48 protein-coding genes and 6 pseudogenes (1 of these 54 running past the window's edge) are annotated in these 57133 nt (G+C 70.4%); 31 read left to right on the top strand and 23 right to left on the bottom strand.

The genetic code is table 11. The features are described from left to right. The 8 genes in view from ACZ63F_RS06485 to ACZ63F_RS06450 are tightly spaced (at most 39 nt apart) and all read left to right on the top strand, a layout consistent with a single transcriptional unit that may run on beyond the window. Positions 1–509, top strand: the final stretch of a protein-coding gene (locus ACZ63F_RS06485; RefSeq protein ID WP_469709231.1) for an MSMEG_0569 family flavin-dependent oxidoreductase. It extends 808 nt beyond the left edge of the window; 509 of the gene's 1317 nt are visible here — the last part of the coding sequence; the start codon falls outside the window, past its left edge; it ends in the stop codon at positions 507–509. Between the two features lie 16 nt (positions 510–525). Continuing rightward, entirely contained in the window at positions 526–1341 is an 816-nt protein-coding gene (locus ACZ63F_RS06480; protein ID WP_469709230.1) for an amidohydrolase family protein, read from the top strand. Positions 1342–1380: 39 nt separating this feature from the next. Further along, positions 1381–1911: an MSMEG_0572/Sll0783 family nitrogen starvation response protein gene (locus tag ACZ63F_RS06475; protein WP_059193510.1), complete on the top strand. Its 531-nt coding sequence runs from the start codon at positions 1381–1383 to the stop codon at positions 1909–1911. Positions 1912–1921: 10 nt separating this feature from the next. Next, positions 1922–3013, top strand: a complete 1092-nt coding sequence (locus ACZ63F_RS06470; protein WP_469709227.1) for an MSMEG_0568 family radical SAM protein — start codon at positions 1922–1924, stop codon at positions 3011–3013. Continuing rightward, positions 3010–4449, top strand: a complete 1440-nt coding sequence (locus ACZ63F_RS06465; protein WP_469709225.1) for an MSMEG_0567/sll0787 family protein — start codon at positions 3010–3012, stop codon at positions 4447–4449. Before ACZ63F_RS06470 ends, ACZ63F_RS06465 begins: the two co-directional genes overlap by 4 nt. Next, positions 4446–5297 carry a carbon-nitrogen hydrolase family protein gene (locus ACZ63F_RS06460; RefSeq protein WP_469709223.1) on the top strand — a complete coding sequence of 284 codons (852 nt, stop codon included), beginning with the start codon at positions 4446–4448 and terminating at the stop codon, positions 5295–5297. Before ACZ63F_RS06465 ends, ACZ63F_RS06460 begins: the two co-directional genes overlap by 4 nt. Continuing rightward, the gene (locus ACZ63F_RS06455) at positions 5294–6130 is read left to right on the top strand and encodes a carbon-nitrogen hydrolase family protein (RefSeq protein ID WP_469709221.1); all 837 of its coding nucleotides are present in this window, start codon (positions 5294–5296) and stop codon (positions 6128–6130) included. The genes ACZ63F_RS06460 and ACZ63F_RS06455 overlap by 4 nt, the downstream gene beginning before the upstream one ends. Continuing rightward, positions 6127–7230, top strand: coding sequence for an MSMEG_0565 family glycosyltransferase (locus ACZ63F_RS06450; protein ID WP_469709219.1), 1104 nt, complete (start codon positions 6127–6129; stop codon positions 7228–7230). Before ACZ63F_RS06455 ends, ACZ63F_RS06450 begins: the two co-directional genes overlap by 4 nt. 660 nt (positions 7231–7890) lie before the next feature. Here ACZ63F_RS06450 and ACZ63F_RS06445 read toward each other — a convergent pair. Then, the gene (locus ACZ63F_RS06445) at positions 7891–8829 is read right to left on the bottom strand and encodes an AraC family transcriptional regulator (protein ID WP_469709217.1); all 939 of its coding nucleotides are present in this window, start codon (positions 8827–8829) and stop codon (positions 7891–7893) included. A gap of 111 nt (positions 8830–8940) precedes the next feature. Between ACZ63F_RS06445 and ACZ63F_RS06440 the strand changes: the two genes are divergently transcribed. The 3 genes from ACZ63F_RS06440 (at position 8941) to ACZ63F_RS06430 (ending at position 11647) form a co-directional block, all read left to right on the top strand. After that, the gene (locus tag ACZ63F_RS06440; protein ID WP_469709215.1) at positions 8941–9789 is read left to right on the top strand and encodes an NmrA family NAD(P)-binding protein; all 849 of its coding nucleotides are present in this window, start codon (positions 8941–8943) and stop codon (positions 9787–9789) included. After that, entirely contained in the window at positions 9786–10238 is a 453-nt protein-coding gene (locus ACZ63F_RS06435) for a nuclear transport factor 2 family protein (RefSeq protein WP_469709213.1), read from the top strand. The genes ACZ63F_RS06440 and ACZ63F_RS06435 overlap by 4 nt, the downstream gene beginning before the upstream one ends. Before the next feature lie 296 nt (positions 10239–10534). Beyond that, a complete protein-coding gene (locus tag ACZ63F_RS06430) occupies positions 10535–11647 on the top strand; it encodes a DNA alkylation repair protein (RefSeq protein WP_469709211.1) in 1113 nt (370 codons plus the stop codon). A gap of 119 nt (positions 11648–11766) precedes the next feature. On the opposite strand, the pseudogene ACZ63F_RS06425 reads toward ACZ63F_RS06430, so the two are convergent. Next, positions 11767–12015: pseudogene (locus ACZ63F_RS06425) on the bottom strand (MMPL family transporter); the annotation flags it as partial. Positions 12016–12421: 406 nt separating this feature from the next. Between ACZ63F_RS06425 and ACZ63F_RS06420 the strand changes: the two are divergent. Together ACZ63F_RS06420 and ACZ63F_RS06415 are read left to right on the top strand one after the other, a co-directional pair. Then, a complete protein-coding gene (locus ACZ63F_RS06420) occupies positions 12422–13282 on the top strand; it encodes an aldo/keto reductase (RefSeq protein WP_469709210.1) in 861 nt (286 codons plus the stop codon). A 32-nt stretch (positions 13283–13314) separates the two neighbouring features. Then, entirely contained in the window at positions 13315–14247 is a 933-nt protein-coding gene (locus ACZ63F_RS06415) for an aldo/keto reductase (RefSeq protein ID WP_293994713.1), read from the top strand. Between the two features lie 107 nt (positions 14248–14354). Here ACZ63F_RS06415 and ACZ63F_RS06410 read toward each other — a convergent pair whose 3' ends face one another. Then, positions 14355–18602, bottom strand: coding sequence for a S8 family serine peptidase (locus ACZ63F_RS06410; protein WP_469709208.1), 4248 nt, complete (start codon positions 18600–18602; stop codon positions 14355–14357). A gap of 285 nt (positions 18603–18887) precedes the next feature. Here ACZ63F_RS06410 and ACZ63F_RS06405 point away from each other — a divergent pair, with 285 nt between their 5' ends. Continuing rightward, on the top strand, positions 18888–19865 hold the full coding sequence (locus tag ACZ63F_RS06405; RefSeq protein WP_469709207.1) for a helix-turn-helix domain-containing protein: 978 nt from the start codon (positions 18888–18890) through the stop codon (positions 19863–19865). Positions 19866–19926: 61 nt separating this feature from the next. On the opposite strand, the pseudogene ACZ63F_RS06400 reads toward ACZ63F_RS06405, so the two are convergent. Next, positions 19927–20407 (bottom strand): annotated as a pseudogene (locus tag ACZ63F_RS06400) (transposase family protein); the annotation flags it as partial. Positions 20408–20643: 236 nt separating this feature from the next. Beyond that, positions 20644–21408 carry an SDR family NAD(P)-dependent oxidoreductase gene (locus ACZ63F_RS06395; protein WP_469709205.1) on the bottom strand — a complete coding sequence of 255 codons (765 nt, stop codon included), beginning with the start codon at positions 21406–21408 and terminating at the stop codon, positions 20644–20646. An 879-nt stretch (positions 21409–22287) separates the two neighbouring features. On the opposite strand from ACZ63F_RS06395, the gene ACZ63F_RS06390 reads away from it, so the two are divergent. Further along, on the top strand, positions 22288–23097 hold the full coding sequence (locus ACZ63F_RS06390; protein ID WP_469709203.1) for a universal stress protein: 810 nt from the start codon (positions 22288–22290) through the stop codon (positions 23095–23097). A 105-nt stretch (positions 23098–23202) separates the two neighbouring features. Here ACZ63F_RS06390 and ACZ63F_RS06385 read toward each other — a convergent pair whose 3' ends face one another. Together ACZ63F_RS06385 and ACZ63F_RS06380 are read right to left on the bottom strand one after the other, a co-directional pair. Next, complete coding sequence (locus tag ACZ63F_RS06385; RefSeq protein WP_469709201.1) at positions 23203–23400, bottom strand: beta-propeller fold lactonase family protein; 198 nt, start codon at positions 23398–23400, stop codon at positions 23203–23205. Beyond that, a complete protein-coding gene (locus ACZ63F_RS06380) occupies positions 23379–23618 on the bottom strand; it encodes a hypothetical protein (protein WP_469709200.1) in 240 nt (79 codons plus the stop codon). The genes ACZ63F_RS06385 and ACZ63F_RS06380 overlap by 22 nt, the downstream gene beginning before the upstream one ends. A 369-nt stretch (positions 23619–23987) precedes the next feature. On the opposite strand from ACZ63F_RS06380, the gene ACZ63F_RS06375 reads away from it, so the two are divergent. From ACZ63F_RS06375 to ACZ63F_RS06360, 4 genes are all read left to right on the top strand, one after another. Next, positions 23988–24284, top strand: a complete 297-nt coding sequence (locus ACZ63F_RS06375) for a hypothetical protein (protein ID WP_469709199.1) — start codon at positions 23988–23990, stop codon at positions 24282–24284. Positions 24285–24352: 68 nt separating this feature from the next. Beyond that, positions 24353–26200: a glycoside hydrolase family 15 protein gene (locus ACZ63F_RS06370; RefSeq protein ID WP_469709198.1), complete on the top strand. Its 1848-nt coding sequence runs from the start codon at positions 24353–24355 to the stop codon at positions 26198–26200. Next, positions 26197–27630, top strand: coding sequence for a glucose-6-phosphate dehydrogenase (locus ACZ63F_RS06365; RefSeq protein ID WP_469709197.1), 1434 nt, complete (start codon positions 26197–26199; stop codon positions 27628–27630). Before ACZ63F_RS06370 ends, ACZ63F_RS06365 begins: the two co-directional genes overlap by 4 nt. Continuing rightward, positions 27617–28144, top strand: coding sequence for a gluconokinase (locus ACZ63F_RS06360; protein ID WP_469709195.1), 528 nt, complete (start codon positions 27617–27619; stop codon positions 28142–28144). Before ACZ63F_RS06365 ends, ACZ63F_RS06360 begins: the two co-directional genes overlap by 14 nt. 205 nt (positions 28145–28349) lie before the next feature. Here ACZ63F_RS06360 and ACZ63F_RS06355 read toward each other — a convergent pair whose 3' ends face one another. Beyond that, complete coding sequence (locus ACZ63F_RS06355) at positions 28350–29534, bottom strand: zinc-dependent alcohol dehydrogenase (RefSeq protein WP_469709194.1); 1185 nt, start codon at positions 29532–29534, stop codon at positions 28350–28352. Between the two features lie 678 nt (positions 29535–30212). Here ACZ63F_RS06355 and ACZ63F_RS06350 point away from each other — a divergent pair. Then, the gene (locus tag ACZ63F_RS06350) at positions 30213–30854 is read left to right on the top strand and encodes a carbonic anhydrase (RefSeq protein ID WP_469709192.1); all 642 of its coding nucleotides are present in this window, start codon (positions 30213–30215) and stop codon (positions 30852–30854) included. A 116-nt stretch (positions 30855–30970) separates the two neighbouring features. On the opposite strand, the gene ACZ63F_RS06345 is transcribed toward ACZ63F_RS06350, so the two are convergent. Together ACZ63F_RS06345 and ACZ63F_RS06340 are read right to left on the bottom strand one after the other, a co-directional pair. Continuing rightward, positions 30971–31948, bottom strand: a complete 978-nt coding sequence (locus ACZ63F_RS06345) for an L-threonylcarbamoyladenylate synthase (protein WP_469709190.1) — start codon at positions 31946–31948, stop codon at positions 30971–30973. 118 nt (positions 31949–32066) lie between these two features. Continuing rightward, positions 32067–32193: pseudogene (locus tag ACZ63F_RS06340) on the bottom strand (TetR/AcrR family transcriptional regulator); the annotation flags it as partial. Positions 32194–32299: 106 nt separating this feature from the next. Between ACZ63F_RS06340 and ACZ63F_RS06335 the strand changes: the two are divergent. Next, positions 32300–32691 (top strand): annotated as a pseudogene (locus ACZ63F_RS06335) (transposase); the annotation flags it as partial. An 84-nt stretch (positions 32692–32775) separates the two neighbouring features. Continuing rightward, on the top strand, positions 32776–33228 hold the full coding sequence (locus ACZ63F_RS06330; protein WP_469709188.1) for a DUF5959 family protein: 453 nt from the start codon (positions 32776–32778) through the stop codon (positions 33226–33228). 64 nt (positions 33229–33292) lie between these two features. Here ACZ63F_RS06330 and ACZ63F_RS06325 read toward each other — a convergent pair whose 3' ends face one another. Both ACZ63F_RS06325 and ACZ63F_RS06320 read right to left on the bottom strand, forming a co-directional pair. Beyond that, on the bottom strand, positions 33293–34138 hold the full coding sequence (locus tag ACZ63F_RS06325) for an MBL fold metallo-hydrolase (protein ID WP_469709187.1): 846 nt from the start codon (positions 34136–34138) through the stop codon (positions 33293–33295). Positions 34139–34187: 49 nt separating this feature from the next. After that, positions 34188–34469: an aldo/keto reductase gene (locus tag ACZ63F_RS06320; RefSeq protein WP_469709185.1), complete on the bottom strand. Its 282-nt coding sequence runs from the start codon at positions 34467–34469 to the stop codon at positions 34188–34190. On the opposite strand from ACZ63F_RS06320, the gene ACZ63F_RS06315 reads away from it, so the two are divergent. Then, positions 34462–34713, top strand: coding sequence for an SbtR family transcriptional regulator (locus ACZ63F_RS06315; RefSeq protein ID WP_469709183.1), 252 nt, complete (start codon positions 34462–34464; stop codon positions 34711–34713). The genes ACZ63F_RS06320 and ACZ63F_RS06315 overlap by 8 nt on opposite strands. A gap of 158 nt (positions 34714–34871) precedes the next feature. On the opposite strand, the gene ACZ63F_RS06310 is transcribed toward ACZ63F_RS06315, so the two are convergent. Continuing rightward, a complete protein-coding gene (locus ACZ63F_RS06310) occupies positions 34872–35714 on the bottom strand; it encodes a helix-turn-helix transcriptional regulator (protein ID WP_469709180.1) in 843 nt (280 codons plus the stop codon). 287 nt (positions 35715–36001) lie between these two features. Here ACZ63F_RS06310 and ACZ63F_RS06305 point away from each other — a divergent pair, with 287 nt between their 5' ends. Further along, entirely contained in the window at positions 36002–36385 is a 384-nt protein-coding gene (locus ACZ63F_RS06305) for a transposase (protein WP_469709348.1), read from the top strand. 551 nt (positions 36386–36936) lie between these two features. Here the strand turns inward: ACZ63F_RS06305 and ACZ63F_RS06300 are convergent. Beyond that, positions 36937–37968 (bottom strand): helix-turn-helix transcriptional regulator, encoded by a 1032-nt coding sequence (locus ACZ63F_RS06300; protein WP_469709178.1) that lies wholly within the window; start codon positions 37966–37968, stop codon positions 36937–36939. A 565-nt stretch (positions 37969–38533) separates the two neighbouring features. Here ACZ63F_RS06300 and ACZ63F_RS06295 point away from each other — a divergent pair. Both ACZ63F_RS06295 and ACZ63F_RS06290 read left to right on the top strand, forming a co-directional pair. After that, positions 38534–42631, top strand: a complete 4098-nt coding sequence (locus ACZ63F_RS06295; RefSeq protein WP_469709176.1) for a carboxypeptidase regulatory-like domain-containing protein — start codon at positions 38534–38536, stop codon at positions 42629–42631. 764 nt (positions 42632–43395) lie between these two features. After that, positions 43396–43661, top strand: a pseudogene (locus ACZ63F_RS06290) (transposase); the annotation flags it as partial. Here ACZ63F_RS06290 and ACZ63F_RS06285 read toward each other — a convergent pair. The 4 genes and pseudogenes from ACZ63F_RS06285 to ACZ63F_RS06270 all read right to left on the bottom strand — a co-directional run bounded on the left by ACZ63F_RS06285 (position 43609) and on the right by ACZ63F_RS06270 (position 46463). Further along, positions 43609–43917 (bottom strand): hypothetical protein, encoded by a 309-nt coding sequence (locus ACZ63F_RS06285; RefSeq protein WP_469709174.1) that lies wholly within the window; start codon positions 43915–43917, stop codon positions 43609–43611. The pseudogene ACZ63F_RS06290 and the gene ACZ63F_RS06285 overlap by 53 nt on opposite strands. 198 nt (positions 43918–44115) lie before the next feature. After that, a pseudogene (locus ACZ63F_RS06280) lies at positions 44116–44297 on the bottom strand (IS5/IS1182 family transposase); the annotation flags it as partial. Between the two features lie 124 nt (positions 44298–44421). Next, entirely contained in the window at positions 44422–44781 is a 360-nt protein-coding gene (locus ACZ63F_RS06275; RefSeq protein ID WP_469709172.1) for a hypothetical protein, read from the bottom strand. Positions 44782–44903: 122 nt separating this feature from the next. Further along, on the bottom strand, positions 44904–46463 hold the full coding sequence (locus tag ACZ63F_RS06270; protein ID WP_469709171.1) for a COG1361 family protein: 1560 nt from the start codon (positions 46461–46463) through the stop codon (positions 44904–44906). A gap of 761 nt (positions 46464–47224) precedes the next feature. On the opposite strand from ACZ63F_RS06270, the gene ACZ63F_RS06265 reads away from it, so the two are divergent. Then, complete coding sequence (locus ACZ63F_RS06265) at positions 47225–47932, top strand: polysaccharide deacetylase family protein (RefSeq protein WP_469709169.1); 708 nt, start codon at positions 47225–47227, stop codon at positions 47930–47932. A 91-nt stretch (positions 47933–48023) separates the two neighbouring features. Here the strand turns inward: ACZ63F_RS06265 and ACZ63F_RS06260 are convergent, their stop codons facing one another. Together ACZ63F_RS06260 and ACZ63F_RS06255 are read right to left on the bottom strand one after the other, a co-directional pair. Then, positions 48024–48926, bottom strand: a complete 903-nt coding sequence (locus ACZ63F_RS06260; protein ID WP_469709168.1) for an endo alpha-1,4 polygalactosaminidase — start codon at positions 48924–48926, stop codon at positions 48024–48026. A gap of 558 nt (positions 48927–49484) precedes the next feature. Continuing rightward, entirely contained in the window at positions 49485–50171 is a 687-nt protein-coding gene (locus tag ACZ63F_RS06255) for an LURP-one-related/scramblase family protein (RefSeq protein WP_469709166.1), read from the bottom strand. 338 nt (positions 50172–50509) lie between these two features. Between ACZ63F_RS06255 and ACZ63F_RS06250 the strand changes: the two genes are divergently transcribed. Together ACZ63F_RS06250 and ACZ63F_RS06245 are read left to right on the top strand one after the other, a co-directional pair. Continuing rightward, positions 50510–51400, top strand: coding sequence for an NAD(P)-dependent oxidoreductase (locus ACZ63F_RS06250; RefSeq protein ID WP_469709165.1), 891 nt, complete (start codon positions 50510–50512; stop codon positions 51398–51400). Positions 51401–51534: 134 nt separating this feature from the next. Then, positions 51535–52719, top strand: coding sequence for an acyl-CoA dehydrogenase family protein (locus ACZ63F_RS06245; protein WP_469709162.1), 1185 nt, complete (start codon positions 51535–51537; stop codon positions 52717–52719). 117 nt (positions 52720–52836) lie between these two features. Here the strand turns inward: ACZ63F_RS06245 and ACZ63F_RS06240 are convergent, their stop codons facing one another. The 3 genes from ACZ63F_RS06240 to ACZ63F_RS06230 form a co-directional block, all read right to left on the bottom strand. Beyond that, the gene (locus ACZ63F_RS06240) at positions 52837–53025 is read right to left on the bottom strand and encodes a hypothetical protein (RefSeq protein ID WP_469709160.1); all 189 of its coding nucleotides are present in this window, start codon (positions 53023–53025) and stop codon (positions 52837–52839) included. A gap of 28 nt (positions 53026–53053) precedes the next feature. Beyond that, positions 53054–54172 (bottom strand): hypothetical protein, encoded by a 1119-nt coding sequence (locus ACZ63F_RS06235; RefSeq protein ID WP_469709158.1) that lies wholly within the window; start codon positions 54170–54172, stop codon positions 53054–53056. A 382-nt stretch (positions 54173–54554) separates the two neighbouring features. Next, entirely contained in the window at positions 54555–55166 is a 612-nt protein-coding gene (locus ACZ63F_RS06230; protein WP_469709156.1) for a TetR/AcrR family transcriptional regulator, read from the bottom strand. A gap of 148 nt (positions 55167–55314) precedes the next feature. Here ACZ63F_RS06230 and ACZ63F_RS06225 point away from each other — a divergent pair, with 148 nt between their 5' ends. Next, the gene (locus ACZ63F_RS06225) at positions 55315–56049 is read left to right on the top strand and encodes an SDR family NAD(P)-dependent oxidoreductase (RefSeq protein ID WP_469709155.1); all 735 of its coding nucleotides are present in this window, start codon (positions 55315–55317) and stop codon (positions 56047–56049) included. 33 nt (positions 56050–56082) lie between these two features. After that, positions 56083–56706 (top strand): NADPH-dependent F420 reductase, encoded by a 624-nt coding sequence (locus tag ACZ63F_RS06220; protein WP_469709154.1) that lies wholly within the window; start codon positions 56083–56085, stop codon positions 56704–56706. Positions 56707–57133 lie beyond the last annotated feature (427 nt).

Genomic DNA, 57133 nt, shown 5'->3' with positions numbered 1-57133 from the left:
ACGGCAGGCTCACCGGGATCAGCGGTGCGCGCATGGAGTTCGCCGACGACCTGAAGGTGAACCTCGACCACGCCGACGCGGTCGCCGAGGGCATCAAGGACGCCATCGACGGGCACATCGCCGCGCAGGGCGTCGACGCCCCCACCGAGGCGCGCTACGTGCCGGTGTGGGAACCGTCCGAGCAGCCCCGCGCCCTGGACATGACCGAGGCCGGCATCACCTGCGTCGTCTGGTCGACCGGTTTCACCCGCGACCACCGCTGGATCGAGATCCCTGCCTTCGACGGACGCGGCTACCCCATGCACTGGCGGGGCATCAGCAACGTCCCCGGCCTGTACTTCCTGGGGCTGCCCTGGCAGCACTCCTGGGGTTCGGGACGATTCGAGGCGGTGGGCCGGGACGCCGAGTTCCTCGCCGACCACATCGACGCGGGGCGCCGTACGGGCGACGTGTGCGGAGTCCTCACCGGAGCTCCCGCCGGCGTCGCCCCTGCCCTCCCGATCGGCTGAAGGGCCGTACACATCCATGGTTTTCGACGCACACCGCCACATCGGTGTCCTGCCCGCGTATCCCTTCTACGGCGGTCCGCCCGTCAACCCCGACACCACGGCCCGGGCCACGGTCAAACAGCTGATCGCCGACCTGGACGCGGAGGGCACAGAACGCGCCCTGGTCATCCCCAACTACGGCGTCCCTGACCCGGCGATCGCCTTCTCCTTCAACGAGTTGGCCATCGAGGCCGCGCAGAGCGACGACCGGATCCGCGCCGGTCTGTGGGTCTCGCCACGTCCGGAGGACGCTCAACGCACGGATCAGGCGCTGGCGTTGGCCGGTGAGCCGGGTGTGAAGGCGCTCAAGCTGAGCTTCCTGCTCGGCGGCCGCCCCACGGACCCGGCCTGCCGTCCCCAGCTCGACCGGATCTTCGCCGAGGCCGCCCGGCGCGGCCTTGTCGTCCATGTGCACACCTCTCCCGGCGCCGCCTCCGACATCGACGAGGTCGGACACCTCGTCGACTGGTACGCCGATCAAGTCCCCGTCCATCTCGTGCACTTCGGCGGCGGGATGAGCGGCCACATCAAGCTCGCCGGCTCCCGGTTCTTCGACTGGATCGACGCCGGCAAGCGCGTCTTCACCGATCTCTCCTGGGCCATCGGCTTCACTCCTCGCTGGCTGGCCCAGGAGATCGAGCGCCGCGGCATCGGCCACGACCGGGTGCTCTTCGCCAGCGACCAGCCGTGGGGCGATTTCACGGGCGAGTACGCCCGTCTCGCCGCGGCGACCGGCGGGGGCGCCCTGGGGGACCTGGTCTTCCGGGACACCTTCGCCACGCTCTACGACTGACCGCCCCCACTCCCCTCCCGTACGCACAAGGAGACAGTCATGTCCGAATCCGTCGTCACCGCCGAGCTGTCCGACGTCGAGCAGAAGTCCCTCGACGAGATCCCGCACCCCTCGCTCCCCGAAGGCACGAGCATCTACGGCTCCACCAAGGTCTTCCCCGACTACCAGGCCGAGAACGGCGAGACGTACTTCACCCTCGTCCACGGCATCGCCCACGAGTCGTCCGTGTCCTTCGTCGCCGTCCTGCAGGCCACCCGCGCCCTGCGCAAGGGCTTCGAGACCGCGATCTACTTCTACGGCCCCGGCTCCCTCAACTGCCTCGCCACCCGCGGCTTCCCGACCACCGGCAACTCCGCCTTCCCCGGCGAGCACAACATCAACAACCAGCTCAAGACGTTCATCGCCGAGGGCGGCAAGGTCTACTGCTGCCGCTTCGGCCTCTCCCTGCACGGCGCCCGCGAGGAGGACCTCATCGAGGGCGTCATCCCCACCCACCCCCTGGACGTCCAGGACGCGCTGATCCACTACGCGCGCAAGGGCGCCATCATCAACTCCACCTACCAGCTGTAGGGAGTACGACGTGAGCGTTGGCACCGGTGACAGCGGTACGGCGGTGGACGTGCGGATCATGACCCGCGCCGAACTCGCCCTGCGCGGCGTCGCGTCGGACGCGCCCGTGCGGCGGCCGGACGGCGCGGGGCCCAGCGACGACGGACACGTCCTCGTCGACGGTGCCAACGCCGCGCTCCCCCGCAACCCCCACAGTCCCTACTCCGTGCGGGACGGCAAGGTGTGGCTCGGCGACGAGGACACCGGAATCTCCTTCACAGCCGTCCAGCGACCGAAGTTCTACGATCTGACCACGGCCGACGGTGTCCGCTACGAGCAGATCGCCCGCCTGCACGGCTCCGACGTCCTGGCCACCACCGTCGTGCAGACCTGCATCCGCTACGCCGAGTCCGACCGCTGCCGCTTCTGCACCATCGAGGAGTCCCTGCGCTCGGGCGCCACCGTGGCCGCCAAGACACCGGGGCAGCTCGCCGAGGTCGCCGAGGCCGCCGTACGGCTCGACGGCGTGAGGCAGATGGTGATGACCACCGGCACCACCACCGGACCCGACCGCGGCGCCCGCACCCTCGTACGGTCGGTCCGGGCTGTGCTGGAGGCCGTGCCCGGTCTGCCGGTCCAGGTGCAGTGCGAACCGCCCGGCGACCTGGCCTGGATCCGCGCCCTGCACGACGCCGGGGCCACCGCCATCGGCATCCACGTCGAGTCCCTCGACGACGAGGTGCGCCGACGCTGGATGCCCGGCAAGTCGACGGTCCCGCTGGCCGAATACGAGGCCGCGTGGGACGAGGCGGTGCGCGTGTTCGGACCGAACCGCGTCTCCACCTACCTCCTCGTCGGACTGGGCGAGGACGCCGACGAACTCGTCGCCGGGGCAGGCAGGTTGATCGACCGGGGGGTGTACCCGTTCGTCGTCCCGTTCCGCCCGATGAGCGGCACCCTCGCCGCCCGCGACGGCGTAGGGGCACCCCGCGCGGAACTCCTGACGTACGTCACCGAGCGCGTCGCCGCGAAGCTGCGCGCCGCCGGAATGAGCGGCGCCGACCAGAAGGCCGGCTGCGCGGCGTGCGGCGCCTGCAGTGTGCTCCAGACAGCGGGCGGGTGAGCGCCGTGAACCTCGACGGTTCCGTCACCGTGCCGGCCGTGGACGGCCCGCAGGACATCCTGGCCCTGCTGGGCGACCGCAGCACGCTCGCCCGCCGGCCCGCCTTCCGCATGGAGGAGGCGGACGGCACGGCGGATGTGGCCGCCTATCGGCGGCTGCGCCGTGCCGCCTTCGTCCACGAGCAGGGGCTCTTCGCCCATCACGACCTGGACGACCACGACACCGACCCGCGGACCGTCGTCCTGGTCGCGAAGGACCCGGAGGGCACCGTGGTCGGCGGGGTGCGCCTGTGCCCGGTCGACGACGGCCCCGACCTCGGCTGGTGGCAGGGCGGGCGCCTGGTCGTCGCCCGCCGGGCCCGCGGCCCGCACGGCATCGGCGCGGCGCTCGTCCGGGCCGCCTGTGCCCGCGCCGAGGCGGAGGGCGCGCTGCGGTTCGACGCGACCGTCCAGGCGCGCAACGAGCTGCTGTTCCGGCGGCTCGGCTGGCAGCGGGTCCGGGACACGACGGTCGCGGGCGCGCCGCACGTGCTGATGCGCTGGCCGATCGGCCGCATCGCCGCCCTCGTGGCGGCCACGAAGTCCCCCCTCGGACCGCTCCTCACCGCGCTGGCACCTCCCCGGGGCTTCGTCGGTGACGACGGCGCGCCCGTCCCCGGCACCGACGTGATCGCGGCGTGCGACGCGATCGTGCCGTCCATGGTCGAACGGGACCCCGAGTGGGCGGGCTGGTGCGCGGTCCTCGTGAACGTCAACGACCTCGCGGCGATGGGCGCCGCACCGCTCGGGCTGCTGGACGCGGTGGGCGCTCGCGACGCCGCGCACGCCGCCCAGGTCCTGGCCGGACTGGCCCGGGCAGCCCAGGCGTACGGCATCCCGGTGCTCGGCGGGCACACCCAGCTCGGCGTCCCGGCCGCCCTGTCGGTGACCGCGCTCGGCCGCACGGACCGGCCGGTGCCCGGTGGCGGCGGCCGCGCCGGTCACGCCGTACGGCTCACCGCCGACCTCGGCGGGAGCTGGCGCCCGGGCTACCGGGGCCGCCAGTGGGACTCGACCAGCCACCGCCGTGGCGACGAACTGCGCACCATGACCGGCGCGGTGGCCGCCGCGCGGCCCGCCGCCGCCAAGGACGTGTCGATGGCGGGCATCGCCGGCACCCTCGGCATGCTCGCCGAGGCGAGCGGCTGCCGGGCGGTGCTCGACGTGGCCGCCGTGCCCCGGCCGGGGGGTGCGACCGTGGGTGACTGGTTCACCTGTTTCCCGGGCTTCGCGATGCTCACGGCCGACGAGCCGGGCGCGCCGCCCCTGCCCGCCGGGCCCGCCACGGGTGCGGTGTGCGGGGAACTCACCGAAGGAGAAGGCGTCGGGCTGCGCTGGCCCGACGGAGAGATCACCGAAGCGGTCATGTCCACCGTGACCGGGATGGGGACCGCATGACCACCCTGCGTATGGCCGCCGTGGCCGCCGAGTTCGGCCGCGACCTGGAGGAGGACTTCCAGATCGCCGAACGGCTGATCAAGGAAGCCCGGGACGAGGGCGTACGCCTGCTGGCGCTGCCCGAGGCGTGTCTGGGCGGGTATCTGCTCAGCCTCGACGACCGCGCCGGACTCGACGAGGGCCCGCCCGCGCTCGCCCTCGACGGCCCCGAGATCCGCCGGCTGGCCTCCCTGGCCGGGGAGATGACGGTCGTCGCCGGATACTGCGAAGCGGCCGGGGAAGCCCGCTACAACAGCGTCGTCTGCGTCACCGGTGACGGCGTCCTCGGCAACCACCGCAAGGTCCACCAGCCACTGAGCGAGGACGCCAGCTACTCCTCCGGGGACCGCTTCCACGCCTTCGACACCCCGGTCGGCCGGATCGGCATGATGATCTGCTACGACAAGGCGTTCCCGGAGTCCGCACGCGCACTCGCGCTCGACGGCGCCGCGATCGGGGTCTGTGTCTCCGCGTGGCCGGGATCCCGGACGAACGCGGCCGCCCGCCTCGAAGAGGACCGCTGGAAACGCCGCTTCGACCTGTTCGACCGGGCCCGCGCGCTGGAGAACCAGATCGTGTGGCTGTCGGCCAACCAGGCGGGCACGTTCGGGTCGCTACGCTTCGTCGGCAGCGCCAAGGTCGTCGACCCCGGCGGCGAGATCCTCGCCGACACGGGCGTCGCGGCCGGCGTCGCCGTCGCCGAACTGGACGTCGCACAGGCACTGGAGACCGCCCGGCGGTCGATGGGACACCTGCGCGACCGGCGGCCCGAGACCTACGTCGTACCCACGGGAGCGGTCAGCGCATGAGCACGATCCGGATCGCGGCCGCGGCCGCCCACTTCGGCCGCGACCTGGAGTTCGACCTGGCCCGCATCGCCAAGCTCATCGACGACGCGCGCGCCTTCGGCGCCGGTCTGCTGGTCCTGCCCGACGCCGCGCTCGGCGGCTACCTCGCCGACCTGCGCCACCCCGACCCCGAGGCCCTGCCGCCGGCCCTGAAGCCGGACGACCCGCTGATCCTCCAGGTCGCCCGTCTGGCAGCCGAGATGGTGGTCTGCCTCGGCTACTGCGAGGACGGCGGCGACGAGCGCTACAACGCCGCGGTCTGCGTCAGCGGCGACGGTGTCCTCGGCCGCCACCGCAAGGTCCACCTGCCGGCCGGCGAGGTCGCCGCCTACGCGCCCGGTGACCGCTTCGACGCCTTCGACACCCCCGTCGGCCGCATCGGCATGCTCATCGACTACGACAAGACGTTCCCCGAGTCGGCCCGTTCTCTGGCATTGGACGGCGCCGAGATCCTCGCCTGCCTCTCCGCCTGGCCCACATCCCTCACCAACCGCGCCCCGCGCATGGCCCAGGACCGCCAGGCCAAGCTCTTCGACCTGTACGACCAGGCCCGCGCCGCCGAGAACCAGGTCGTCCTCGCCTCCTCCAACCAGACCGGCGCCATGGGCGGCATGCGCTTCCTCGGCCAGTCCAAGGTGGTCGGCCCGGGCGGTGACATCCTCGCCCGCACCTGGTCCAAGGCCGGCCTGGCGGTCGCCGAGATCGACGTCGCCGAGGAGATCGACCGCGCCCGCCGCATCCTGCGCCACCTCGACGAACGCCGGCCCGGCGCCTACCGGGAGGACCGCACGTGAAGATCGCTCTGCTGAGCTACTCCACCAAGCCGCGCGGCGGCGTCGTCCACACCCTCGCCCTCGCCGAGGCGCTCGCCGCGGCCGGGCAGGACGTCACCGTGTGGACGCTGGGCCGCGGCGGTGACGCGGGCTTCTTCCGGCCGGTCGACCCCGCCGTACGGCTGCGGATCGTGCCGTTCCCGGACGGCCCGCCCGAGGAGTCCGTCGGCGAACGGATCCTGCGCTCCATCGCCGTCCTGGGCAGGGCCTTCGAGCCCTTCGCGGCGGCGTACGACGTCGTCCACGCCCAGGACTGCATCAGCGCCAACGCGGTCGGGGGCCGCTGCGTCCGCACGGTCCACCACATCGACCACTTCACCACCCCCGAACTGGCCGTCTGCCACGAGCGGGCCATCGTCGAGCCGTACGCGCACATCTGCGTGTCGGCGGCCGTCGCCACGGAACTGGCCGACGGCTGGGGCATCGAGGCGGAGGTCATCCCCAACGGAGTGGCCTACGACCGTTTCGCCACCACCGAGCCGGCCGCCCGCGCGAACTGGCGGGCCCGCCTGGGCCGTTACGTCCTCACCGTCGGCGGCATCGAACCCCGCAAGGGCTCGCTGGACCTGCTGGAGGCGTACGCCCTGCTGCGCTCCGCGCACCCGGACGTACGGCTGGTGATCGCGGGCGGCGAAACCCTCTTCGACTACCGCGGCTACCGGGCCCGCTGGGAGGCACGCGCAGCCGAACTCCACGTCCAACCGGTCGTGCTGGGCCAGGTCGCCGAGGACGAACTGCCGCCCCTGGTGGCCGCCGCTTCCGCTTTCGCCTTCCCCTCCGTCAAGGAGGGATTCGGCCTCGCCGCGATGGAGGCACTCGCCGCGGGAGTTCCACTGGTCGTACGCGATCTGCCCGTACTGCGCGAGGTGTTCGACAGCGCCGCCCGTTTCGCGACCACCCACCAGGACCTGGCCGCCGAGCTCGGCGCCGCGCTCACGTACGACACCCCCGCGCGCCGGGCGAGGGGTCGCCGACTCGCCGCCCACCACACCTGGGCCACCGCCGCGGAACGCCACCTGGCGTTCTACGGCTCTCGCCTGAAAGACATCTCACGTGCCTGACTGATCGTTTCAGAACGACGAGCGCGGCAGCCGACACGCGGCAGCGCGGCTGTGCGTCAAGCGCAGTCGCGCACTTGAGCCCAAACATCGCCGCCACAGGCCCACGTCCACAGCCGGTGCCGCAGCGACGGACTCGCGTTCCTGAGGCCGTCGTGTGGTCTTCGCCCCAGCTGGGCTCCCACCCGTGCTCGTCGAAGAGCAGCACCAGGTTGTCCGCTGCGAGCAAGGAGAGTGCCACTCCGTCGTGCAACCACCCGGCACGAGATACAGCCACGAGGAAGGCAGCCCTCGAGGCGATGGCGTTCGTGCACGCGGACCGAGGAATGCCGGTCAGCCAGGTGTCCCGGCGCACGCCGGCCCGTGGTCAGCGAAGCGATCCCTGCATCGGGCCCGAAGCCCCCGCTGCCGACCTCGGTGTAGATCCGCGAAGCAGTTCCGGCAGAGGGCGCCCGATGATCCGCTCCGCGGCATCGTCTTCCTGCCGCGTGATCGGTGCGGACCACGCGGTTCTGCGGCCGAGTCGAGGGGGGACGGCTACTGCCCCCGGCTCGCCGTCGCCGGCGACCGGGTCGTGCCGCGCTCCCGTCGCGGCGAGGCACAGGAGGTACGGAGTCCAGGAGGCGTCCTGACCGGGACGCTGGCACCAGGGCGTGGCACTGCTCACGAGCCGTGGTGCGTGGTGAGCAGTCGCGTCTGCGCGGATGCTCGTTCTCTCTGGCGCCAGGTTCCAGGTGGTTCTCCGTGGTGGCGGCGGAAGGCGGCGGCGAAGGCGAAGGAGGACCCGTAGCCGACGGCGTCGGCGATCTGGGGCAGGGTGAGATCGCCGGCGCGCAGGTGGTCGCGGGCGATGGTCATGCGCCATTCGGTCAGGTACTGCATCGGGGCCTGCCCGAGCGCCTCCCTGAACACCCGCGCGAACGCGGCCCGCGACAGGCCGCTGATGTCGGCGAGTTCGGGGACCGTCCACGGGTGGGCCGCGTTCTCGTGCAGGGCTTGCAGCGCGGCTCCCAGCCGGGGATCCGCTGCCGCCCGGTACCAGCGCGGTGCGGTCGCACTGCGGCGAAAGTCGCTGCGGATGGCCAGGACGAGGAGGAGGTCCAGGAGGCGGTCCAGGACGATCTGCTGGGCGAGTTCGCTGCGGACCAGTTCGCGGGACAGCAAGGCGATCACATCCCGCAGCGGATCGTCGTCGGCGGCCGAGAGGGTCATGACCTGGGGCAGGGCGTCCAGCAGCCCGCTGCCGACATCGCCGGAGAACTGGTAGGCGCCGCAGAGGAACACGGTGGCCCGCGGGTTGTCCCCGGGGGACGTCTGGGCGTGGCGTGCCCGGAATTCCTCCGGTTCCAGGCAGGCGGCGCCCGGTTCATGTCCGATGTAGTGCTCCGGTCCGCCGCGTACCAGGGTGACGCTTCCCGGTATGAGCTCCACGGTGCTGTCGGGGGTGTTCAGCCAGAGGTAGCCGCGGCCGCGGACGACGGTGTGCACCGACAGCTGGATCGAACCGCCCAGCCGAAGTCCCCACGGAGCTTCGGCGACCGTCCGGGCGAACACCGCGCCGGTGGCGCGTGCCCGTACCAGGTGGTCAGTCAGCAGGTCCATGGGATCAGCTTGACCAGCCCGAGCATCCAGGGTCAAGGGGTGAGAGCCTCGCGTAAAAAGTAGAGCGAATGACGCATGGATTCTCTTGTTCCAGGCTTCGAGCATGGAGTCATGAACAACGAAGTGCCCATCGCACTCATCCTCGGCGGCACCGGCCGGTCCGGATCGCTGCTGGCCGACGCGCTCGCCCAGCACGGAGTCATCCCCCGTACCGCAGCGCGCAGCGGAGCGGACGTCCGGTTCGACTGGGACGACCCGGCCACCCACCCGGCCGCCCTGGACGGCGTCGACCGCCTCTATCTGGTGACACCCACCGCGCGTATCACCTACGCCGGCCAGGTCGCAGCCTTCCTGGACCTCGCCGAGGCGGCCGGCGTGCGCCACGTCACCTACCTGAGCGTGTACAACGCCGACCAGGCGCCGACGGAGGTCGACATCGCGGTCGTCGAGGCCGATCTGGCGTCCCGGCAGGGCATCACGCACTCGGTCCTGCGCACGTCGTGGGTGATGCAGAACTTCACCGACGGCCACCTCCCCGTCATCGACGGAGTACTCACGGTCCCGAGCGGCGGCGGTAGGGAGGCCTTCGTCGACGCGGCCGACATCGCGGCGGTCGCGGCCCAGACGCTCCTGGACCCCGAGACCCACGCCGGCGCCGTCTACTCGCTCACCGGCCCGCAGGCCCTCACCTTTCAGGAGGCCGCGGACATCATCGCTTCCGTGAGCGGCCGGTCCGTCGCCCACCACGACATCGACCAGGAGATGTGGATCAACGGGGCGCTCGCCGCGGGCGTCCCCGCCGACTACGCGGTGATGCTGCGCTGGCTCACCGGAAACGTCATCACCGGCAACGGTGCCACGCCCACCGGCGACATCGAGAAGGTCACCGGCCGGCCGGCCACCACCTTCCGCGCGTTCTCCGAGCGCACCGTGCGCGCCTGGACCCCGGAGGCGAAGTGAGCGCGACCGTCGACGACAGCGCTCCCCTGGTCGGGGCGAACAGCCCGTTCTTCCGCATCATCAAGGAAGGGCTGGACGGCCTGGCCGAAGGGGAGGACTACTACGACCTGCTGGCCGAGGATGTGGTCTTCGAGTACCTGATCACCGTGCCGGGCTACCCCCGGCGGGTCGAGGGACGCCAGGGGATCATCGACCTGTACAGCGACTACGGCGACTACGTCACGCTGCGCAGCGCGGACAATCTCCACGTCCACCACGACCCCAAGACCTCGACGGTCGTCCTGGAGTACGAAGTCCACGGCACATCGGCGGTGACAGGGCGGCCCTACGACAACCGCTTCGTCTCCGTCGTGACCATCAAGGACCGCAAGGTGGCACACTGGCGCGACTACCTGGATCCCATCGCTGTATTCGATGCACAGGGATGGCCGCAAGACCGCTCCTCGTAGCAGCCGGCACCCTCTGAGGCGCGGCCTCGTCTCCCAGGCGCCGAGTGCCTGAGGCCCGTCGTGCGCCCGCGTCCGCCGAACGCCGACGCGGGCGCACCGATTGCGCGTGACACCAAGTCACTCGCCGGCGAGGGCACCGTCGCCCGCGCCAACCCGGCACGCGCACCCGTGCCGCCGGCATCACCGGCGAGACGGCGAGCAGGCCCGTGCAGGCCACGATCGGTTGCAGTAGCGTCAGCCTCCAGCTCACCACCGCTGCACCACCTCCTATGACCTCCTATGACGGAAGAGACCGCATGCCATCCGCCGACGAGCTCATCGGCCGCCACGCCGTCGAAAGCCTTCTGGGCGCCGTTGAGATCGCCGCCCCGGACGCCGACCTCGGGTCGCTGCGTGCGGCGCCACTTCGGATCGACCCGCTGTCCCTGCGGGAACGCGCCGACCTGCTACGCGATGCCCTCCTGGCGGATCTGCCCGGCGACTACGCCACGCTGGCGCGGACCGTACGCACCGCCCGGGACAATGCCGCAGACTTCACCGGATGGCTGATCTGGCCGGTCACCAGCGCCATCGCCACCCGCGCGGTCCAGGAAGACACCACCGCAGCCTTCGACGATGCGATGGCGCTGCTCGCCGACCTCACCGGCCGTCTCACCTCGGAGTTCGCCATCAGGACGCTGCTGCGGCACGACCTTGACCGGGCCCTGGACATCATCAGCGACTGGACCGGGTCGGCCGACGCCCACGTGCGCAGGCTCGCCTCCGAGGGGACCCGCCCCTACCTTCCCTGGGCGGTACGGGTGCCCGACATCCAGGCCCGCCCCGGCGCGACCGTACCCATCCTGGACGCCCTCTACCGCGACGAGAGCGACTACGTACGCCGCTCGGTCGCCAACCATCTCAACGACCTCAGCCGGGACCACCCCGACCTCGTCGTCGACACCGCCCGCCGCTGGCTGGACGATTCCGACGCGGCCACCGGACGCCTCGTGCGCCACGGGCTGCGCACCCTCGTCAAACGCGGCCACCCCACAGCCCTCGACCTGCTCGGCTTCGCCGCCGCGAGGGTGGCGGTCGACGGACCTCACCTGGACCACACCACCATCCCGCTCGGCGGCAGCATCCACTTCACCGCCTCGATCCGCAACACCGGTGACACCGAGGCACGGCTGGCCATCGACTACATCGTGCACCACCGCAAGGCCAACGGCGGCCAGACCGGCAAGACCTTCAAACTCACCACCCGCACCCTCGCACCGGGCGAGCAGATCCAGGTGACGCGGGAGCACTCGTTCCGGCCGATCACGACCCGCCGCTACTACCCCGGAACTCACGCGATCTCCCTGCACATCAACGGGATCGAATCGGCCCGTGCGGACTTCGTCCTGGCAGGCACGGGCACACCCTGACTCCAGGAACTCTGGTCTGCCGCGGCGTGACCCGCCGAGCGGACGCCAGTCCGCCAGGCGGCCGCCCCCATGGGACGTCGACTTCGTCCGCGACGGCCTACGCGACTACGTGGAGAAGGTCACCGGCCCCGTGACGGCTGTCCGACTGGGGTGAGGTCCTTGGGTTCCTCGGTGTCGGTGAGTCCGACGCGGTCGTGGAGGCGGCGCAGGGGGCGCGGGGCAGTCCAGGCGTGGCGGCCGAGGAGCCGCATGGCGGCCGGCACGAGGATGCCGCGGATCAAGAGGGCGTCGAGAAGGACGGCCAGTCCGCAGCCGAGGCCGAACATCTGCAGGAAGCTGACCGAGGCGGTGCCGAAGGCGAAGAAGCTGTCGATTGCGTGGTTGGTGTCGGCGAGCCGCGCGGAGTCGCCGGTGACGAGGACGGTGGCGTGGTCCGGGGCGGGGAGCGCCCGGACGTCGCCGACCAGTTGCTGTGCGGCTGCGGAGTGGCTGGTGAGGTCGGTGGACACGGTGAGCAGGTGGGTGTCGGTGTCCGCCGCGGTGCGGCTGGTGACGTGGGCAACGTGAGGTAGGGGCGCGAGCGTGCCGGGCAGTGTGGGCGTCCGGCATGAGCGGCGAGGTGTAGGCGCCGGACACATTCATCGAATCCCTTTCTCAATGCCATAAGAAACAACTGTTGGACCTCTGAATCATCGATTCCTAGGCTCGGCCGAGCAGGCCTTCCGTACGGGAAGACCTCGACCACCTGCGTTCCACACCCGGAGGAGACGTCCGATGAAGCAACGCACGATCGGCGGACGGACAGTGTCGGCGATCGGGCTCGGCGGCATGCCGATGTCCATCGAGGGCCGCCCCGAAGCCCGCAGGTCGATCGCGACGATCCACGCCGCGCTGGACGCCGGTGTCACGTTCGTCGACACGGCGGACGCGTACCACCGCGACGCCGCCGAGGTCGGACACAACGAGGAGCTCATCGCCGGGGCCCTGCGCACGTACGGCCGGGGAGCGGACGACGTGCTGGTCGCGACGAAGGGGGGTCACCTGCGGCCCGGCGACGGCAGCTGGACCGTGAACGGTGATCCGGCCCATCTCAAGCGGGCCGCCAAGGAGTCGGCCAAGCGTCTCGGTGTCGAGGCGATCGGCCTCTACCAGTTCCACCGCCCCGACCCGAGCGTCCCGTACGCCGATTCGATCGGCGCGATCCGCGACCTGCTCGACGAGGGCGTGATCCGCATGGCGGGCATCTCGAACGCGACCGTGGACCAGATCGACGAGGCGAACCAGATCCTGGGCGGTCGCCTCGTCTCGGTCCAGAACCAGTTCTCGCCCAGGTTCCGCTCGAGTCTGCGCGAACTGGAGCACTGCGCCGAACTCGGGATCGCGTTCCTGCCCTGGAGCCCCCTGGGCGGCATCGCGAACGCGCCCGAGCTCTCGGCGCAGCAGGCCGCCTTCCGCGAGGTCGCGGACGAGGTCGGCGTCAGCGTCTACCGGGTGACCCTGGCCTGGGAACTCGCCCTGGCGCCCGTGGTGGTCCCGATCCCCGGGGCCTCCCGCCCCGAAAGCATCCGTGACTCGGCGGCCGCCACCGACGTCGAGCTCACCACGGAGCAGATTTCCCGCCTGTCGGCGGCCTGACCACCCACTCACCGAGGGACAAGGACCCGATCGTGAAAACGTTCAAACTGCCCGGCACCGACATGGTCGTGCCGAACATCGTGCTCGGCCTCATGCGCATCCAGGACAAGAGCGACGCCGAGGTCCGCGAACTGCTCGCCACCGCGATGGACGCCGGCATCACGTTCCTCGACCACGCCGACGTCTACGGCAGCGAACTGCACGGCTGCGAGCGCCGTTTCGCCGAGGCGATGCGACTGAGCCCCTCGCAGCGCGAAAAGCTGATCATCCAGTCGAAGGCGGGCATCGTCCGCGAAGGCCCGTACTTCGACTTCTCCTACGAGCACATCGTCGAGTCGGTGGACGGTTCGCTCAAGGCTCTCGGCACCGATTACCTCGACATCCTGCTGCTGCACCGTCCCGACGCCCTGGTCGAACCCGAAGAGGTCGCGCGTGCCTTCGACGACCTGGCCGCGGCAGGCAAGGTGCGGGCCTTCGGCGTCTCGAACCACACCCCCCGCCAGATCGACCTGCTGCGCCGCCATGTCAGTCAGCCGCTGGTGGCGAACCAGCTCCAGCTGTCGATCACGCACGCCCCGCTCGTCGCGCAGGGCGTCGCGGCCAACATGCAGGGCCTGGACCAGTCGGTCAGCCGTGACGACGGGCTCCTTGACTACTGCCGGCTGCACGACATCACCGTGCAGGCCTGGTCACCGTTCCAGGCAGGCTTCTTCGACGGGCCCTTCCTCGGCTCCGAGCGCCACCCCGAACTGAACGCCGTCATCGACCGCCTGGCGGCGAAGTACGGGGTGCCGTCCCTTGCCATCGCGACGGCCTGGATCACCCGCCACCCCGCCCGGATGCAGGTGGTCATCGGCACGACCACTCCGCAGCGGGTCGCGGACGCCGCCCTCGGATCGGACGTCCCCCTGACCCGTGCGGAGTGGTACGAGCTGTTCCGCGCCGCCCAGTACATCGTTCCCTGACCGTCGCCCCACCCGCACGGTGGCGAGCCGTACGCTCGCCACCGTGCGGCCGGTCCGCGGGCGCTCCGAGCCGCCCGCGGACCCTGACTGCCGACCGGTGGACCCGATCAGTAGGAGAACTGCTGGATCTGGCTGCCGTCGCCCGCGTACGTCCAGCCCGTGCGGGTGGCCGGGTCGAGCTGGACGGCGCGTTCGTGATGCGAGTCGAGCCGTCCGTTGTAGGCCCCGAACAGCGGGTACTCCACGCCGCTGACCGTTTCCACCGTCCTGCCGGTCCTCAGGTCGACTACGGCGATGCGGCCGGTGGCGTTGTTGTCGGTGAAGCCGTACTGCTGGAAGCCTCCCGTGGGTTGCAGGTCCGGGTAGCGGAAGCCGAGGAGCGCCAGGTGGTGCCGGCCGTCGACAGCGAGGGCGACGGGTGCCTGAGCCGTCCCCACGTTGACCGGGTCACCGCCGCCCAGCTGCGCCAGATACCCGGTGCCGGCGAAGTTGACGCTGATGGAGTGGTACCACGTCTCGTAGAAGTGCCCCTCGTCATCGGAGGCGAGGGTTCCGGCGCAGGGGGTTCCGCCCGGGGCCTGGGTGACCGTTGCCGTGTCCAGGTCGACCTTTGCCACCGTGCCGGAGCCGCTCCCGGCCAGGCAGTTGACGGTGGACCCGGTCTTCTGCGCGGTGAAGACACCGGTCGTCCGGTCCAGCTCCAGCAGCCCGTACGGGGCGCCGCGCACCGCGGCGGAGTCGAGCTGGAGAGGTGTGCCCAGGGTGCCGGTCGCCGTGTCCACGGGCAGGACGAAGCTCGCCCCGTCCGCGGCGCGGGTCGCCAGCACGGCGGCCCGATGGCGTTCGTCGTCCACGCGCGCGCCGGTCACGACGTACTGGTCGTCGACGCGGGCGGGACGTCCGACGGCGACACCGGTGCTCGTGTCGTAGGTCTCCAGCCACTGCTCGCCGGTGGTGGTCTGCTTGTGCAGCACGAGTACGCGGTGGGAGGAGTCGACGCCGAACACCTCGTAGACCGAGCCGTAGGCGGGGTCGCCGGTGAGCTTGCGCCCATAGGTTCCGTCGGCGGCGTCGTAGTCGTAGACCGAGCCCTCTCCGGTGGGGCTCTCGACCGACGCGACCGAGGTTCCTCCGGGGACCATCGCGAAGTCGGTCAGGTTGGTGCCGTCCGGGGCCGGTCCGTCGTCGTAGGCCAGCAAGGACGTCGGCGACGCCTGCCCGAGAATCCCGCCGCTCCTGCCGACGGCGAAGACGCGCACGTCGTAGGCGACGGACGAGGGCAGCCCGAGCGCCCGGGCGTCGAGCTGCGCCGTGCCCCGCGTGCCCTTCAGTGAACGGTGCAGCGTAGCCGGGCTGTCCACTCCGTCGTGGTCCCGGACGGTGCCGTTCTGATTGCTGACCAGGTTGTAGGAGCCGTACATGTTCGGGCCGGGGGCGGAGAACTCCAGGAGCGTGCCGGTCGCGCCCTCGACCCGCGACACGTCGTAGCTCACGGAGAACCGGGGCGCGGCCCGGGTGATCTCCAGCAGGTGCCCGGACCCGGCGGACGGGCCCCCGGACGGCTCGGCGCCCAGCGCCGGTGCGTCGGGACGCTGCGCGATGCTTGCGCCGTCGACCCGGACCGAGGCGAACTCCCCGTACAGCGGCACGCCCCTGGCGCCGCCGGTGGGATTCTGGACGACGCCGATCCCGTAGATGCCGCCGCCCGCCGTGAACGCTTCGGCCGGGACGGTGACCGTCCCGCTCGGTGCGGTCAGCGGAACGCTGTAGGAAGCGGAGAAAATGGGAGCCGCCGCCGGGCTGAAGTGGCCGACCCCCGACACGACCAGCTCGGGCGAGCTGACGTTGCGCACGCCGCTGAGGTCGTAACGCACCCGCACCGAGTGGCCCGCCCCGACCACGGGCTGGACCACCGGGGCGAGTGCCTCGGCGTATCCCCCGTCGGTGGGACCGAAGGTCAGCTCGTGGCGCGCCGCGGCGAGCACCTGGCGGCCGTGGCGCACCTCGAACGTGAGGGAGAGCAGGCGGTCCGTCGTGGAGGCGACGGGCAGACCCGCCGCGGTGAGCATCTGTGTGGGCGTCAGCCGCACCGCGGGAGTGGCGGAAGTGAACTCCCGCTTCCCGATGCGCAGCACGTACTCGAGGCCCCTGTCTCCCGTCAGGCCGGTCACGTCGGCACCGATCGTCACCGGTCCCACCAGGCCCTCCCCGGTGGCACCGGACCCCGTGCCCGGGCCGGCCAGGTCGATGCGGCCCGGATCGGTGGACTCCAGGTAGCTGCCGCCGAGGCCGCCGACGGTCTGGCGATGCGCCACGGACAGCCGCACGATCCTGGCCGCTCCGGTGCCGGCGAGTTTGCCGTCTGCCTCGGCCAGTACGGCCTGGACGGCCGCCGTGACATCGAGCTGCGGGCCCACGTGCAGCGGCCGGTCGATCTGCGGCGGCGTGGGCACGGCGCGACCGGTCCGTTCCAGCAGTGAGCGTACGTCGTCGGGTGACGGGTGCCGGCCGGTCAGCCGCGAGGTCTGCAGTACGACCGCGGCGGCCGCCGCGATCTCAGGGGCGGAGGCGGAGGTGCCGCCGCTGAGGACCTCCGCGACGGACTGCGCGCTCTGGCCCTGGTGTTCGAAGGCGGGGATGCCGTCACTGGGCGCCGAGACATCCACGCGGGTGCCGAATCCCGAGGAGAAGACACCGGAGCCGTTGAGCCGGGTGGTCGCCCAGGTGCCGGCCGTCGAGGCCGCGCCGCCGTCCTGCGGGGGCACGGACAGCGTGTCGTCGGTGGTCGTGCCGCCCGCGGCGATCGCCCCGGAATCTAGGACCCGGGTGGGCGTCGTCGACATCTGGTCGTCGTCGATACGGGTGGTGTCGGCGGGCTTGCGTGTCACGTCGGTCGGTGTGCTGCCGCCGTCCGGTCCGACGGCGGCGTTGGTGTACAGGCGGGTGCCGTCGTTCGACGAGACGACGACGGTGATGCCGTACTGCCGCACGATGGACGCGATCACCGACTGCTGGACGGGGTCGTCCTCCAGGTAACGGCCGGGCATGCCGTAGGCGTCGGTGCCGTAGCCCAGGCTGGCGGTGATCACGTCGGGCCGCGGTGTCTGCCGGGCCGCGGCCAGCAGGGCGACGGCGATCTGACTGAAGGTCGGCTCCTGCGGGACGACGAGCCGGTACTTGGCGCCCGGGGCGATGCCCAGCAGATCGGAGTCCCCGCTGCCCTGCATCCCTGGGCGTTGCGCCTCGTGCGGGAGTGGCGCCATCACGGAGAAGTCCAGGAGCACCTCGCCGAGCGCGGGGTCCTGTCCCTGGGTCGAGCCGGCCGGGTCGAGGGCGCCGGTGGCGTCGGCGGTGTAGGTGGGGATCAGCGGCATGGTGGGGACGTCCAGGTACCGGCGGCCGTCGTGCAGGACGGTCGTCGGACCGGTCGAACCGAGGTTCGGCGTCGACGCGTCGGTGAGGTCGCCGATCGAGACGTTGGTGATGGTCTCTCCGGTGCCCGGCAACTGGCCGAACTTCTGCTTGAGCAGGCTGTAGGCGCCGGTGGCGTCGACGCCGCCGGCGTTGAGGAAGCTCTGCGTCGAGGTGGCGAGGGCCGCGTTGCCGGGGACACCGTCGGAGCCGGTCGTGCCGCTGTGCCACGCCTTCGGCGTGTCCCGTCCGTCGGTGTGGGCACCGCCGGTTGCGGTCGCGGTTCCCGGCGCGCGCAGGGGTACGGCGCCGGTGTTCATCGGCGAGACGGTCTGGTCGGGTTCCGCGTAGACGACGCCCGGTGTCGCGGCCAGTGTCCGGGCGGCGGCGGTGGCGTCGCCACCGGCCAGCCGAACGACCTGGACCCTGGACAGGTCGACCGCGCCCGCGCCGAGCTTCGCCCGGGCGGCCGTGTGCAGTTCGCGGCCCTGCGCGGCGGTGAGTCCCGGGAGCAGGGGCCGGATGGAGACGGCGCGGGCGCGTCGCAGGGCGGTGTTCACCCCGGCGTCGGAGGTGAGCGGGGTGCGGACCCGCAGGTCGCTCCGCGCGCCCTTCGGTTCGCCGGTCACCTGGGCGCCGGGCCCCAGCACCACGAGGACCTGGTGGGGGCTGTCCGGCCTGGTCCGCACGGGGTCGGGCTTCAGGAAGGAGCGCAGGGGACCGAGTGCGGAGGCACCCGGCACGACTGACGGGGCGGGCGCGGCAGGCGCGTCCTTCGAGCCGGTGCCGGACGCCGTGGCAGCCGCGGCGTCCTTCGAGCCGGTACGGGATGCCGTGGCAGCCGCTCCGGACGCAGCCGCGTACTGCACGGGTGTGCCGAGCAGCAGGGCCGCGATGGCTATGGCGCCGACGCCACGAGCGACCGCTCGTCTCCGCCGTTTCATGGGCACTCCACTTCCTGCGTGAGGAGATCGGGGAAAGAGAGGGCGTCGGCTGTCTGAACGGCGCCGACGCGTGGGGAATCTGTCAATCCCTGGGGGCCGGCACAAGATCGGGGCCGTGGCGGACTTCCGTCAGCTGGCAGAGATCGGCCACGAGAGCCGCGGGACGACGCGGTCCTCCCTTGACCCAGGGGCGGACGCGGACGGGAGCGGACCGTGCGCGAGGATGGCGTGGTGGCCGCGTCGTAGCAGGTGGCGGCCGGTGGAAAGCGGACACCGGAGCTGGAGATGGAACTTGACGTCGTCGGCCTCAGCGACAGATCGCAGCTGGTCTACACCGTCCTGGTCGGGCTGCCCCGGGGCAGCGCCTCCGAGATCGCCGAAGCCTGCGGTATGGGTGCGGCGGTGGCCGGCCGTCATCTGTCCGCGCTGGTGAACAACGGCCTCGCGATCAGGTCGGCGGGCCGCCCGCCTCGTTTCACGGCCGCCGCTCCGGACGTGGCCGTCACCGAGCTCATCCGGGAGAGCGAGCGCCGGCTCGACACGGCCCGCTCCCTGGTCCGGCAGCTCGCCGAGACGCATCGCGAGGCGAACCGGATCAGCGACCCGAGCATCGCGGTGGAGCTGCTCACAGGTCACGAGGACATCAATGCGGCCTTCCAGCGGCTCACCGGGGGCGCCCAGCATCACATACGCGCCTTCGACCGGCCCCCCTATGTCAACCGCCCGGGCAGCGATCTGGAGAACCAGCGCCGGCGGCAGCACACCGGTGTCGCCCATCGCGTCATCTACGACCGGGCCGCCGTGGCGTGGCCGGGCCGGCTTCGCGACGACATCCTGCCGAGCGTGCGGGCCGGCGAAGAAGCCAGAGTGCGGGCGGAGTTGCCGCTGAAACTGGTGATCGCCGACGACCGCTCGGCGATCATCCCCTTCAGTCTCGCCACCGGCGGCCATTCCGTGGCCTATCTCATCCACCGCTCCCCCATTCTCGCCGCGCTGGAAGCACTCTTCGAGGGCGAGTGGGAACGTGCCACGCCGCTGCGGGACACCAGCCCGCCGACCGCGCGGAGCGACGGCCCGGACGCCGACACGCGTGCTCTTCTGGGCCTGCTCGCCTCCGGCTGCACGGACGCCGCCATCGCCCGCACCCAGGGCTGGAGCGAGCGCACCACCCAGCGCCGCATCCACCGCCTTATGACCGACCTGGGCGCGGCCACCCGCTTCCAGGCGGCGGCCCAGGCCGCCCGCCGCGGCTGGCTGCAGTGAGAGGCGTTCCGGCATCGCCACCGCCGGCCGCCCTTCGGCCGCCGGCGTGTTTGGCGCTACCGGAGACGAGGTCGGCGATGGTGCGGCAGGTGTCGGGCAGGCGGTCGCGGCGGTGGGTCCGGCGCGTCAGCTGTCTCCAGCGTTTGCGGTCTGCGAGGGCGTGTTCGACGGTGATGCGGTCGGAGGAGTGTCAGTGGCGGTCGCGTTCCTACTCTTCGACCGTGTGGGGCGGGACTCCAGGCCGGGGAACCCGTCGGCCAGAGTCCGTTGTCTGACGCCAGGGCGGTCGGGGACGGCGGACCCTGCTCGGCCAGGAGCGTACGTAGCTCTGCGATCGCACGGGTGATGACGGAGAGGTCGACGCCGAACATCAGGCCCAGTACCGAGTACGGCAGGTCGTGCCGCAGATGGATCAGTGTGGCTACCAGCCGGTCGACGAAGGCCAGCTGGTGGCGGGCAGCACCGGCTCCCGCGGCCCGCTTCCGGACCGCGCCTCGTGAAGCATGCCGACGACCCTCGTCCGCGACCAGCCAGGGCGCCGCCGACTTGGCCGGTTCAGGCCGAGGCCGGGCTCACTGACAGCCGGGCCGGCGCCCGCGCCCTAGGCGAATGCCGTGCTGGGAAGGGGTGCCCGCGCTCGTGATCCAGTCCCCTTCGCGCTCACCTGTCGCCAGCCGCTTCGTCGTCCTCCCGTGCCGACGCGTGACCTGTGGCTTGGTACGTCTGCTCGATGAGCAGGACCGACATCGGTGTGCCGACTGGACGAACGCGTCGGGCATCACAGGAGTGTGGGGTCCGCACCGCCGTCGACTGTGATGGTGCTGCCGGTGACGTAGGTGGCGCGTTCGGAGGCGAGGAAGGCTACGGCTGCCGCCACCTCAGCTGGTACCCCGAAGCGGCCCATGGGGATGGATTCCTCGGCCTCGGCGCGGCGTTGCTGCTCGGCGGGGTAGTGGATCTCGTTGATCTGGTGGGATTCGATGGTCCCCACCGTCACGGTGTTGACGGTGATTCCCGCTCGCGCCTCCTGCCGTGCCACGAGCTTGGAGGTGTTGAGGATGCCGTATTTCGCAATCGTGCCCATATTGAGCTGCTGGGGCGCACGGTAGGCGGCCCCGGTGACGTTCACGATGCGTCCCCACCCGCGTTCCCGCATTCCGGGCAGGACCGCGTCGATAGCCTCGAGGTGACTGAGGAAGTTGAGCTGACTGCTCGCCTGCCACTCCTCGGTCGGGGTGTCGAGTTCGGCCGGCAGGGACCGGCCGGCGTTGTTGACCAGGATGTCGATGCCACCGAGGGTGGAGATCGCGGACTGGACGGCCTCGCGCGCCTCCCCGGGCCGCCCGAAGTCCGCGGAATGCCAACCGCAGCGCACCCCGTATTCCTCCTCGACGTGCTGGGCAGTCCGCTTGAGCCGACCGGGGTCGCGAGCAGTGAGGAAGAGGTCTGCCCCTTCTGCCGCGAGGGCGTCGACCACCCCTTGTCCGATTCCCTGTGTGGCGCCGCTGACGAACGCACGTCGTCCGGCGAGTCCTAGATCCATGGCGTGATCTTCCTGTCTCTCGGTGGGAGCGTCAGGCCGTGCGGGCCACCGAATGGCGTAGCCGGCGGCGTGGGGCAGCCGACTGGCCCGGCAGCTCGTCACGGAGCGCGACTCGATCACTGGTGGCCGTGGGCGACGCACCGGGCGGCCGGGCGGTCCGCACGGCGAGCCCGCACTCATGGCGACTCGGGGACGAAGACACGACCGCGCCGGCCGGTCGGCCGGCCCGCCCGACGAACGCCGACCGGCAACCGGCAACCGGCAACCGGGCGAGCCGGTGGGTACCGGTGTGGTGGAGCGTGCCGTTCCCCCGGTGCGGCGGTTGGTCAGCAGCGTCACCGTCCTGGCGCTCGACGCGACCGGCGAGCACGCGGAGCCGGTCGCATCCGTGCCTTGCCGAGAGTACGCGAAGCCAGCCGTGCCTCCCTGCCAGGATCGCCGCATGCGTTCCGTATCGCGACTGCGATCTTGTGCATGCGGAACGGCCCTGCCAGGAGGCGGCGAAGGGGTGCTCGCGTGTCGCGCGGCAGTGGTGAGCGCTGCGTGAGGAGTGTCCACGTCCTGCTCGCACAGGGTCCACGCCCCCTTCGTACAGCCACGGTCGACTCGCCGGACGCGATCGCGGCGCGGAAGATGAGTGTGCTTGGCCGCGTAGGGCGCAGAGGATGACACATGTCCCCAAGGTTTCCTGGCCGCTCCGGTCGCTTCGGTCACCGAGTCGTCCCGTTGACGCTTCGCTGCGCCGTCGGGGCGCTCACTCTGACCGGCTGCCGAGGTGGCGGTCAGAACACCGGTTCGTCTTCAGCGGACAGCCGCAAGGAACCCACTGAGTCCCCTCTCGCCCAGGGCCGGCGGTACTGACGTGTGTGAGGAGACGCTGTGGGCAGCATGGTCGTCGTAGGGGTGGACGGCTCGTCGTCGAGTCATGCCGCGGTGGTTCAGGCCGCCCTGGAGGCTGAGCGGCGTGGTGCGGAGCTGCGTGTGGTGCACGCCTTCAGCTGGCCGGTCGGGCCCATGTACGCGCCGCTGGACCCGTCCCCGCTCAACACGCCGGCGCACGACGCCGCACAGGACGCCCGGCGTGTGGCGCCCGGGGTGGAGGTCGGCGACGTCGTGATGATCGGCGGTGCGGTGTCGGTGCTGGTGGCCGAGTCGCGCGCCGCGGACCTCGTGGTCGTCGGCCGCCGAGGCATCGGGGGGTTCGTCGGCATGCTGCTGGGCTCGACGGCGGTGGCCGTGGCCGCCCACAGCCACTGTCCGGTGCTGGTGGTCCGCGAGGAGCCGGACGGCGCCGGGCCCGTCGTGTTGGCCGTCGACGGGTCTACCGAGGGCGAGAAGGCGGTTGAATTCGCTTTTGCGGAGGTGGCGTTGCGGGGAGCCGAGCTCGTCGCGGTGCACGCGTGGCTGCCGGATCACGAACCGGCCGGTACGGGCGTGGAGAGCCCGGAGCGCCTGCTGGCCCACGCCGTCGCCGGGCGCGCGGAGACATATCCGGACGTGACGGTCCGACAGGAGGTGCTGAGTGGCGAGATTCGCGAGGTGCTGGTCCAGGCGAGCAGGAACGCGCAGTTGATGGTTGCCGGCGCCAGGGGGCGCGGTGGGTTCTCCGGGATGCTCCTGGGGTCGGTCAGCCAGGCGTTGGTGCACCACGCGCACTGCCCGGTCGCCGTCGTCCGTGGCAGGGCGTGACCGGGGGCGTGCGCACGTGCCTCAGACGAAGACGACGCTGGATGCCGCCGGTACCGGCAGGGAACCCGCGCGTTGCGGGACGCCGGTTGCGGGGTCCAGGTCCAGCTAAGTGACGTTGCCCGGGCGTTCGTTGCCGCGTACAGCCGCGTGCCGGACGGGTGCAGAACGAGATCGCGCGGCCATCGACCTGCCCGTGCGGTGCCGCACGTCCCCCGCGGTCCGCAGGCCGCCGTCGGCGGCGAGGGAGAACACGGTGACGCTGCCGGAGGCGTAGTTGGCGGTCAGCGGGTGTCCGCGCGCCACCGAGGGACGGGTGGGCGCATCCCCTTGCACGGCCACGGGGGCGCCGGGCGGGCCGGGCTCGGGACCTGCGGGTCGTGGGCGGCGACCGAGCCATGTGCGGTCTCGGAGACGGCATACAGGACCGGTCCCGGCCCCGCGTGATCGACAGTCAGGTAGGACGGGTCCGGCAGGCCATTGATGACGCCGATCTCGGTCGGCGCCCCCGTTGCCGGTTCCACGGCGGCCACCACGATGCCGCGGCCGCCCGACGACGTGACGATCCGATGAGGGCTCGATCCGTGCGCCTGTCATCGCCTACAGCGTCCTCCGCCCTCGCCGCGTGGCCCCACGCGAACAGGGGCGCCTCGCCGCCGAGGCCAGTGCCGGGACAGCGTGTCACCCGGGGCAGACCTCAACCAGGTCATCCTGCTGAACCTGCCCGCCCGCCCGCATCCTCTGGCCGGGGCCATCGTCCGGTCAGGGGATGCGGGCGGGCTCGGACCTTGCGACAGTGGCAGGAGTGACGGGGTGATGTCGAATGCCGAAGTCGATTCGACCGGCTCACGGTTGTCCGGTCAACCGGTGAGACGGGAGAGGGGGACAGGCGGATGAAGGCGTTTAAACCCGGCGGCACCATCTCCAACATCGGCTACTTCGGCGAGGGCGAGTTCATCCGCATTCCCCGTGTCGAGTGGGGCGTCGGCATGGCCGACCAGACGATCGCGACCGGGCTCTGCCCCGGAGGCAGGCTCCGCATGGAACGGCTGCTGCGCGTGCTGGAGGCGAAGCGCGTCGACCCCACGCACATGACCACCCACACGTTTGCCTTCGACGACATGGAGCGGGCCTTCGAGGTCGCGGACAAGAAGCTCGAAGACGTCGTGAAGGTGCTGATCACCCTCTAGGTGCTGTCCTTCCCGGACCTGCGCGGCGCGCCGGACGGTACGTTGCGGCGCCGCGGAAGCGAGGAGCCATGCACGACCCCGACCCCCCGTTCCGCCCGGTCCGCAGGCGCGAGGGCTACCTGCCACTGGAGGACCTCGGCCTCATCGGGGACGGCACGACGGCCGCGCTGGTCGGCCTGGACGGCTCGATCCCTTGGATGTGCCTCCCCCGGTTCGACTCCGACCCCCTGTTCTGCGGCCTGCTGGACCACGCAAGGGGCGGCCACTTCACCCTCGCCCCGCAGGACCTGGTGGAGGCCCGCCAGCGCTACGAACCCGACACCGGCGTCCTCACCACCGAGATGCGCAGTCCCACCGGCCTCGTACGGGTCACCGACGCGCTGACCGTGCGCACCGGCGCCGACCTCACCGACGACGCCCCGGCCGGACGGTGCGAGCTCGTCCGGTCGGCCGTGGTCCTCTCCGGAGACGTCCGGCTGCGGGTGGACCTGGAGCCCCGCGGCGGCGGCACGGCGCAGGCGCTGTTCAGCGGCCTGGAACTCCGGCCCTCGCGGCGGCCGGACCTGCGCCTGCACCTGCGTTCCAACCGCGCGCTGCCCGGCCTGCACAGCACCCACGAGCTGAGACAGGGGGAACACCTCGACCTCGTACTGTCCTGGGGCCGATTTCACCGCCACCACCGGTTCCAGGCCGACACGATGCTCGCCGACACCGCTGACGCCTGGCGGCGCTGGATGAAACACTTCGGCTACTCCGGTCCCCAGGAGGCACTGGTCCGGCGTGCCGCCATCACCCTGAAGCTGTGCGACGACTGGGCCAACGGCGCCCTCGTCGCGGCGCCCACCTCCTCCCTGCCCGCGCCGATCGGCGGCGTCCGCAACTGGGACTACCGTTACGCCTGGATCCGCGACGCCGCCTACGCCGTGTTCGCCCTGCGGCGCATCGGCTTCACCGGCGAGGCGGACGCATTCCTCGGCTGGGTCCTCGACGCCGTCGAGCAGAGCCGGATCCCCCGGATCATGTACAACCTCGACGGCGGCCCCGTGCCCGACGAGATCGAGGACACCGAGTTGGAGGGGTATCGCCGCTCCGGTCCGGTGCGGTGGGGCAACGGCGCGGCCGACCAGCGCCAGCACGACGTCTACGGCGAGATCCTGGACTGCGCCGACCAGTGGCTGCGCACCGACCAGTGGCTGCGCACCGGCCGCGAGGTGCAGCCCGCACTGTGGGCGGGCCTGGCGGGGCTGGCCGACACCGCGGAGCAGGCGTGGCGCCAGCCGGACCAGGGGATCTGGGAGGTGCGCAGCGACGGCCGGGTGTTCACGTACTCGGCCGGCATGTGCCAGGTGGCCCTGGACCGGGCCGCGGCCATCGGCGAACGGCTCGGCCTGCCCGGACCGACCGCGGCCTGGCGTGCCGCGGCAGACCGGCTGCGTCGGCGCATCCTGGAGGAGTCCTGGGACGAGGACGCCCAGACGCTCAGCGCGCATCTGGACGGCGGCGGCGCGCTCGACGCGAGCCTGCTCGCCCTCCCCCTGCGCCACGTGGTGCCGGCCGACCACCCGCGGATGGCGGCGAGCACCACCGCCGTCGCCGAACGCCTGTCGGCCGGCGACGGCCTGCTCTACCGCTACCTCCACGAGGAGTCGCCCGACGGCCTGCCCGGCGACGAGGGCGCCTTCGTGCTCTGCGGCTTCTGGCTGGCCGACAACCTGACCGCCCAGGGCCGGATCGACGAGGCCGAGAAGGTGTACGCCTCGCTGTGCGCCCGTGCCAGCCCGCTCGGGCTGCTGCCGGAACAGATCGACCCCACCACTGGAGAGTTCATGGGCAACTTTCCCCAGGCGTTCAGCCATATCGGGATCATCGCCAGCGGCGTGAACCTCGCCCGGGCGAAGACAGGCGTACGGACATGATCAACCGGCTCGCCGTCTTCGGCGCGACAGGCGACCTCACCGCCCGCTACCTCCTGCCGGCCCTGGCCGCCCTGCGGGCCGCGGGACACATCGACGACGGCTTCCAGCTGACCGGCGCGAGCAGGGAGGACTGGGACACCGACCACTTCCGCGACTGGTGCGCCGACCAGCTCGACCGCCACGGCGGCTCCCATCCCGCCGATGCCAGGAAGGCCGTCGCAGCCTCGGCCCGCTACCGGCGGGCCGACGTCACCGACCCCGCCGACGTCGCCGCGGTCGTCGCCGGCGACGACCCGATCGCCGTGTACCTCGCCCTTCCCCCGGCGCTCTTCCCGGACATGGTCACGGCCCTGCACGAGGGGGGCCTGCCGCCGGGCAGCCGGATCGTGCTGGAGAAGCCGTTCGGCGAGGACCTGGCGAGCGCGCGCCGCCTCAACCGGCTGCTCGCCGGTCTCGTGCCCGAACAGGCGGTGTTCCGGGTCGACCACTTCCTCGCCATGACGACCGTCCAGAACGTGCTCGGAAGCCGGCTCGCCAACCGGATGCTGGAGCCCATCTGGAACAGCACCCACATCTCGGACATCGAGATCGTCTGGGACGAGACCCTCGCCCTGGAAGGCCGGGCCGGCTACTACGACGGCGTCGGCGCGCTGAAGGACATGGTGCAGAACCACCTGCTGCAACTGCTGTGCCTGGTGGCCATGGAACCCCCGATCACCCTCGGCGAGCGCGACCTGCGCGACCGGAAGGTCGACGTGCTGCGGTCCGTGCGGCTCCTGACCGACTACGACGTCGTGCACCGCACGCGCCGCGCGCGCTATCTGTCGGGCCGGATCGGTGACCGTGCCATCCCCGCGTACGTCGACGAGGCGGGTGTGGACCCCGGCCGGCGCACGGAGACCTTCGCCGAGGTCGAACTGGAACTGGACAGTTGGCGCTGGTCGGGGACGACGTTCCGGCTACGCAGCGGCAAGGCGCTCGGACAGGACCGCAAGGAGGTCGCGGTGCGCTTCCGGCCCGTGCCCCACCTGCCCTTCGGGCACGAAGGACAGGCCCAGCCCAACGTGCTGCGCTTCGGGCTGGAGCCGGAAGGGATGAGCCTCGACATGACGGGCATCGGCGCACGCGCCCAGGCCCTCGCCCAGCTCTCACTGACCGCGCGGATGGAGCCGCCCGACCTGCCCGCCTACGGCCGGCTCCTGCTGGACGTCATGAAGGGTGATCCCGCCCTGTCCATCCGGGGCGACGAGGCCGAGGAGGCATGGCGGGTCCTGACCCCTGTCCTGAGCGCATGGGAGAGCAACCGGGTTCCGCTGGAGGAGTATCCGGCCGGCTCCGACGGTCCGCCTCCCCGGCCGCACGAGGACGCCCGACGGCGGCGCAGCGACCTGCTGCATCCCGAAGCGCTACCGGAAGATGGACCGCGCTGAGCGCCGGTCCCCGTGCGTCGTCGTCACGGGCGTCGCTGGGATCGGCAAGACCACGGTGGGCCGCCTGCTGGCGCAGCGGCTGGGCGTGCCGTTCGCGGACGGCGACGACTTCCACTCCCCCGCCGACATCACGAAGATGTCGGCCGGCACACCGCTCGACGACACCGACCGTCGCCCTTGGCTGGAGTCCGTCGGCCGCTGGCTGCACCAGAGGGATGTGGCGGGCACAGGTGCGGTGGTCGCCTGCTCCGCACTCAGGCGGCGCTACCGCGACATCCTGCGAGCGGCCTGCCCGGGCGCCGTCTTCCTGCACCTGACCGCCGGCCGCGACGTGCTGGCGGACCGGCTCGGCGGACGCACGGGCCACTTCATGCCGAGCTCGCTCCTCGACTCGCAACTTGCCACGCTCGAACCCCTCGAACCGGACGAGCCGGGAGCCGAGCTCGACGCGACGCAGGCACCCGACATCCTCGCCGACCGGGCCGCAGACCTGCTGGCGCGGCAGCTTCACTGACTTCGGCGCATCAAGACGACGTCGGATCGGACGTCCGATCGGACGTCGGATCGTCGAGGGCGAGGGCATCCAGCGCTGTCCGTGGGCCCGGCGGGCCCGGCCAGGCTGCACGACCAGGGCGCGGACGTCACGGTTCGGGTTCGCCGGGAGCGGGCGGGACGAGGCGGCCGCGGTGGCCCGGCACGTACGCGGACGCCCCGACGGTTCAGGGGCGCAGCAGGGTTTTGATCATGCCGTCCTGCTTGGCCTGGAACGCCGCGTACGCCCGTGGCGCCTCCTCCAGCGGCAGGTGGTGGGTGGCGAACTCGTCCACGCCGAGAGGGTCTCCGTCGCCGAGCAGGGGCCGGATCTCCGGTACCCAGCGCCACACGTTCGCCTGGCCCATCCGGAACTGGAGCTGCTTGTCGAACATGCGCAGCAGCGGCAGGGGGTCCATGGCCCCGCCGTACACTCCGGAAATCGAGACGGTACGGCCACGCCGTACGAGATCGATCGCCGCGTAGAGCGCGCCGAGCCGGTCCACGCCTGCCTTCTCCATGAGCGGCTGGGCCAGCGCGTCGGGCAGCAGTCCGGTCGCCCACTGGGCGGCCTTGCTCACCGGGCTGCCGTGCGCCTCCATGCCGACCGCGTCGATCACCGCGTCGGTGCCGCGCCCGTCGGTCAGTTCGCGCACCGCGTCCCCGATGTCCTTCCCGTGACGGCGCAGGTCCAGGCAGGTCACCCCGTGTGCAGCGGCCCGGTCGAGGCGTTCCTTCACGAGGTCGATGCCGATGACCAGACCGGCGCCCCGGTGCTGGGCGATGCGTGTGGCCATGTCGCCTATCGGGCCGAGCCCGAGCACGGTGAGCGATCCGCCCGGGGGCACCGCCGCATACTCGACGGCCTGCCAGGCGGTCGGCAACACATCGGAGAGATAGACGAAACGGTCGTCGGGCGGGCCTTCGGGCACCTTGATCGGCAGGGTGTTGCCGAACGGCACCCGCAGGTACTCGGCCTGCCCGCCCGGCACTTGCCCGTACAGCCTGGTGTAGCCGAACAGGGCGGCGCCGGAGCCGTACGCGCGCACCTGTGTGGTCTCGCACTGCGACTGGAGGCCCTGGGAGCACATGAAGCAGGTGCCGCAGGAGATGTTGAACGGAACAACGACCCGGTCCCCGCGAGCGAGGTCACGCACCTCCGGCCCGGCCTCCTCGACGACACCCATGGCTTCGTGTCCCAGGATGTCGCCGGGCTGGAGGAACGGCCCGAGGACCTCGTACAAGTGGAGGTCGGAACCGCAGATGCCTGTGGAGGTGATCCGCACGATCACGTCGTCGGGCTGCTCGATCACCGGATCCTTGACCGTCTCCACCCGGACATCCCGCCGCCCCTGCCAGGTCAGAGCACGCATACTGCCCACCTCCTCGCTCGTCCTTCGACCATTCGTCAGGGCCGAGTAACCGCGATGAGCACCCGCAGTCGCCGCCGGCGCCCCGCACCAGCGCTTCGGAGATGACCGGGCGTCGGCTCCCCCAGCCGCTCGGGCGGCCCGGCTCGCCGTGGAGGCCGTGAATCTGGGCCAGGTTCCGCGTGCCGGTTTCAGGAGTGCTGGAGTTGGCCGGCGATGAGCTGTACGCCCCGTTCCCGAGGGATTTCGCAGCCATCCGGGACGAGCGCGCCAGGGCTGCCCGCGCCGGGGGAACGGGAGCCGGCGGAGGCGACCGGTGCACTGGCAGGGCCGGAGATCATCGCCCCGCGTCGGCCGACGCGGGGGACCTCAGCGGACCCGAATCGACGGGAACGGGGGGGAACGGCAGGAACGGCGGGGTGATCTTCGGCGGTCCGCCCTCGTTCGGGCCGACAGCGCGGGCCGCGCATGGCTCGTCGGGCGGGTGCGGACGACGAATGCAGGGGCCTGGACCGGTCGCCGTACGGGGCGGGGCTGCACGGTCGCGCGCTGAGGTTCCGCACCGGGACGGCCCTCGCCCGGAGCCTGGGGGTGCGGCCAGACGATCAGGGTGGTCCGATCCGGCGACCTCCGAGGGGGCCAGGTGGTGCGACGGCGGATGCCCGCTCGTAGGCTGCCGCCATGACCGAGATCCAGAACCCGACGCCCCGTGACGCCTTCGACCTGCTCATGGCCGGTAACCAGCGCTTCGTCTCAGGCGCCCCCGAACACCCGAACCAGGACGCCATACGGCGCACCGAGATCGCACCGTCCCAGCAGCCCTTCGCCGTGCTGTTCGGGTGTTCCGACTCCCGGCTGGCCGCCGAGATCATCTTCGACCGTGGCCTGGGCGATCTGTTCGTGGTGCGTACGGCGGGGCATGTCGCCGGTGCAGAAGTCCTCGGTTCGATCGAGTACGGCGTGAGCGTGCTCGAAGCCCCACTCGTCGTCGTGCTCGGCCACGACTCGTGCGGGGCCATCGCAGCCGCCCGTGCCGCAGCCGACGGTGGCAGGGTGCCCGGAGGATTCGTCCGTGATGTTGTCGAACGGGTGACGCCGAGCGTGCTGGCAGCCCGCGCCGCCGGACGCGACCAGGCCGACGAGATCCTGGCCGAGCACATCGAGAACACCGTGGACCTGCTGCTCGAACGCTCCCGCGTTCTGGCCGAGCAGGTGGCCGCCGGCCGCCTCGGTGTGGTGGGTCTGTCCTACCGGCTGGCCGACGGCAGTGCACAGCTCGTCGCCTCTCGCGGCCTTGATGCGGCGGTCCCTGCCGCGTCCTGACCGTCCCGGCCGTGCGCCTGTCGAGCTTGTGCCCGGCCTGCCGGCCCGGCACAAGCTCGGCCGAAACCGCCGGGCACCCGCATCCGGGAGCGGTAAGGGCACAGCGTCGGTGCCGGTCACACGGTGGTGCGGGGCCCCGCGGCGCGGCGCAGCCGGTTGGCGATCGCCAGTCCCAGCCCCTCCTCCGCCGGCAGTGACGCGACGATGAGGTCGCACTCTTGCTGGTCGAGTTCGCGCAGGAACCCGTACAGCCCCCGCGCATAAGCGGCCATCGAACCGGGGACCTGCACCACCGCGTGCGCCTTCACCTCGGCGTCGGCGAAGGGGGCAGGAAGGAAGACGCCGACGCGGTGACCCAGTTCCCGCGCCAGTTCCGCCTCGGCGACGACCTTCTCCGGCTCGACGAGGACGACCCGCGCCCGCGGCGCATAGTGCGACGGATGCTGGCCCGGCACCCGGATGCGGCTGGTGGCCGGGACCGCGAGCGGGCACCCCAGCACCGCTTCGAGGTCCTCGCGCGTCACCCCGCCGGGCCGCAGAATGGTCGGGGTCTCGCCGGTGGCGTCGACGATGGTCGACTCGACGCCGACCTCGCAGGAACCGCCGTCCAACACGAAATCGACGGCGTCGCCGAGCTCGGCACGGACGTCGTCCGCGGTCGTGGGGCTCACCGAGCCGAAGCGGTTGGCGGACGGAGCCGTGACACCGCCACCGAAAGCCGACAGCAGCGCGAGAGCCACGGGGTGGTCGGGCACGCGCACAGCCACCGTCTCCAAGCCGCCGGTTGCTTCGAGCGGCACCCGGGGACCGCGCCGCAGGACCAACGTGAGAGGCCCCGGCCAGAAGCGTTCGGCCAGCAGGCGGGCCGTCGCGGGTACCTCCTGGACCCAGTCGTCCAGGTGTTCCGCGCCACTGATGTGGACGATCAGAGGGTGCGAGGGCGGGCGCCCCTTGACCTGGAAGATGCGCGAGACGGCGGCGGGGTCCTCGGCATTGGCACCAAGACCGTAGACGGTCTCGGTCGGGAGGGCCACCAGACCGCCGGCCCGCAGCACACCGGCTGCCTTCTCGATGTCACTGGTTCTTGCCGTCACTCTCGCAATCCTAGGCGCGTCAGGGACCAGCGACGGTCTTGATCAGTCTCGGCGGGGTGGCGACGTTCGAAATGGGCGCTTGCATCGCAAGGAGCCGACGATGACGGTGGTCACCATGGTGCCCGGCCCCGACGAGAGTGGAGGCGAGTGTGTCGATGTCGACGTCACCGGCCAGGCGCCCCAACTCCCGCTCGGCAGTGAGACAGGCGATCACTGACGGTGCCTTGCACAGCCAGTGGAATGCCCGGTGGACAGCGTGTCGCGCCTCCCTGGCCGGCCGCTCATGGCGAGAGGGACGGGCCGATCTTCGGCGGGGTGGTGCCCTGCCCAGTGGTGCAGCCGGTCAGCTCTGGGCGCAAGGACCAGCCGAAGGGCTTCGGCTGGCGCGACTTCCGTGATCTGATCGTCCGGGCCCGCGGACAGTTGGCTGGCCCGATCGTGCTGAACACGGACAACGGCCGACTGCATCTGACGAAGCCGCTGTGCGAGTTCATCGACGCGAACGCCGAGTGGTTTACCGTCGTTCGCCTGCCCACCTACGCGCACGACCTCAACCCAACCGAGGGCGTGTGGTCCTTGGTCAAAGGCGACATCGGCAACCGCGCCGCCGCAAGCCTTCGTCAAGGCACCGCGCGGTCAAGCATCGGCTCAAGAAGCTTGAGTACCAGCCAGACGTGATCGACGACTGTCTCGCCGGCACCGGCTTGGCCCCTGGGCACGTGACTCTATGTGCCTGGGCCTGACTGCGTCGCTCGTCCGGTGACAGGAGACGATGCAGCCCACGCCAGCGCACGAAAGCGAGCAACTCAATGACGGATCCCGCTCCGATGGATCTGATCCACCTCGCCGATCCGGATGGCAACCGCTGCACCGTGCGCGTCACAGGACGGTCCCAGCCGGGCGTCCTGACCGGCCACGACATTCTGCACGCGGACGTGCTCGTCTCCGCGAGTTTCGTCGACGCCCGGCTCGACCTTTACCTCTTCCAGCATGACCTGGACTCCTGGGAGCAGGAACTCTCCGATCTGGGACCAGGCCAAACGGTCGGCATCGGCGGAGACCGCGGCCTGAGCCTCGACATCCACGTGCACGAAGACGGCTGGCTGTCGATCCAGATCAGCGACCCGGACCGCCTTACGACAGCCCTGCGAACCCGACCCCAGGAAGACTGGATCACCGAGCATCGCGCGCGCCTGGAACAGGTCCGACTGACCTGGCCCTGCGAGGTCATCGAGACGGCACCAGGAGCTTACGAGTGGAGCCCCCACCGCAGACGGTGACCACCTGATCCCAGCAACCGACATCACGCTTTCAAGTTCAGTCGTCCGAGTTAGTCTGTGCGACTTATCCCTTGACGGACTTGGCGGAGTTCCACAGAACGCCGCGGTTGAGCCGGTCGGGGTAGAGCGCAACCATCGCGTCGTAGAGGTCCTGGTAGACGGTGGCCTTTTCGGCAGCGGTGTCGAAGTCCTGGATGTAGCGGCGGGTGCGGGCGATGTCTTCGGGGTCGTCCGGGTCGCCGTCGCGCTTGTGTCCGGACACGACGGCGGTGGGCGCGAGCTTTTCGATGGTGTCGAGTGCGTTGAGCCAGTTGCTGCGTCCGGTGCCCTTGGACTCGGCGAGGTAGAGGTGGACGTCGCCGTAGACCGCGTCGCCGGCGACGACCAGGCCGATGGAGGGGACGTGGAGGGCCGCGGAGCCGTCGGTGTCGGCGTGGCCCAGTTCGATCGCGTGCAGCTGCTCGCCTTCGAGTTCGATCAGTGCGTCGTTACCCAGCGGTTCGGCGATCAGGTGGGTTTCGGAGATCTGGCCGGGGAAGCGGGGGTTCCAGAATCCGTCGAACCAACGCGGACCGTACTGGGCCTGCATGAACTCCACCACGCCCGGAGTCGAGACGAGCTTGGCGTGCGGGAAGCGTTCCAGGATCGCCGGGGCGCCGAAGAAGTGGTCGCCGTGCGCGTGGGTGACGAAGATGGTGGTGACGTTCTTGCCGCTGTTTGCCACCCAGTCGGCCAGGGCGCGGGATTCGTCGATGGTCATCAGCGGGTCGACGAGCACCGCGTCTCGGTCGCCGTGGATCAGGGTGGCGGCGGTGGGCGACCACATCCGGCGCGCCTCGCCCGGAGGCAGGTCGTCGGAGACCGCCGGCTTGGACGGGGTCACATACACGGAGTATGCGAGGTCTGTCATTTCTGCTCCTCGGGTCTGCGGACTCGGTTGGTTCGAGAGGGTGGGGTTCTCAGCTTTCGAGGGTCAGGGCGGTCAGTTCGGCGACTTCGTCGGCGGACAGGGCGACCTGTGCGGTGGCGAGGTTGTCGCGCAGGTGCTCGATGCTGGTGGTGCCGGGGATCGGAAGGCTCAGCGGGCTACGGTGCAGGTGCCAGGCCAGGGCGAGCTGTCGCGCGGTGACGCCGTGGCGGGTCGCGATCGTCTCGGCCACCGCCATCACCTCGGGGGTGTCAGGGCCTTCGGTCAGGGTGACCGGGTGCCAGGGTGAGAAGGCGATGCCGCACGTGCTCACCACCGTCCTGACCCGCGAATCGGGGCCTACCAGCCCAGCCGCGAGGCCATCTACGCCGTCGCCGACCCCCTCGTTCGACCGCGCCCAGCAGGCCGGCGAGGTGCGTGCCGACATCGACGCAGACGACGTCATGCGCCTGATCTTCGCCGCCACCGCCGGCACCTACCGCGACGACGCCCAACGCGAGCGAGTCGTCCAGATCGTCCTCGACGGCATCCGACCGACACAGACGACACCCACATGAACCCCTGCCGCATCCGGCAGGATCGCGCGGAGCGAGGCATTTCGAGTGATCCACCATGCGCGGTTCCTTCGCTGCGGGAGCCCGTCGGTGCCCAGCTTCCGGCCGCCGCCGGTTTCGCGGAAGGCCGCAGCTTCCTAGGTGCGCCGCACCCAGGAAGATCAGTGCGCCGACAGCCTTGCCAGCGCGCCGGCGCTCGGGCTGCCCGGTTCCGCGGTGCCGACGAGCAACTGCTGTCCAGGCGCCGCCCGCACATCGAATGTCTGGTAGGTCAGCTCGATCCGGCCGACCTGCGGATGATGGAAGATCTTGTACGCCCGGCTCAGGCCTCGCGCCGTCTGCTCCTCCCACAGCGCCCGGAACTCGGCGGACTGCGGCAGCAGGTCATCGACCAGCGACTTGATCTCGGGCGCATCAGGGTAGGCGACGACGTTCAACCGCACCGCGTGCACCGCGCGGGCGGCCACCGCCTCCCAGTCGCCGAAGATCGTCTTGGCTTGCGGGTGTTCGAACATCATCCGCAGCATGTTCGTCATTCCGAACGGTGCGAGCAGCGCCTGCGCGATCCGGTTCGTCGCCAGGATTTCGTAGGCCGGGTCGAGGACGTAAGCGGCTGCCGCCGGGAAGTTCTCCAGTAGTTGCAGGAGCGCCGGATGCACGTGGTCCCGCGCGGTCCCGAGGCGCGGCACAGGCGTCAAGCCGGCCAGCCGGAATAGATGCGCCCGAGCATCCGTGTCCAGCCCGAGTGCGTGCGCGATACCGTTGACCACCTGGGCCGAGGGGTTACGCTCCCGACCCTGCTCCAGACGGGTGTAGTAATCCGCGCTCACGACGGCCAGCACGGCGACCTCTTCACGCCGCAGGCCGGCGACCCGCCGGTCGCCGCCGGCCGGCAGCCCGACCGACGCCGGTTCCACCCGGGCTCGATGGGCGCGCAGGAAGGAAGCCAGCTCACTACCGGATGTACCCACATCGACAAGATAACGCCCCGCCAAGGCGTCCACTCACGTGTCCGCGATGCACTCTTTAAGCGCACCGGCCGGACCTTGAACCGTCAAGCTTCTTGCATGGCCCTCGGACTGAACTCCTGCCGTGGGGTCAGCGCCGTTGAACCGCCAGGGCTTCCGGCTCGCCGGGGTTCGAACGAGTGCGGCCCGCTCCGTGATCATCGTGGCGTGACTCAGTCTGATCAAGGAACAGCCTGCTCGGCCGCTACAGCGGGAGGGTTCGAGGAGCGCTTCGCGGAGCTCGCCGGACTGCTCGCGCCTGTCTTTAGCCGCTGTGACCCTCGATCGAACGTGGAGGCGTACATGCGCGCCTTGCTGGTTCCGGGCGTGGCCGGCACTGCTGGGCACTCGCGCAAGCGGTGGAACACGCTCGCCCCTACCGGCTCCAGCATCTGCTCTCGGGCGTGGTGTGGAAGGAAGACGCCGTGCGCGATCACGTCCGCGAGTTCACCGCCCGCCACCTGGGCACCGGCGGGGTTCTGATCTTCGACGAGACCGGAGATCTGAAGAAGGGCACCGCCACGGCCGGGGTCGGGCGGCAGTACACCGACCACGCCTTCGCGACCAAGGGCCAGATCGCCCGCGACCAGGCCATGCGTGCGCTGGACGGCGGGCTCCAGCCGACCTGGGCCACCGGCGACGAGGTCTACGGACGCAGCATCGAATGACGCGAGGTGTTCGAAGCCCGCGGCATCGGCTACGTGTTCGCCGTCGGGTGCGACTTCCAGCTCACCACCTGCGGTCAGGTGAAGACGCGTGCCGATCAGGCGCTGCACCTGGTCGAATCGCGGCGATGGAACCGCCCCTCGTGCGGGAACGGCTCGAAGGGACGGCGCCTGTACGACTGGGCGTGGATCGCCACCGCGCGGCTACCGCACGTGGAAACGGCACACTGCCCTCGCCCTGGCCGCCTACGCGCCGCTGGCCATCGGATCCGCGCTGGCCGAAGCCGCTCATTCCGCACCCGTCCTACCCGACGACGTCGACCGGACGGCGCCTGCCGACTGCGGCAAGACAGCGCTGACCGTCCCCGAGATCCAGCGCCTGCCGGCCGCGCCGTCACACAGCGAACTCCGCCGACCCAGAAGGTCGATTTCCATCTGGCCTCATCAGACTGGCGACGAAGCCATCAGGCCCGAGCCCGCCGGCACCACTACCGCACACGCCTCGCGCTCACGGCATGACCATGCGTATCACCCCACGAAGTCCGACTGCCGTACTAGGCCTTCGGGTTTCCGAGCCAGCCGCGTTCGTGGGCCAGCAGGGCGATCTGGAAGCGGGTCCGTGCGCCCAGCTGTCTGCCCAGATCGCTGATGTGTGTCTGAACGGTCCGGCGGCTGAGCCGCAGGGCGCGGGCGATGGCGTCGTCCTTCATCCCCGCGGACATCAGGCGCAGGATGTCCCGCGTCCGGCTGTCGAGAGCGCCGTCCTGTCTTTCGGCGCTCGCGGCGGGCGAGACGGGCCGGCTTTCCAGCGACAGGGGCACCGCACGCTCCCATACGCTCTCGAAGAGGGCGGTCAGCACGTCCAGCAGCGTCGAGGAGTGCACCACGAGCGAGCCCGCGGCCGGATCGTCTTTCCGTAACGGCATGATCGCCGCGACGGAGTCGAAGATGACCAGTTTCATGGGCAGTCCGGACAGGAGCCTCAACTCCCCTTCCGCGGCGCCCCGGAGAGCCGCCTCCAGGCATCCGTCGTCCCCGATTCCGTCGCTGTCGTACACGGACCGGAGCCGGACGCCGGGACGGACCGCGGCGCCCGCGGAGGTGGAAGCGTCGGTGGGGGCGATCCGCGAGGTCACATACGGCGGCTTCGCGAAATGCAGGACCTCCTGCCGACTGCTCCTCAGAAGGTGTGCATAGCGGGCGCCGACCTGTTCATCGCTCTCGACCACCTCGAAAAGGTCCGAGGCGATCTGCCGGCCCGGGGCCATGCGATAGACCTCGTGGAGTTGTTCCGCGTACAGCTCTGCCCTGGCCAACTCCTGTCGTTTACGGGCGAGAAGGGCTCCCAGCGAGGAGCGGGGCGGGCTGGCACTCCAGCGCGGGGGCCGTTCACTGACTCGCACGGCCAGGAGTTCGGCCTCCAGGGACCGCAGGGCGGTCCGGGCCGCCGGGGCCGGCACGCCGATCCCTGTCGCGACCGCTTCCTCGTCCGCGTCCGGATGGCCGACCAGGTACTCCAGTGCCTGCCGGGCGAGGCCGCCCAGGCCGGTGCCTGGCCACAACGCATCTAGGGAGGACACGTCCACCAGCGACTCCTCGGAAGATCGGAACGAGGTTCACGCCGATGCTACGCAAGTGTGCAACTGCGCGGGCCCGCAGGCGGCGGATCTTGTCAGGCGAGGCCGCCGAGATGAGGATGATCGCAGGTCACCGGTGCGGTGATCTCCGCTCTGACCACATGTCCGGACCGACAACTCCCGTGGCCGTCGCAGAGTGTGCGCCCTGATCCCCGGCCGCCCGCAGCCGACTGAAAATCATGACCGTGCAGAAACAGGCCCCACGCTTCTTTTATTTAGCGGCGGGGTCCGTTGGCATGGGAATTTATTTCAGGCCCGGATCACAGTCCTCTTTTGCGCTTTCGACCCAACGACATGTACATGTAACACGGCGCTTATTGTCAATTGCCCTTCAGGGTACGCCAATTGATGGTGGCGAATGCGGCTACCCGTATCCGCCGTCGACCCGGAACCGCATACGAGTCGACCCGTGCCATGCAACATGAGGAGTAACGTTTTGCGCGTCTCACCGAGAACCGGTTCAGCTTTACGCCGAAGAGCCGCCGCCTGCCTGACGGTCCTGAGTGCCGCCGCAATGACGGTCCTGGGCATGCAGATCCCGGCCCACGCGGCGCCCCCCTCCGTTGCCCCGGCGTCCTCGGCCAAGAAGGAGGTCGCCCTCGAGCCCTCCTGTTCCACGCCAAAGAAGGGCCAGGCCGCCTGTTTCGCCCTGCGCCGCACCGACACCAAGGCCGTCAAGGGCCTGCTGGCCGCCTCCGTCAGCCCCAGCGGCTACGGCGCCGGAGACCTGCAGAGCGCCTACAGTCTTCCCGCCGACGGCGGTGCAGGCCAGACGATCGCCATCGTCGACGCCTATGACGACCCCAGCGCCGAGGCCGACCTGGCTGTCTACCGCGAGCAGTACGGGCTGCCCGCCTGCACCACGGCGAACGGCTGCTTCACCAAGGTCGACCAGCGCGGCGGCACCGCCTACCCCGCGCCCGACTCCGGCTGGGCCGGCGAGATCTCACTCGACCTGGACATGGTCTCCGCGGCCGCGCCGAACGCGCACATCCTGCTCGTCGAGGCGGACCAGCCGAGCTTCGAGGACCTCGGGGCGGCCGTCGACCAGGCGGTCGCGCTCGGTGCCAAGTACGTCTCCAACTCCTACGGCACCAACTACAGCAGCACCCCGGGCAGCGGCGAGACCCCGGACGAGACGACGTACGACGCCCATTACAACCACCCCGGTGTCGCCGTGGTCGCCTCCTCGGGCGACAGCGACTACGGGGTGGCCTACCCAGCCGTCTCCCCCTACGTGACCTCCGTCGGCGGCACCTCACTGGTCCGGGACTCCGGCACCGCACGCGGCTGGTCCGAGTCGGTCTGGAACCGCAACGGCCTGGGCCCGGGATCCGGCTGCTCCCTCTACGAGCCCAAGCCGGCCTTCCAGACGGACACCGGATGCGACAAGCGCACCGTCGCCGACGTCTCCGCCGTGGCCGACCCGGCCACCGGCGTCGCGGTCTACCAGACCTACGGCGGTGGCGGCTGGCAGGTGTACGGCGGCACCAGCGCCGCCTCACCGATCATCGCCGCCGTGTACGCGGCCGCCGGGACCCCCGTCGCGGGTACGTACCCCAACTCCTACCCGTACGCCGCCGGTACCGGCCTCAATGACGTGACCACAGGCGACAACGGCACCTGCACCCCCGCGTACCTGTGCACCGCCGGTGCCGGCTACGACGGCCCGACCGGCCTGGGCACCCCCGACGGGCTGGCCGCGTTCCGCAGCGGCCCGCACGGGAAGCTCACCGGCACCGTCACCGACGACAGCACCGGCAAGCCGGTCGCCGGAGCCACCGTCACCACCCAGGGCGGCGGCACCGCGCACACCGCTGCCGACGGGACCTACTCGCTCGTCCTGCCGGTCGGCAGCTACGACATCACCGTCGAAGCCTACGGTTACGCCACCGGCACCGCCTCCGGCGTGTCCCTCGGCGACGGCGACACCCTCACCAAGAACTTCGCCCTGACCCCGGTCCCGAGCCGGACGGTCTCCGGCAAGGTCACCGACGGCTCCGGCCACGGCTGGCCGCTCTACGCCAAGATCACCGCGGACGGCGTCCCCGGCGGCCCGGTGTGGACCGACCCGCTCACCGGCGCCTTCGACCTGAAGCTGCCCCAGGGCCACGACTACACCCTGCACGTGACCAGCGCCTATCCCGGCTACACGTCGCCCACCAAGAAGATCACCGTCACGGACTCCGACCAGAGCCTGAACGTCGCGGTCCCGGCCGACCCGTGGGCGGCCGCCGTGCCCACCGGATACTCGGTGCACGATGAAGGCACCACCGAGACGTTCGACTCGACCGACTCCGCCCCGAAGGGCTGGAGCGTGGTCAACGCCGACGGGACGACCGGCGGCTGGGCCTTCGACGACCCGGGCTCACGCGGCAACACCACCGGCGGCGACGGCGGGTTCGCCGTCGTCGACAGCGACCACTACGGCAACGGCGCGCATCAGGACACGCAACTGCTCAGCCCGGTATACGACTTCACCGGCAACTCGGCACCCGAGATCGCCTTCGCCAACGACTACCAGGCCATCGGGGGCCAGAGCGCGGGCGTCGACGTGACCACCGACGGCGGTGCCACCTGGACCAGTCTCTGGTCCGCCACGCAGACCACCTTCGGCGCGCAGAAGGTCGAGCTCCCGCTGACCGACTACGCCGGCAAGGCATCGGTCCAGCTGCGCTTCCACTTCACCGGCTCGTTCGGCTGGTGGTGGAAGGTCGACAACGTTTTCGTCGGCGAGCGTCACGTCACGCCCCTGCCCGGCGGTCTGCTCACCGGTACCGTGACGGATGCCAACACCGCCACGGGCCTGGTCGGCGCCACCGTGACGAACAAGGACGACGACAAGCAGAGCACCGTCACCCTCGCCACTCCCGACGACCCCGCTCTGGGCGACGGTGTCTACGCCCTGTTCTCCTCCCTCGGCAGCCACGGCTTCACCGCGGCGAAGCCGCACTACACCGGCCTCGACAAGACGGTGAAGGTGGCGGCCGACAGTGCGGTCGGCGCGGACTTCGCACTCGGTGCCGGGCAGCTGACGCTGGACAAGACCTCGCTCACCGCGTCGGTCGGCTGGGGCGAGCAGACCACCCAGACCCTGACCGTCAAGAACACCGGCACGGCGGCCGCCACCGTCAAACTGGGGGAACAGCCGGGCGGGTTCAGCATCGAGTCCGCGGGCGGCGCCCCGCTGAAACTGGTCAAGGGCACCTATTCCCCGCTGTCGAGCAAGGCCGCCGCGACCGCCGCGGGCACCACCGCCAAGGTGGCTCCCGGAGCCGCCGGTGACGCCTGGCAGGCGGCCCCCGACCTGCCGGTCAAGCTGATGGACAACGCTGTCGCCACCAACGACGGGAAGGTCTACTCCGCCTTCGGTTTCAACGGCAGCGCCGACACCAAGGACATGTACGTCCTCGACCCGGTCGCCGGTACCTGGACCAAGCTGGCCGGCGCGGCGGACACCCGGGAGGATCCCGCCCACGGCTTCATCGACGGCAAGTTCTACGCCGTCGGCGGCTGGGGAGCCAGCGGCGACCCCGACTCCAAGCTGGAGATCTACGACCCGGCAAGCGACACCTGGACCACCGGCGCCGCCTCGCCCAAGCCCTACGCCGGCTCCGGCAACGCCGTGCTCGACGGCAAGCTCTACGTGGTCGGCGGCTGCGGGGCGGAATCCTGCGGCAGCACGGACGTCACCGTCTACGACCCGACCGCCGACACCTGGTCCACGGTGGCCGACTACCCGGAGTCGATCTCCTGGAGTTCCTGCGCCGGCATCAGCGGCAAGCTCTACTGCGCCGGCGGTCTGAACGGCAACAGCGAGGACAAGCACTCCTACGTCTACGACCCCGCCACCAACGCGTGGTCACAGGTCGCCGACCTGCCGATCACCCTCTGGGGCGCCGCCTACACCTCCGCCAACGGCCTGCTCGTCACCGCCAGCGGCGTCACCCAGAACAGCATCACCAACCAGGCCTTCGCCTTCGACCCGGAGGCCGGCACCTGGACCGCCCTCCCCAACACCGACACCGCCACCTACCGCGGCGGAGGCGCGCTCGGCTTCTTCAAGGTCGGTGGCGGCGTCGCGCTCGCGACCCCCGCAACGACGGTGGAGGTGCTGCCGGGCTACGACCAGGGAGGAACGGCCGACGTCAGCTGGCTCAGCGAGAGCGAACAGCAGCTCACCCTCCAGCCCGGCAAGAGCTCGAAGGTGACGATCACCCTGGACGCCTCCGTGGCCGAGGTGACCCAGCCGGGAGCCTTCACCGCCCGGTTGTCCGTCAGCTCCGACACCCCGTACTCCGTGCCCGCTCTCCCCGTGGAGATGCACGTCGCCCCGCCCAAGACCTGGGGCAAGATCACCGGCACCGTGCTGGGGGTCACCGCGAACGGCGGCACCGCGCCGATCGCCGGGGCCACCGTCCAGATCGACACCTGGGCCACGAGCTACACGCTGACGACGGACACCCACGGCGGGTACGCCCTGTGGCTCGACGTCCGCAACAACCCGCTCACCGTCATCGTCGCCAAGGACGGCTTCCAGCCGACCGTCGCGACGGTGAAGATCAAGAAGAAGTCCGCCGTCACCAAGGACTTCACCCTCAAGAGAAAGTAGGGAACGACCGATAGCCGGGGTGGGACGCTCCTGAACGGGGCGGCTCACCCCGGGCTTCGGCACAACCAAAGCCCTCCTCCAGGACCACCCCCTACTTGCGCACCGCCGGAAGTACCGAAACACCGCGGCATCGTAGGCCGTACGGCCAACAGCAACCGGACCTCCTTCCAAGGAACGTGCGCGGTGTGCACACACCGCACCGAACGCGCTCGGGCTCAGGCGGCGGGGTAAGGCACATACTCGCCGTCGCCTGAGAGGGTGAGTTCGGCCCGGTCGCTCCTGGGTGCCGCGCCGGCTTCTCGGGCGAAGACCTGGCAACCGTCGCGGCAGCCGCCGCCAGGAATGCCAAGGCGCTGCCGCATCGACCGGCCGAGCAGTCGGGGCCGCGATAGGGGGGAACGGCTCCGTCGCCCATGGATCTGCAGAGACCCTGGGGCTTCCGGTGGCTGAGCCGCCCCGGGCGACGAAATCGTCCCACCGCGGGGGAAGAAACTGGCCTGAGCCGCTTCGGCCTTCGGGCTCTTGGAACTCGCAACAGGATCACGGGGGGCCTTGTTCAGGCATCGCCGCAGATGAGGCTGCATGCCAAAGAGACGAAAGCGTCGTGGAGTTCGAGGCGTCCTTCCCATCGGATGGCGAGGCAACGGGGTGCTGTTCGTCGAGTAGACGGCGCACCAAGTCGTCAGAGACTGAAACCTTTTCATGACTGGCTCAGGAAGAGGCACTCAGCTTGTTATTTAACCTTTGCGGACGACTGCGCCAAGTACCGCCGCCTGCAGCGGCAAGGCGGCATCAAGCCGGTGGTCACCCGACGCGGCGTCGTCCACGGAAGCAGCCTGGGCAAGGTCCGCTGGGTGGTCGAGCGTGCCAGTGCCTGGCTGCACCAGTTCAAACGGCTCCGCATCCGTTACGAGCTCGCGCACACCTCCACCAGGGCTTGCTGGAACTGGCTTGCAGAAGAGTCACCGCTCTCCGAGTCAGTAACGAAGGCGAGCCTCGGACCCGTCGATGCGCAGCCAGCAGTCCTTGAACACCCGCAGCAAGGGCCGCCCGCCGCTGACCGGAACCACCGTGAGGTCCAAGTCGAGCAATGGCTTCACCACTGCGGCAGTCCGAGACCCATCAGGATCCGGACCGCTGAGAGCCGCCAAAGCCTCGAACAAGGGCCTCACGTTCTCCCATCCCGGCCCCGGCGAAAAGCGCGCCAAGAAGAACGGCTGGTCACAGCCGTACTCACTCAGCTCACCGAGCAAGATGTCACCCCGCAGAAGCTGCCACTGCGTCACGCCCCGCCCCCGTCCTCTACCACTCCGTCGAGAACGCATCCTCACACCACACAAACGTCGGACCAAGCACGTCATTCTGAAATGGTCAGTAAGGGCTGAACGTAAATGATCTTTGGGTCGCCGGGAATGGGGCGGTCGCGGGGGCGGTCTGCTTGCGTGTCCGGCAAGGGCGATGCCGAGCATGGCGTGGTGGACCCCGTCGCCTTGAGGCGGCAGCGTGCCGTCCACGATGAGCACGGGCTCCTTGGCGGACCGCTTGCAGGGCTGGAGCGCGAGCAGCGGCACGAGGTGGTCAATGATCGGGTCCGTCGCCGACTTTCCGTCGCCGACTTGGACGCCCCGAACAGTGGGGGAAGTTGGCGTATCGCCAGGTTTGTGCGCCCCGAAGGCGCGCGAGCTCAGCCCGGTGAACGGGGCTGTCCAAGACGGCTCCGACACCGTGATCACACCAGCCGCGCCGGGATCATCGCACCGCAGCGTGCTCCGCCGGCAGGCCTTCTCGCCTCAACGGAACCCGTGGACCACCTGGATCTCGCCGACGATGTGGGCGTTGAAGTCGTCCAGTTCCTCGGCCGGAACCCAGAGCTCGAGGATCGTCTGCCCACCGGCCTGCTGGATGGGATACCGGCTCAGGAACTCCGATTCGACCTCAAAACGAGTGACGAAGCCGGCACCATCGTGCTTTACGTTCCAGTCTCGCGCGATCCTGACCGCGTAGTCCTCGTTGAGGACCGGGTAGAAGATCGGCTGCTCGGGCAGCCGGGGCGGCCAGGCACGCCAGTTCAGCTCCCGAACCAGATCCAGCTCCTTGGGGCCGGTGGGGCGCCACAGGGTCGTCGTTGCTTGCCGGCTGGTCATCTGCATCGCTCTCTGAAGGTAGTCCGCTGGTGCGGCAGGTAGGGACAGCGGACGATACCGGCACTGCGAACTCATCAGCCACGCAGTTTCCGCACCGTGACCAGCAGTTACGGCGCAACCCTCAGAGGTCATCTCGTCGTGGCGGCGGAACGCCTTCGACGCCACACGTACAGGGCCACAGCGAGAGTGAGCAACGGAGCGCCGACGGCAACCTCGATGTAGAAACCTGGGGTGGCCCAGGCCGGCCCCGGCCACACGGACACAACGACGTCCGTCGTATCGTCAGCCGGCTCGGTGTCGTTGCTCGGATGTCCCGGGTCGCTGTCCAAGACCGTGACCCGGCCGCTCTCCCCGGCACTGTCCTTGTCGATGCGCAGGGTGAACGGAAACGTCGTTGAGGCCCCCACCGCGTCGATGCGCGCTGTGCAGACGTAAAGTCTGGCACTCGGCTGTTTGGCGGAGGCTTCGGCAAGGGGTGTCCCGTCAGCGGCGAACGCTCGGCAGTCCTGTTCGATCACTTCCTCGTCACGTTCGAAACTGTACGGCGACGCCACGACAGTGGTGCCCTCCGGAACCGTGAAGAGGACCTTGACCGCCGCCGTGAGCGCACCGGGCCCGTCGTTCCGCGCACCGATCCGCACCGTGGCGAGGCTACCGAGAGGACCGCGCACCGTGCCGGCGACCGCAGCCAGTTCACTCTTGTTGGCGACGGTCACGCGGAGCACCTGCGGATCGTCGCTGCCCGTACTCGTCGCACCGGCCTCGGCACGGGAGGCCGGAACGAAACGCAGCGGAGGCCCGTCACCCGGCCGGTAGGTCGACGCGATCGCGTCCGGGGGCACATAGTCGGTACCGACAGCATCAGCGCTGAAGTTGACGGTCGGGTACGTGGCATCCTTCGTGGCCCGCAGATGTTCGCGCGCATCCAGGCCGTACGACCGGCCGGGCGGAATGACAATGTCGTCCGCGAGGAGCCGGCACCACGCCGAAGTATCGCCTTTGTAGCGACAGTTGCGGTGCCGGTCGCTCAGGGTGATGCCGTCGTGTGCCTCCATGCGCAGCGCCACACCACGGGCCGGCACGTCACCGACGTTACGCAGCGTCAGTCGGACCGCCAAGCTCCCGCCGGGTTTCACCGGACCCGAATCCCGGTGCAGTACGACGCGCAGCTTCGGTCTGCCGATCACGATGAGGGAGTGACCACTGACGGGCTCCAAGCCGGGCGCGGTCACGCGGTAGCGCAGCACTGCGGAGTCGCCCGCCTTCGCCCCTTTCGCGGGACTCAGGTGGAAGGCCTGGATACCGCCTGAACCTGTCGGGCCTGCCTGCGTGTCGCAGTGATAGACGGGCAGGTGGACGACACAGTTGTCGAGTGCCCGCTTGACCGTGACGATGCCCTGCAGATCACGGGCGTCGAAGGTCACCCGTAGTCTGGCCGTCCCCGCGCCGACCTTCTCTTCGACCCGCAGATCCGACACGGGCTGTTGCGGATCGCGGGAAACGTAGAAGAGCGAAGGAACGGCCAGCTTCACCTCGGCGCCGTCGCTCGAGGAGCACCCCGCGAGGACGGACGTCATGGTGACCAGCGTGAGCAGGAGGCCGAAGGCAGCCTTGCAGACACGAACGACACGGTTCGTTTCCCGCCCCTGACTTACTCGAAGGCGAGGGTCGCGCTGCAAATAGTCCATGCGGCCACCCTGCCAAGTCGAGATCACGACCGCGCTTCCCTACGGTCACGGGGGCGCTTTGGCCGTCATGTCACAAGCCCGCGTAGGCAGGTGTTCTCTCCACTCCACTCACCTCACTTCCCCTCACCTCACCGGACCGAGCCCGACCGCGCGGGTAGCGGTTGACTTTGTTCCGGCGTCCGCTGCCAGCGGGCGTGTGCGACAGGCTGACGGCCGTGAGTGAGCTCGAACCCGTCGCCTTGCCATCTGACAAGTGGCCCACGGCGTCGAACTCGCCGCGGTTTCGGGCAGCGACCGGATGGACCAGGCCCTTGGCTCGCGGCTGCGGCCGGGCGCTTCGCCGAGGACGACCCTGGCAGGCGTGCAGGCCCCAACGCGGCACGGGCGGGGACAGCGAAGCCTCCCAGACGCCGCCGGCCTCCTCGCCGTACTCGGGCACGCGACGACGCGCAGTCGACTCGTGCTGTCGGGAGAGCGCGCTCTTCATGTGCAAAACGGGCACGACCCGGTGCACTCACACCTGACTGTTGATCTTTTTCTAGTGTTGCCGGCTTACCTTTCGGCTGGTCAAGATCGACGTCAGCTGAAGGACGGGCACGGTGAAAAAGCGCAGGAACCGGGGCAGGCTGTACCGGTCAGTGACAGGGGCGGTCGCAGTGGGCCTGGCGGTAGGCGGTTGCGGCACCGGTGGCGGTAGCGGTGATGCCGCCCGCGCCTCCCGGTCTGCCGTACCGGCCGACACCGTCAGCACCACGCCCGCCATGCCCGACTCCGCGGCGGCCTGGCGCAAGTGGGGCCTGACTCCGCTGCCCGCTGCCCCGCGGCCGCCGGCCGACAAGCCGGTTCGGCTCTCGGCGACCGGAACCGTTCCGGTCTTCACCCGCATACCGACCACGCAGAAGGTCGTCTTCATCACGGTGGACGACGGGCAGGAGAAGGACCCCGCTTTCATCCGGATGCTGCGGGACCTGAGGGTCCCGATCACGATGTTCCTGATGAACGACGCCGTCAAATCGGACTACGCATACTTCAGGCCGCTGCAGGCACTGGGCAACCACATCCAGAACCACACCCTGCACCACCCCGTGATGAGCGCCCTCCCGCTGGCCCGCCAGAAGGAAGAGGTGTGCGGCGACCAGAAGATCCTCACCAAGGAGTACGGCACCGCGCCGCTGCTCTTCCGGCCGCCCTACGGCGCGTACAACACCAACACCAAGATCGCGGTCGGGGACTGCGGCCCCCGCGCGATCGTGTGGTGGCGGGAGTCCATGCAGATCCGCACCATGCAGTACCAGTCAGCAGACAGGAAGCTGCATCCCGGAGACATCATCCTGGCCCACTTCCGCGGCCCGTCGGAGCTCAAGGGCACCACGATGACGCACATGTTCGCCAACCTGCTCCGGCGCATCCATGAGCAGGGCTTCACCGTGGCCCGCCTTGAGGACTACATCCAGCCGCCGACCAGGTGAACCGGCGGGTGACCCCGCTGACGTCGTCGTACAGTTCCGGGCGCGCGGGAGATGCCGTCGCGGGACATCGTCGACAGCTGACGGGCCGTGCTCAGTGACGGTCGCAGGTCTCGCGCAGGTAGCCGTCGTGACCGGCCGGTGTGACGTCCAGGTCACGCCGGACGACGCTGATCCGGTCGCCCCAGCCCGCGCAGGCCTTCCTCAGGCCCTTCTCGGTGTATTCGACCACGATGACGTGGTCGCCGAACGCGTCGACGTAGGACCCGCATTCGTCGTACTGCCCGCACTCCTCCACCACCGCGAAGTCGAGGCCGACCCGCTTGCGGTCCTTGGCGAGTTCGAGGGTGTTCTTCTGCGCGATGGCAAGGTGCCGGGAGTGCGCGTGGCGGGCGAGGAGGGTCTGGAACGCCTCGGCGTCGGCCGCGGTCAGCAGTCCGTGCGGGGCGCGGGTGTAGCTGTCGTAGTTGTCCGGCTCGACGGCGTCGAATCCCTTGTCGGCGCACTCGTCGATCCAGTCGTCCACCTTCTTCGCGATCCGCGTGCGCTTGGCCGGGGTTCTGACGTCGAGCATCGCCTCGCCCCAGTCCTCGTCCATGACGACCTTCCCGGAGGCGTCCCGTAGCAGGAGGTCGGCGTCCCACTCATGCTCCGCGTCGGGCTGGGCCTGGAACGCGTTGACGTAGCAGATGTTGTACAGGCCCGCGGCGGGCGCCGCCGTGTGGTCGCGGGAGACCACGGAGACGCCCTTCGGCGGGGTGTAGGCGCCGCCGAGCTGGTAGTCGACGCCGGCATGGACGGGCGGTGTGGAGACTTTCGTCCGCGGGGCTTTCGAGGCGCTGCCCGTTGCAGTGGTGGTGCCCGTTTCGGAGGTGGTGCCCGTGTCGGTAGTGGTGCTGGAGCAGCCTGCGGTGAGGGAGGCTGCGGCCAGGACGACGGCGACAGCGACGGCGCGGGGGACGGCGGCGCGGCTGGAGTCTGCCGGGTACGTGCGCATGACGGCCTGTTTCTGGACGGGAGAGCATGCCCCGCCTCGGACGCGCGTGGTCCTGGCGACTGGGGCCGGGCTGACGGGTCGAAAGCCCGTGTCACCGGCTGGGAATGCCATGGTTCCGCGGACCGCGACGGTGCTGGGCAGTCCGACACCGTGACGATATCAAGCCGTCGCAACCAGCTTGTGCCGCGTCCAGGCAGGACCAGGCGGGACCGAGCCGGGACCGGCCCGGGCGACAGCACGCCCGGCTACCGGAGGCACGGCGGCTCGGACGACGCGTCGGGCCATGGCCGTGGCCGCGCATCGGACGACGCCTGGAGGTCGGTGTCGGTGTTCCCGGAACGGACGACGCACACGGCAGCGGGTGACGGGCGGCGCGCGGGACCGCGGCCCGAACGGCGGTTGTGGCCGGACGAGGTGGCGCAATCGGGCGGACTCACGCGACCCGTCTCCTTGTCAACGCCCCTTTGGACCAGAGCAAGGTGATGCCGTGTGGATCCGGTCGGGGCAGGCTCCGCCGCCCCGACGCGTGCACCTTGCGCCGCTCAGCGCGGCTCGTCCTCAGCCCAGTCCGCGGGCGTCCTGCTTCAGAGCCGTGTCGACCGTCAGCGCGGTGGCCACGACCAGGCTCCGCAACGGCTCGGGGAGTTGCTGGTGGATCTGGAGGACGTAGTTGTCCGCCGTGGTGAACATGGTCTTGGCCAGGCCTTCCCAGGTCTTGGTGATCCGGGCCACCTCGGTGCCTGCCTGGTCGACGACGGCGAAGTTCCAGGCGCGCCAGTTCTCCCCCTTGATGGCGCCGATCTGGGTCCCACCGGCGTTGATGGCGAAGTTGATCTTCCCGAAGACGTTCTGCTGGACCAGCTCGCCCACCGGTTCTCCGTCCGGACGGGTGACGATCACCCGGGACTTGAATATCTTCGCGGGACGGGTCAGTCGCAGCACCGGCTGCCCCTGGACGTCCCGGATCTCCAGCTTGTGGGTGAAGTACTGGTCCCAGTCGCTGATGAAGCGTACGACCTTGCGCAGCGCGCTCTGCCCGACCTCGGCCACGGACCCGAGCTGGTTGCCGTGCTGGTCCATGACCTTGTACTCGTTGGTCAGCTCTATGAGTTTGGCCTTCTGGTTCACGACCAGAACCGGTTCGGTGAAGAGGGTGCCCCCGCCGGGACCGCTCGGGGCGATCCCGGCCTGCTGCTGCACCTGACGGCTGACCTTCGGGTCAGGGCTGTTCGATTGTGTGGTCACTGCGGCACGTTACCCCCCGGGGGCCGCGTCCCGGCCCGCCGCGTGCCGTCTCGTGGCCACACCGTGACGAAGCGCGGTCCGCCGGCTTCGACCGCATCGGCGTCGACCGCATCGGCGCAGCCCGACAGAGGAACGCGCCGGAGGCGTTCGCCGGCAACAGGCCACCTCAGGCAGCCGGCAGCGCCCACGGCTCGACGCGGGGCACCGGAGCAGACCTACGATGCTCCCAGTGATCCTCTGGGTGATCCCGCATACCTCCAGCGGGCCGGAAAGCCGTCGGCCTTGCGGGTGAGCCGGAGCGAAACGACCGACGCAACGACTGACATGGCGGTGATTCTGTGCCCTCGCGTGTAGCTCTGGTCGGCGTCGGCCGTATGGGGACGCCTCTGTGCGGACGCTTCGTCACGGCGGGGCACGCGGTCACGGCCTTCGATCTGCGTCCCGAGCGGGAAGAAGCGGTGCGCTCGTTGGGCGCCGACTGGGCGTCGTCCGTCACGGCGGCCGCGGCCGGTGCGGACGTACTGGTGACCGTCGTGCCCGGGCCCGAGGAGGCCGAGGCGGCACTTCAGGACGGCGTGTTCTCCGTCCTGGCTTCCGGGGCGGTATGGATAGACATGACGAGCAACGCCCCGGCGGTGGCGGAGGTGTTGCGGGAACGAGCGCGTGCCCATGGCGTCGATGTCCTCGAAGCACCCGTCGGTGGCAGCCCGGACGATGCCGAACAGGGGCGTCTCAGGCTGTTCGTGGGCGGTTCTCCCGAAGTCCTCGACCGGTACAGGCCCCTGTTGGAGGCCGTGACGACTTCGGACCGGATCAGTCACATGGGCGGCCCGGGAACCGGTTACACGACGAAGCTCCTCATCAACCTGCTCTGGTTCGGGCAGGCCGCGGCGACCGCCGAGGCACTTCTGCTGGGCCGCCGAGCGGGCATCGACCTCGGTGTCCTGCGCGACACACTGGCGGACAGCGCCGCCGGGAGCGACTTCATCCGCAGGGACCTGCCGGCCCTGTTCGCCGGGAACTACCTCCCTTCCTACGGACTCGACCGCATCCACGAGCAACTTGAGGTCATCACGGGTGAGGCCCGCGACCTCGGCACGCCGCACGCGATCGCCGACACCGTGCTCCACCTTCACCGGCGGGCCCTGGAACGCTTCGGACCCGTGAACGGCGAACTTCTCGCCGTAGCCCTCCTGGAGGAGGTCGCCGGCACCTTGCTGCGCCCTTGACCGGTCGGGAGGCCGAAAGGCGTCACTCGAGAGCAGGGCGGATCAACTTCGTTGCCTTGATGGTGCGTTGACAGTGGGCGGGATCGGCGCGACGGTGAGGGTTCCCGTGGGGTCCCGAGAACGGAGGTCGTCACTTGGCCGGTTCGTCAGCACCTCGCTCGGACACCGATCTCGTCGAACGCGTACGCGCGCTCCGACCCCTGCTCCGCTCTCACGCCCTGCGTGCGGAGCAGCAAGGGCGAGTCGCCGAGGAGGCCGTCGAGGCCCTCGCGGGAGCCGGGATCCACCGGATGAACGTTCCCCGCCGCCATGGGGGTTACCAGAGCTCGCTGCGGACGCAGGTCGACGCGCTGAGCGAGGTCTCCGCCGCCTGCGGGTCGGCCGGGTTCATGGCGTTGATCCAGGCCGGCTGCGCGTTCATCGCGGCCCTGTTCCCCGACAAGGCACAGGACGAGATCTTCACCCATCCCGATGTACGGGTGGGTGGCACGCTCATCCCGGGCTCGAAGGCCGTTGCGGTGGACGGCGGTTATCTGGTGAGCGGGAACTCTCCCTTCGCGACCGGCTGTCAGGACGCCGACTGGCACCTGCTGACCGCGTCCGCGGACAACGGACAGGGGCCGCCGGAGATGCTGTGGCTGGCGATCCCCATGACCGATCTCAAGGTCCTGGACGACTGGAACGTCTCGGGCCTGGCCGGCAGCGGCAGCAACACCGTCGTCGCGCAGGAGGTTCACGTACCCTCCCATCGCGTACTGCCGGTCGGGCCGTTGCTGGCGGGCGCGTTTCCGTCGGAGCGCAACAGTGCCGACCCCTTCTACCACATGCCGGTGCTGTTGTTGTTCTGCGCCTGGACGGCCGCGAACGCCCTCGGTCTGGCGCGGTCCGCTCTGACGGAGTTCGGCGAGCGCATTCACCAGCGCGGGATCACGTACACCTTCTACGAGCGCCAGCACGAGGCCCCGGTGACGCATCTCCAGTTCGCCGAGGCCGCGATGAAGGTCTCCTCCGCGGAACTGCTCGCCGCCGACTTCGTGGGGCTGATCGAATCCCGGGTGGCCGACGCAGCGCCCTACACGCTCCAGGAGCGGTCCCGGATCAGGGCGCAGTGCGGGTATCTGGCGCGGTTGTGCAAGGAGGCCGCGGACCTGGTCGGATCCGCCTCGGGTGCCTCGTCCCTGCACCGGGAGGTGCCGATCCAGCGGATCGTGCGGGACCTGAACGCCCTGAACCTGCATTCGTTCGTCAATCCCGCCGCCAACCTGGAGTTGTACGGCCGAGTGCTGTCAGGTCTCGACGCCGGGACGCCTTTCCTCTAGCACCGGCTCCCTCCAGTGCCCCGCGGTGCCGACCGGGCCGAGTGTCCCGAGTTCGGGGCGCCCTTGGTAACCGGAATGGATCGGTGTCGAGCGGCGCCTGCTGCTCGTGGTGGTGGGTCAGGAGGACCTGGCCGTCGAGAGCGTGACGGTCAGCGGGATGCCGTGCCGGTTGACGATCACCTGGTGCTGGGAGCCGGGGCGAGCGCGGAGTGTGAGCCGTCGACGGCGCAGCCATCCAGCATTGAGGGGCTTCCAGGTGCGCAGGAGGACAGCGATCTCGTCTGCGGTGCAGAGTGGGCAGATCATTTGGCCGCCGTAGTGCCCGGCTGACCGTTCACGGCAGGCGGCTCCCGTCGACCGTGTCCGCGTTGGAAGCCATGAAGTCGTTCTCAACGGCGGGAGCGATGCGGGTGAGCCAGCGCTCCGTCTCTTCCGTTCCCAGAATCCGATCAAGGCTGAGGGCGGGGATCATGTTCTGGAAGACCCGGCCGATGCCCATGCCATAGTCTCCGTTCGGTGGGTGCAGCACCAGCACGCGCGTGCCGTCGAGGGGTTTGATGTCAGCGGGCACGCCTTCCGGGTGAACGTAGGCGCCGTGGCCGTCGAAAAGGCGGAAACGCCGGATCGCCGGATTGCCGGGGCCCAGGTACGGGTCGGCGTCCGTCGCTGCCGCGACCCACGAGCGGTCGGGGCGTTCCCCCGGCACCATGCCTTGGCGGGAGTCACCGACAAGCCGGTCCGCAAGCAGGATGTGCAGCTGGAAGTTGTCCCTGACACCGCTCACCGTGAGGAGATACCCCCTACGCGCAGGGGGGTGGAGGACGAGCAGAGGCTCGTCGTCAAGGACGGCAGCCAGGTCTCTCACCCAGGCGGCGCGCTGCGACCGGTCGGCGACCGCCGCGGCGTTCTCCCGCAGTTCGGCTTTCACCTCTGTGGGCACCGCTGCCCGGAAGGGACGGTGCCCCCAGACAGCGATCAGCGCCTGGAGCCAGTCCTCCATGTCGAACCAGGACATGGCGATCCGCGTCATGTCCCCTGTATCAGGGCGCCCTTCCGCCCTGGCCAGGGCGGCAAGAGCCTGCACCATCTCCGGTGCACTGCCACTCACCTGCTCCGGCAACGGACGCCCGGGAGCCGCTTCGGCCCAGCACCCCGGGACCAGACCGTTGAGCATCATTGCCTCCGCGGCGCGCTGCGGCAACACGTCGGCCAGCGCCATCGGGGAACCGCCCCACTCGACGCACGCCCCCGCCAGGACGGCCGTCTTGGCGAAATCGCCGGCCAAACCCCGCAGCCACGGCGCGAGGGCCTCGACCGCGACGGTCAAACTCGCGGGACCTCCCGCACGCGCAGTCTCCGCCAACCGCGACAACGCCTGCCTGTAGCCATTGTCCGAACCAGACCTCATCTGCGAGACAAGGTCGTCGACAAGGCGGGGGATCTCCGAAGGCACGGCGGCACGCTAGCGGGGCGACGATCTCCACGCCGCGGTCGGTGTCCGAGCGCCGCATCAGGACGCGGTGCCCAGGTACGGTACGGGACCTATTGCCCCAACTGCCATGGCGACGCGCGCTGGTGCTCGGATGGTGCCGCGCCAGACGCTGTCTCCCTGCCGTTGCGCCACAACGGACGAACAGCTACCTGCGCGGAGCCTCCCGAACCGCTTTCCCGAGGCGGTGGGCTCGTGGGCCCCGCGGATTCCGCCGCAGCCCTCAACAGGTGGACGGCCAGCCTCGTGCAATCCGGCAGGGCCGGGTGCGGACTGCTGGTGTCGCGTACCAGCGGGTGCGGTCGCGCGACCGGCTGCGCGTCCGGCCCGGCCGCGGAGTGCCCGGTCACGTTGACACTTGCTCCCGTCGCCGGTCGTCGCCGGATGTGGCGGGGAGGGCGTTGTCGATGAGGACGGCGGCGATGGCGACGGCGGTGGGGAAGGCGTCGGCGTCGAGGACGCGGGTGCGGGCCGCTGCGCCGTCGAGGAGCAGCGCCAGTTGCTCGCCGAGCTGTTCCGGGTCGGCAGCCCCGGCTTCGCGAGCCGCGTCGGCGAGCCTCGCGGCGACGGCCTTCTTGTAGTCGCGCGCGTACTGGGATGCGGGGTGCTGGGGGTCGTGGAGTTCGACGGCCGCGGCGATGTAGGGGCACAGGGGGGTGCCGGGGGCGATGTCGAAGGCGGCGAGGAGCCGTTCGCGGGGCGTGAGGTCGGTGCGGTCGAACACGTCGGACAGAACGGAGGGGTCGAACCGGCGCAGGTACTCGGCGACGAGTTCATCCTTGCCGGTGAAGTGCTGGTAGGCCGTGCGCTTGGACACCTCGGCCGCGGCGCAGAGCTGGTCCATGCCGGTGCGGTTGATGCCCTGCTCGCGGAACAGCTGCTGGGACGCGCCGAGGATGCGCTCGCGGGCGCCCCGGCCGCGGCGCCGGCCCGTGGGGCCCTTCTCCAACTCCGTCATGGGCCCAGCGTACCGCAGCAGGGTAACGACCGGTGTACATAGTTTGCGTCCCGGCCACCGGCCCCCTACGGTAAGCACACAGGGCGGTGTACATAACACCGTCGCTCCAGGCATGCACGGCACCACCGACCCAAGGGAACGAACGACTATGGGAAAGCTCGACGGCAAGGTCGCGGTCATCACCGGCGCCACCAACGGCATGGCGCTGGCTGGCGCCAAGCTGTTCGTCGACGAGGGAGCGCACGTCTTCATCACCGGTCGCCGCCAGGAGGCCCTGGACGAGGCGGTGAAGCAGATCGGCCGCAACGTCACCGGCGTCCGGGGCGACGCCGCCGACCTGGACGACCTGGACCGCCTGTACGACACCGTCAAGCGGGAGAAGGGCAGCATCGACGTGCTGTGGGCCAGTGCGGGCGGCGGCGAGCCCGCCCCGCTGGGCGAGATCACCGAGGCCCAGTTCGACAGGTGGTTCGGCCTCAACGCCCGCGGCACCCTGTTCACCGTCCAGAAGGCCCTCCCGCTCTTCAACGACGGCGGCTCCATCTTCATGACCGGCTCCAGCGCCTCCCTCAGCTCCTTCCCGGGCTGGAGCGTCTACGCCGGCAGCAAGGCCGTTCAGCAGGCCTGGGCCCGCGTCTGGCTCAACGAGCTCAAGGACCGCCGCATCCGCGTCAACGTGCTGACCCCTGGCCAGGTCGCCACCGCCAAGCAGGACGAACTCTTCGACGAGGCCACCAAGCGCCAGTTCGAGTCCCTCATCCCCCGCGGCGAGATGGGCCGCCCCGACGAGATCGCCACCGTCGCCCTCTTCCTCGCCTCCGACGACTCCAGCTACGTCAACGGCATGGAACTCGTCGCCGACGGCGGCACCACCGCCCTCTGAACCGGACAGCACGCGATAGGGGCAGGACATCTCATGAGCAGCATCAGCATCATCGGCACCGGGAACATGGCCCGCACCATCGGCGCGCGGGCGATAGCCGGCGGCAACACCGTCGAGGTCATGGGCCGCGACCGGTCCAAGGCCGCCGACCTGGCCAAGACTCTCGGCGGCGGCACCACGACGGGAGAGTGGGGCACCGCGCCGGCCGGGGACATCGTCATCGTGGCCCTGCTGTACGACGGTGTCGTCCCGGCCGTCACCCGGTACGGAGACGCTCTCGCGGGCAAGGTCATCGTCGACATCAGCAACCCCTTCAATTCCACGTTCGACGGGCTGGCCCACCGCGAGGAGACCTCGATCGCGCAGGAGGTCGCCAAAGCGGCCCCGGCCGGCGCCGGCGTGGTGAAGGCGTTCAACACCGTCTTCCGCCATGTCCTGGAGAAGGGCCGGCCCGACGTCTTCATCGCCGGCGACAACGCGCAGGCCAAGGCCAGTGTGGAGGCGTTCGTCAAAAGCCTCGGAATGCGCCCGCTGGACGTCGGCGGCCTGACAATGGCGCACTGGCTGGAAGGAGCGGGTGTGGTCACGGTGGGCCTCGCCAACCACGGTGTGGGGAACATGGACTTCGCCCTCGGCATCACCGAACTTGGCGCCTGAGCAACGGTCGACGGAGCGTTCGCGGAGCGGCTGCCGATCAGGGGACGGAGCCGGCGTGAGGGGGCGCTGTGCAATCAACAGGGCTCCCGCACGCCGAGAAACGTGCTCGGCGTCTCGGAGGGTGTGTCACCTCCTCCTTTTGCAGGTCACGGGGCATGGAGGATGGTGGTGATCCAGTCTGCCGTTCGGTCGGGCGTCGATGGTCGCCGTTCCGAACGGCGACGGCAGCACGTTGGTCTTCAGACGGCTGCGAAGGTGGCTGGCAACGCCTCGGCCTGACGGCGGGGGCTGGGGGGGGGGGGGGGGGGGGGGGGGGGGGGGCGGGGTGGGGGGGGGGGGGGGGGACCCAACACCCCCCTCTTTTTCTCAGGGGGGGGGGGCACACAAAACGGGGGGGCCGGGGGGGGTTCACACGCCCCCTCCTAGC

The sequence above is a fragment of the Streptomyces sp. NPDC104761 genome (assembly GCF_055583445.1).
This window is presented reverse-complemented; position numbering and strand designations above follow the sequence as displayed.

Excerpts from the sequence above, each read along its gene's own strand:
- ACZ63F_RS06480 (WP_469709230.1), top strand. The coding sequence starts at position 526 with ATGGTTTTCGACGCACACCGCCACATCGGTGTCCTGCCCGCGTATCCC.
- ACZ63F_RS06475 (WP_059193510.1), top strand. The coding sequence starts at position 1,381 with ATGTCCGAATCCGTCGTCACCGCCGAGCTGTCCGACGTCGAGCAGAAG.
- ACZ63F_RS06460 (WP_469709223.1), top strand. The coding sequence starts at position 4,446 with ATGACCACCCTGCGTATGGCCGCCGTGGCCGCCGAGTTCGGCCGCGAC.
- ACZ63F_RS06455 (WP_469709221.1), top strand. The coding sequence starts at position 5,294 with ATGAGCACGATCCGGATCGCGGCCGCGGCCGCCCACTTCGGCCGCGAC.
- ACZ63F_RS06445 (WP_469709217.1), bottom strand. The coding sequence starts at position 8,829 with ATGGACCTGCTGACTGACCACCTGGTACGGGCACGCGCCACCGGCGCG.
- ACZ63F_RS06440 (WP_469709215.1), top strand. The coding sequence starts at position 8,941 with ATGAACAACGAAGTGCCCATCGCACTCATCCTCGGCGGCACCGGCCGG.
- ACZ63F_RS06430 (WP_469709211.1), top strand. The coding sequence starts at position 10,535 with ATGCCATCCGCCGACGAGCTCATCGGCCGCCACGCCGTCGAAAGCCTT.
- ACZ63F_RS06420 (WP_469709210.1), top strand. The coding sequence starts at position 12,422 with ATGAAGCAACGCACGATCGGCGGACGGACAGTGTCGGCGATCGGGCTC.
- ACZ63F_RS06410 (WP_469709208.1), bottom strand. The coding sequence starts at position 18,602 with ATGAAACGGCGGAGACGAGCGGTCGCTCGTGGCGTCGGCGCCATAGCC.
- ACZ63F_RS06405 (WP_469709207.1), top strand. The coding sequence starts at position 18,888 with ATGGAACTTGACGTCGTCGGCCTCAGCGACAGATCGCAGCTGGTCTAC.
- ACZ63F_RS06395 (WP_469709205.1), bottom strand. The coding sequence starts at position 21,408 with ATGGATCTAGGACTCGCCGGACGACGTGCGTTCGTCAGCGGCGCCACA.
- ACZ63F_RS06375 (WP_469709199.1), top strand. The coding sequence starts at position 23,988 with ATGAAGGCGTTTAAACCCGGCGGCACCATCTCCAACATCGGCTACTTC.
- ACZ63F_RS06370 (WP_469709198.1), top strand. The coding sequence starts at position 24,353 with ATGCACGACCCCGACCCCCCGTTCCGCCCGGTCCGCAGGCGCGAGGGC.
- ACZ63F_RS06365 (WP_469709197.1), top strand. The coding sequence starts at position 26,197 with ATGATCAACCGGCTCGCCGTCTTCGGCGCGACAGGCGACCTCACCGCC.
- ACZ63F_RS06360 (WP_469709195.1), top strand. The coding sequence starts at position 27,617 with ATGGACCGCGCTGAGCGCCGGTCCCCGTGCGTCGTCGTCACGGGCGTC.
- ACZ63F_RS06355 (WP_469709194.1), bottom strand. The coding sequence starts at position 29,534 with ATGCGTGCTCTGACCTGGCAGGGGCGGCGGGATGTCCGGGTGGAGACG.
- ACZ63F_RS06350 (WP_469709192.1), top strand. The coding sequence starts at position 30,213 with ATGACCGAGATCCAGAACCCGACGCCCCGTGACGCCTTCGACCTGCTC.
- ACZ63F_RS06330 (WP_469709188.1), top strand. The coding sequence starts at position 32,776 with ATGGATCTGATCCACCTCGCCGATCCGGATGGCAACCGCTGCACCGTG.
- ACZ63F_RS06325 (WP_469709187.1), bottom strand. The coding sequence starts at position 34,138 with ATGACAGACCTCGCATACTCCGTGTATGTGACCCCGTCCAAGCCGGCG.
- ACZ63F_RS06295 (WP_469709176.1), top strand. The coding sequence starts at position 38,534 with ATGACGGTCCTGGGCATGCAGATCCCGGCCCACGCGGCGCCCCCCTCC.
- ACZ63F_RS06275 (WP_469709172.1), bottom strand. The coding sequence starts at position 44,781 with ATGCAGATGACCAGCCGGCAAGCAACGACGACCCTGTGGCGCCCCACC.
- ACZ63F_RS06270 (WP_469709171.1), bottom strand. The coding sequence starts at position 46,463 with ATGGACTATTTGCAGCGCGACCCTCGCCTTCGAGTAAGTCAGGGGCGG.
- ACZ63F_RS06265 (WP_469709169.1), top strand. The coding sequence starts at position 47,225 with ATGCCCGACTCCGCGGCGGCCTGGCGCAAGTGGGGCCTGACTCCGCTG.
- ACZ63F_RS06260 (WP_469709168.1), bottom strand. The coding sequence starts at position 48,926 with ATGCGCACGTACCCGGCAGACTCCAGCCGCGCCGCCGTCCCCCGCGCC.
- ACZ63F_RS06240 (WP_469709160.1), bottom strand. The coding sequence starts at position 53,025 with ATGATCTGCCCACTCTGCACCGCAGACGAGATCGCTGTCCTCCTGCGC.
- ACZ63F_RS06230 (WP_469709156.1), bottom strand. The coding sequence starts at position 55,166 with ATGACGGAGTTGGAGAAGGGCCCCACGGGCCGGCGCCGCGGCCGGGGC.
- ACZ63F_RS06225 (WP_469709155.1), top strand. The coding sequence starts at position 55,315 with ATGGGAAAGCTCGACGGCAAGGTCGCGGTCATCACCGGCGCCACCAAC.
- ACZ63F_RS06220 (WP_469709154.1), top strand. The coding sequence starts at position 56,083 with ATGAGCAGCATCAGCATCATCGGCACCGGGAACATGGCCCGCACCATC.